Raw genomic sequence first — 57,671 nt, forward strand, 5'->3', positions numbered from 1 at the left:
TGATGTAATTTACAGCAATATTAAAACTTATCGGCTCCAAAACTTCTGGCACTATCAATCTTCCAGATTGCTTTGATGCTTCTTGAGAAATTTTATTCCACCTGTTTATTTTGTTTCCTATGCTTTTTTCTTTAACCTTTATAATAGAAAATTCGGTTTCAACAGGCACAATCTTTTTTATTCCAATTTCTGTGCATTTCTGAACAATCAAATCCATTTTGTCAGACTTCGGCAGTCCCTGAAATAAAGTCACATTTATAGAACTCTCTACAACTTGATGCAACTCATCGACTATCTTTAATAAAACAGATGTGCTTTCGATAGAAAGAATAGAAGCATTGTACTGTTTTACTCCATTAGAAACCACCAAATCAGTTCCAATCCTTAGCCTTAATACATCCTTTATGTGATGCGCGTCATCACCATATATTCTGACTATGCCATCTTTTATATCTTCATCTTTTATAAAAAGCCTTCTCACAGCACTCACTTTTTCCTTGATAATATTGCAACCCATTCCCCATCTTCTTTGACCTCAATAACGTCAAAATATTTGGAAATGGCATTTAAAACATCATCTTTACGATCTTTAATTATTCCACTTGATATGAACAAGCCATTTTCTTTAAGTTTTTCATGTATGTCAAAAGTAGCTTTTATTATTATATCAGCTATAATATTTGCGACTATTAAATCCGCCTCACCATTTAGCTCTTTTAAAAGATCGCTTTTCAAAACCTCGATATTATCCAGTTTGTTTAATTTTACATTTAGAGAAGCCACTTTTAATGCAACTTCGTCAACATCAACTGCAAAAACTTTTTTTGCACCCAACTTAGAGCTGACAATTGACAATATACCTGTACCGCATCCAATATCAAATACGATATCGCCACTTTTAACATTCTCTTCTAAAAATTCTATGCACATTTTTGTAGTCTCATGACTGCCTGTGCCAAAAGCCATGCCTGGATCTAACTCAACTACTATCTCATTTTCTTCTGGGTTATAATCTTCCCATGATGGTTTTATGACAACACGCTTGCCAATCTTAAAAGTCTTATAATATTTTTTCCAACTGTTTGCCCAATCTTCATCATCGACCTCAGCCGTCTCGAACGTAAAATCTCCAATGTCCAAATTATATTCTTTAAGTCCTGTTATTCTATCCTTGATTATGCTTAATTTGTCAATTGTACTTGGGGTAAGAGGGAAATAAGCTGATATTACAACTTTATTGCTATCTACAATCATATCAGGATCTACATAATCCCATTCATTGCTATCATTTAATATCTTCAAATCATTGGGATCTTCTATAACAACACCGCCCGCACCAACTTCATGCATTATATTTGTTATAGCTTCCTCAGCTTCCACTGAAGTCGTAATTTTAACTTCAAGCCATTTCAATCATATCACCCTTTTTTATGCTCCAAAAGCATCTTTTACTTTTTGAAAAAATGATTTACTACCGCTATCATTGCTAAGTTTGTCAAACTCCCTCAATAGCTCTTTTTGCCTTTCCGTCAATTTCTTAGGAACATCGATATATACCTCTACAAATTCGTCACCACGTCCTCTTCCATTGATATGAGGTATTCCTTTGTTCCTAAGCCTAAACACCGTTCCAGTTTGAGTTCCAGGCGGAATATTGTATATAGCTTTGCCATCAAGAGTAGGAACTTCTATCTCTGCACCAAGTGCAGCATCTACAAAACTTATAGGCATTTTAAGCAAGACATTAAATCCATCCCGCTTGAATATCTTATGAGGTTTTATGCTTATTACAATAAAAAGATCTCCATTAGCTCCTCCTCTTTCTCCTGGTTCACCTTCACCTCTTAATGATACCATTTGTCCTTCATCAATTCCAGCAGGTATATTAACTTTAAGTTTCCTTAGTTTTCTTATCCTTCCAGTTCCATGACACTTTGAACATGGATCTTTGACTATCTTGCCTTCTCCATGACACCTAGGACACGTTCTTACATTGACTATCCTGCCAAACGGCGTATTTTGCGTTATTCTGACCTCACCCGTACCATGACATTCGGGGCATACCTCTACTTTCGTTCCTGGATTTGCACCTGTACCATTACATCTATCGCATTTTTCATACCTTTCAACTTCAATCTCTTTCTCGACGCCAAATGCAGCTTCTTCAAAGGCCAAAGTCAAATTAACCCTTATGTCATTTCCCTTTTGAGGCCCAGTTTTTCTTCTGGTACTGCCTCCAAACATATCACCAAATATATCACCAAAAATGTCGCCAAAGCCGCCAAAATCAAATCCACCTTGACCAAAACCGCCAAAGCCACCAAAATCTCCTTGGTTAAAACCGCCTTGATTAAATGCTGCATCGCCAAATTGATCATACTGAGCTTTTTTCTGAGGGTCAGACAAAATCTGATATGCTTCATTTATCTCTTTAAACTTTTGTTCTGCTTCTTTATTGCCAGGATTTAAGTCAGGATGATACTTCTTTGCAAGAGTTCTATAAGCCTTCTTTATATCTTCATCACTGGCATTTTTATCAAGGCCTAATATCGCATAATAATCTTTTGCCATACACATCACCTGCCTTTCTCAACATGAATGAGAACCAGGATTCACCTGGTTCTTATTTATTATCTTTGTTGTCATCTTCCATCTTATAGTCTGCTTCATATACATTCTCTTTATTAGATGTTTCATCACTGCCACTATAGCTATTTGTCTGACCTGTGCCGCCTGCTTGCTGATATATGCGGGAAGATACATTGTAAAATGCTTGTGACAATTTTTCTGAAGCACTTTTTATAGCGTTAATATCGCTACCTTCAAGAGCTTTTCTTACGTTTTCTATCTCTTTATTTATATCATCTTTTTCTTGCTGTGTCATCTTGTCCGCCAAATCTTTCATGGTCTTTTCGGCTTGGTATATTAATGAATCTGCATTATTTCTTACTTCTATCTCTTCTTTTCTCCTTCTGTCTTCTTCTTCGTGCTGTTTTGCCTCATTCATCATCCTGTTTATCTCTTCTTCACTTAAATTAGAAGAAGAAGTGATCGTTATGTTCTGAGATTTTCCTGTACCTAAATCTTTTGCAGAAACATGGACAATGCCATTAGCATCAATATCAAATGTAACTTCTATCTGAGGCACTCCTCTTGGAGCAGGTGGAATTCCAGTCAACGTAAATCTTCCAAGAGTCTTATTGTCCCGAGCCATCGGTCTTTCGCCTTGCAGAACGTGTATCTCAACAGATGTCTGCCCATCCGCCGCAGTGGAGAAGATTTGGCTCTTCTTTGTAGGAATCGTAGTATTCCTCTCAATTAATTTTGTGAATACTCCGCCAAGTGTTTCAATGCCAAGAGAAAGCGGCGTAACATCCAACAACAATACGTCTTTAACTTCGCCTCCTAATACACCACCTTGAATTGCAGCTCCTATTGCAACACATTCATCTGGGTTTATACCTTTGTGTGGTTCTTTGCCCATTATCCTTTTTACCGTCTCTTGAACGAATGGTATTCTTGTCGAACCACCGACTAATATCACTTTATCAATGTCTGAAGGACTAAGCTTCGCATCGCTTAATGCACGATTTACTGGTTCAACAGTAGATTGCACCAAATCATTAATAAGCTCCTCAAATTTTGCTCTTGTAAGATTTACATCTATGTGCTTAGGGCCTGTAGCATCAGCAGTTATAAAAGGCAAGTTTATGTTAGCTGTCATAGCAGAAGAAAGTTCTATTTTTGCCTTTTCCGCCGCATCTTTAAGCCTCTGCATTGCCATCTTGTCGTTTCTCAGGTCGATCCCGTACTCTCTTTTGAAGTTATCTGCCAGCCAATCCATAATCCTCTGGTCAAAATCATCACCGCCTAAGTGGTTGTTACCACTTGTAGCCAATACTTCGAATACCCCATCGCCTATCTCAAGTATGGAAACATCAAATGTACCACCGCCTAAATCGTACACCATTATCTTCTGATTACCTTGCTTATCAAGCCCATAGGCCAATGAAGCCGCAGTAGGCTCGTTTATAATTCTCTTTACGTCAAGTCCAGCTATCCTACCTGCATCTTTAGTTGCCTGCCTTTGGCTGTCATTGAAATACGCAGGAACCGTTATTACAGCCTCTGTAACCTTCTCTCCTAAGTACGCTTCAGCATCAGCTTTTAGCTTCTGCAGTATCATTGCTGAAATCTCTTGCGGTGTATAACTCTTTCCATCAATAGTTACTTTGTAGTCAGAACCCATATGTCTTTTTATAGACATAACTGTCCTTTCAGGGTTTGTAATAGCCTGCCTTTTTGCAACTTGGCCTACTAATCTTTCACCTTCTTTTGTAAATGCCACAACAGATGGCGTCGTCCTGGCTCCCTCGGAGTTTGGTATTACTACCGGCTGTCCTCCTTCCATAACAGCTACGCATGAAAAAGTTGTACCAAGATCAATTCCTATAATTTTTCCCATAATCTATTCCTCCTATTCATATACTTTATTTTATTTTGCTACTTTGACCATGCTCGGTCTTATTACTTTATTATTAAACATATATCCCTTTTGAAAAACTTCAATTATTTCATTTTCCTTCTTATCCTCTGCTTCTTCCTGCATAACAGCATGATGCTTGTATGGATCAAATATTTGACCTAAAGACTCTATCTCTTTAACACCCAGTTTTTCCAAAACACCTTTAAACTGCCTGTATATTAAATTGACACCTTCTTTAAATGAAGCTATTTCCTCATTATCACTGTGAGTAGCTTCAAGAGCTCTCTCAAAATTATCTACAACAGGCAATATATCTAAGATTACTTGTTCTTTGCCATATTCAATAAGATCGGCTTTTTCTTTTTCTGTCCTTTTTCTGTAATTTTCAAACTCCGCTTTAAGTCTTTGAGCCATCTCTAAGTATTCATTTGCTTCGTCTTCTTTCTGCTTAAGCTTATTTTTCAATTCTTCAATTTCTCCTTCATAATTTTTTTGTTCATTCTGATCGACATTTTCTACACCAATGCTACCTTCAATGTCATCTTGAGGTCGGTTAGCATCGGATGTATTGTCTTTTAAGTCTTCTTCTAAATTGCTTTTATTTTCTATCGTATCTTTATCTCTGTCCATTGTTTCACCTCTTATTTTCTTGATATATATATGATAGAACTTTTGACAATTCATTTGACATCGTATTTATTTCATTTATAAGCCTTTTGTAATTCATCCTTGTAGGTCCAATAATGCCAAAAGTTCCTACAACCTCACCATTTATCTTATAAGTAGATTTGATTATGCTTAAATCCCACATCTCTTCAAACTTGCTTTCACTTCCAATAGTAACATCGATGGAATCATCTAAAGGCTCCAACACTGAATTCATAATGTCTTTATTGTCAATCAGATCGAAAAACATCTTGGCTTTTAACAGATCCTTGTACTCAGGAAAGTTGAGAATATTTGAAATACCTTCAGAATACAAGTCTGTTTCATCCATTTGCTTTAAACCATTTATGATCGTATCTGTAATCTTATCTATGATTCCGATAGCACTGCCAGACTCTTTTTTTATCTCATCTCTCAATGTCTGATCCATTTCTCTTTTTCTTTTTCCCATCATTTTATTGTTGATCAGGTTGTTTAAAAACTCAAACAAATTATTATCAATATTATCCTTTAAACTTATCAAATAGTTTTTCATAATACCTGATTCTGTCATAACAAGAAGTATCAATTTGTTTGCATCAACAGGCAATATCTGTATTCGCTTAATCGTGTTTTCATCAATTCGAGGCATTTTAACCACTATAGTATGGTTAGTAACGGTAGACAATAGCCTGGCATACTTCTTCACTATATCATCTATCTCAGCAAACACCTCATCAATTGTCTCTACTTCATCGTCACGGCTCTCATTCAAATAGTGTTCTAATATATTATTAACGTAAAATCTATATCCTTTGTCAGATGGTATTCTACCTGCAGATGTATGAGGTTGTTCAAGGTACCCCATCTCTTCAAGGTCAGCCATCTCATTTCTGATCGTTGCTGAACTTACACCAAGGTTATATCGCTTTGCGATTGTCCGAGATCCAATTGGTTCTGCCGTCAAAATATAGTCATTAATAACAGCTTCTAAAATCTTTTTCTTCCTATCATCTAACGGCATATTCACCACCCCAAGTTCTATTGTTAGCACTCTTAGCTTGAGAGTGCTAATTACGATTTAAAAATACCACTATTGTGGATATTTGTCAATACTTTAAAACAAAAAATCCTCAAACACATTATTGGATACATCTACTCCATTTTGAGTTAATTTAAGGGCATCTTCTTCTTTAATTAAAAGGCCCAACTCCATATTTTTATAAATGGCGTCTTTAAATACATAAAACATGCTTTCGCCAAATCTCTCTTTAAAGTCCTTATCATTCACTCCATCCATCATTCTAAGACCTAAAAACATAAATTCAGACATTCGATCTTCTAAAGACAGCTCATCAACATCATCAACTGCATGTCCATCATTATAAATCATGTCTATATACTTTTTAACATTTTTTATATTGCCAAATCGCTTATTTCCTACAAATGAATATGCACCTGGTCCAAAGCCTAAATAATGTAAATCCATCCAATACAGCTTGTTGTGTCGGCATTCAAACCCAGGTAATGCGTAATTTGATATTTCATAATGTCTGTATCCATTAGCCTCTAAAAGCTCTGCACCATAGTGAAACATCATCAATTCGAATTCATCATCAGCAAGCTTAATCTCATTTCTTTCATACATGTCGTAAAGTGGTGTTCCTTTTTCTAATATAAGTCCATAACAAGAAATATGTGATGGCTTTAATGCAATTACATTTGTCAATGTTTCTTTAAAATTCTCAAAAGTCTGATTTGGCAATGCATACATTATATCTATGTTTATGTTGTCAAAATATTTGGATGCTAAACCATAATTTTCAATAAAATCACTTACTGTATGTATCCTACCGATAGCTTTTAATAAATTGTTTTGCCAAGACTGCAGGCCTATGCTTATTCTATTTACACCCGCTTTTTTATACGACTTAAGTTTTTCTTCATCTATTAAGCCAGGATTTAATTCGATCGTGATCTCTGCATCTTTGCTTAAGCTGTAGTTTTCGTAGATTTCACTCAGTATTTCTTCAATGTATATAGGAGGTAAGACATTTGGCGTACCGCCTCCTATATACACAGAAGTGTATATATCTTTAAGCTCCTCTTTTCTCGTCTTAATCTCCTTTATTATTGCTTCTTTAAACGAAAAAAAACTATCTTCCATGTTTGCATAAGAATTAAAATCACAATAATAGCATTTTCTCTTGCAAAACGGAATATGAACGTATATACCAGATCTAATCATTGTCATCATCAAGCTTTAAGATTGACATAAAGGCCTCTTGCGGAATTTCAACCTTCCCTATTTGTCTCATCCTCTTTTTGCCCTCTTTTTGCTTTTCTAATAATTTTTTCTTTCGCGTAACATCTCCGCCATAGCACTTTGCCAAAACGTTCTTCCTCAATGCTTTGACAGTTTCCCTTGCTATTATCTTTGAACCTATAGCAGCTTGTATAGGAATCTCAAAAAGATGGCGTGGTATATTCTCTTTTAACCTTTCTGTCATCTTTCTGGCTCTTTCATAAGCCTTATCCTTATGGACTATCATAGACAAAGCATCCACTATCTCACCATTTATAAGTATGTCCAATTTCACAAGATCTGATGTCTTATAGCCTTTTAGCTCATAATCTAACGAGGCATAACCTTTTGTCCTCGATTTTAAAGCATCAAAAAAATCATATATTATTTCGTTTAACGGAATATCGTATTTAATAAGCACTCTAGTAGGCTCAAGGTAATCCATTCCTTGATAAACGCCCCTTCTATCTTGACAGAGCTCCATTATGGGTCCTACGTACTCTGTAGGAGACATTATTGTAGCAGTAATTATAGGTTCTTCTATATGATCAATCAACGTCGGCTCCGGTAAATTTGCCGGATTATCCAGTTCAATTACTTCTCCGTTTGTCTTGTAGACCTTATAGATAACGCCCGGTGCCGTAGTCACGAGATTCAGGTTATATTCCCTCTCCAACCTCTCTTGTATTATGTCCATGTGCAAAAGCCCTAAAAAACCACATCTAAAACCAAACCCAAGAGCTGCAGATGTATCTGGCTCAAATGTCAATGACGCATCGTTTAATTGCAGTTTCATAAGTGCATCTTTTAGATTTTCATAGTCCTCACCTTCTGCTGGATATATTCCACAGAAAACCATTGGTGTGACTTTTTTGTATCCAGGCAAAGGTTCAGATGCCGGAAATTCTGCATTTGTTATAGTATCTCCTACACGGGTATCACTGACATTTTTTATGCTGGCAGCTACATAGCCAACATCACCGGCTGTAAGAAAATCTACTGGACTTAAATTGGGTCTAAATATGCCGACTTCCGTTACTTCAAATTCTTTCCCCGTCGACATCATTCTTATCTTATCACCTTGCTTTAATGTGCCGTCAAAGACCCTTATGAAACTTATAGCACCCTTATAATTGTCGTAAAACGAATCAAATATCAATGCTTTAAGCGGTTTTTCTTGGTCTCCTGATGGTGGCGGTATCCTCTTTACTATTGCTTCCAAAACATCTTCAATTCCTATGCCTTCTTTCGCAGATATAAGCAAAGAATCTTCGGCATCGATGCCAATAACATCTTCGATCTCTTTTTTTACAAAATCAGGATCTGCAGATGGAAGATCTATCTTGTTAATAACAGGCACGATTTCAAGATCGTGCTCTAATGCCAGATACAAATTTGCCAGTGTTTGGGCTTCTATCCCTTGCGTTGCATCAACAACCAGCAAAGCACCTTCGCATGCTGCAATACTCCTCGAGACTTCATACGTAAAGTCAACATGTCCAGGAGTATCTATAAGATTCAATTCATACTCCTCTCCATCATTTGCTTTGTATATGAGGCGAACTGGCTGAAGCTTTATGGTTATACCTCTTTCCCTCTCCAAGTCCATGCTGTCTAAAACCTGCTCTTCCATTTCCCTTTCTGTCAATACACCAGTCTTCTCAATCAATCTATCCGCCAGAGTAGATTTACCATGGTCTATATGGGCTATAATGCAAAAATTCCTCTTATTTTCCTTTCTAACTTTAGACATTTCAAACCTCCTTCACATATATTAATATTATAGCATAAAAAATCACTTGTACAGAGATTTGAAAAGACCATCAACACCTTTTAATGGCACATGACTATGTTGTCCCAAAAAAGTTATGTTGAGGAAATCTTTGCTTATAGCAACCTTAAATATGCTTTGACTTGCAATACCTGTTGTCAAAGCATTAAACGTGTAATCCACTTGAAATATGCATAACGTGATAAAAATTATGTAGATGGATATGAATAAATATAGCATTCTCAGCTTTCTAAGCCTTTCTTTTTTCTCTTTTACCCTGCTCAAACTTTCATTTCCTCCTAAGTTCATCGTACAAAAGATCCAATTCTTTTATCATCTTTTCTTTCGAAAAATTGCTTAAAATATATTCTTTGCCTTTTTTTGAAAATTTATTTCTCAAATCTTCATTTAATGCAAGAACTTCAATAGCATTAGCCAAATCTTTAGGAGCCTCAGATTTTACGATGATTCCATTTTCATCATTTTTAACTATTTCAGGTATTCCTCCAACATCTGTAGCAATGACAGGTACACCTAACGCCATAGCCTCAGCAACCGATATGCCAAAACCTTCACTGCGAGACGGCAATACAAAAATATCTATACTGCTTAAAAATTTGAATATATCTTCTATAAATCCCAAAAATTCTACATTATCAAGCTTTAATTCCCCAACCATTTCTTTAAGATATTCCATATAAGGCCCATCACCTGCTATAAAGACAAATGCTTTAATTTTTCCCCTAAGTATATTCAATGCTTCAATGAGATCTTGAACACCTTTTGACGGTATAAGCCTTGCAACACAACCAATTATAAAAGTATCTGAAGCTATGTCGTATTTTTCTCTCAGATTCAAGGGCTTACTAATGAATTGCGGCATATCAATGCAGTTATATACTACACGTACTTTATCAGACGGTATGTTTTCTTCATCTACAACGGCATTTTTAAGAGCGTAAGACACTGCAACTACTGCATCTGTCTTTTTATTTAAATACTTATTGATTGTCAGATAAAAATGCTTTTTTATCTTATTCATATTTTTGTAGTTAGGAAAATTGTGTACTGTCACAACGATCTTTAAATTGTATCCCAGTGAAGCCAGTCTTCCAACTGAGGATGCTTTTGCTCCATGAAAATGAATAATATGTGGTCTGAAATCATCTATAATAGCTCTAAGCTTCTTTATCGCAGCAAAATCTTTCTTAAAATTTATTCCATCGCAAATATCAACACAATAAACAGATACACCATCTTCTCTCAAGTCATCCGTTGTTTTTTTATCAAAAGAGCAGCCAACAGCTAATTGATACTTGTCTTTATTAAGTCCATTAAGAATCGACAGCAGATGCTTCTTCATGCCGCCTTCTGCTTTCCTTACAACATGTAAAACTCTTGTTTTTTCCAATCTATTTCACTCCTTTATAATTTTACTTTCATCAATGATAATATCAATAAGCATTGGCACAGCATAGACCATCGTTGTAGCCGCCGCAACAACACCTGAATCGTTAAAAACTAAAGCAAAAATGCTTCCTACTACGGTGGATAAAAAGCTTATGTATACAAATTTTCGCTCGTTAAGAATCTTCTTTAAAGCGCCAACTGGTTTATAAAAAAGTACAAAGAGTACAAACACCAGCGTAACTAAAACCCTGCTCCAGACAGAATACTTAAAAAGTTTTAAATTCATGCTAATCTTTCTTGCAAATATCTGAATAAGAGGGTAAATCCCATTGTTTTTCACTAAATTGAATGTCTGCCCTATGTGCGTTTGCTCTGATACAGGTCTTAAAGAGTCAAGATAAAACAGCAAAAATAATAATACAACGATACTTCCACCTACAAACAAAATATTTTTAATGTTAAGTCTTTTGCCAAATAAGTACATAGACGCAACTGAAAATGCTGCAAATGCGGCTATACCGCCGCCTACATTCGTCCCTAAAGACGGCGACGCTATAAAGTAGAGGGCGATAATGTAAATCAATATATTTGCAAATATTAGATATCTTTTGTCAATATTCCTAAATGTCTCAAATGACAAAAGTGCGAAGCACAATGTAGCTCCTATGAAAATCCCCATGTACTCATTTCCGATACCGTAGAATCTGGCACCTGCGATTACATCGTAACTTAAAAATGAATTTTTCAAAAGATTATATCCTGTAAGCATGTCCAGCATCAATATAGCAGCAGTGAAGGCCGCAATAAAAAAGTATCTAAAACTGCTTTTTTTGACTAATTTATATGTAACCAATGTAAAGACCGCCGAAACAACAACAATTCCTAAAACGCTATTTACGATGTTTTTATAGTCAAATAGAGGCAAAAGCAAGAAACTTATAGGCATAATCGGTATTAAAAGCAAAAAAGGTTTTACTAAAGTAGAATATTCTTTGAAGAACAGCAGTATAACCAAAGACAAAATCAGTATAAATATCTGCAACATCACATAAGTTTTTAAAAAGTACGGTCTATACGTATAGTTAAATGTAAGCTGCTTTTCTAAATTTTCAAGCTTCATTAAATCTCCATTGACATCTGATGAATATAAATTATGTCCAGTTACAAACGCAGGCACATCTAAGCCAAAATACGTCAATATAGTTGGAAGCAAATCTGTATTTGTAACAACACCCATCCTTTTCGTCGTATCAGATGTTATAAGCTTACCTTTTGCAATACCATTTCCATACATTACAATAGGCGCCAAAAAATCACTTTGACCCATTTTTTGAGAAGGCGGCAAAGGAGTGACAATCATAAAAAGAGTATTTCCACTATCAGAACGTAAAATTTTCCCGATGAATTCATCAGCATTTTTTAGCGCTTTTTCTTTATTCTCTCTATTTATCTTATCTAATCCGATGTTTTGGTAATCATTTGCTCTTGCAGTATCGCCTAAATCAAATATGGTTAGAGCCACATTATCTTTAATATTTAGATACTCCTTGTACATGGTATCATAATCTGTCGATATGCCATAAGGCATCAACGAATCCTTTTTATTCGTCATATAACTAACATCTCCATAAGGCACGATACCGCTGTAATTCATGCCTATTAAAGGAGCATATCTTTTGTAATCAACATCTGTATCTTCATTGCCAAAAACAGCCACACTAAGCCCACTATCCTTAAATTTATCCCCTAATAAGCCAGGCCTTATAATATGGTTTCTTTTAGAGTTGTTTCTGATTATCTGGGCTATATCCAGATTTAAAATTTGTCCTTCTGAAGGAATCTTCCCTGTATTCCTCTCATAAATTGTGGACGCCAATTCATCGTTGTATGTTTCCCATGTGTTGAAATTCAAAGAAGCACCATTAGAGCCAACAGCACGAGTGCCTGTACCAAGTGTCATAAAAACACTTTCCAAAGATCTACCACCATCAGCATTGACAGTCATAAGGCCATAAGTACCATTCTCTATCATCTTATTAATATTTTTTAAATCAACATTTAAAAAATCATCGATAGCAACCCTATTTAATATAAATACTACGGCCTTTTTCCCGTCCTGTCCAGTTTGTGCATAAGAAAAAGAAAATACACCCAAGAAGAAAAGCAAAACTAAAAAAAATAAAACAAACTTGTTTTTCATCGTTGCCTCCTGAATAACAGTTTTATACATAAATCATAATTATATACAGTATAATAAGCCTCTTTTTATCTAAACATAAAACTAGATTGGGGGCATCAAAATTGAAAAAATCATTTAAATTCATTTGTATATATTGTACCATATCTTTGGTACTATTATCCACAATTTTACCGTTGATATTAAGCAATAATACAGCATTTTCAACACCAGACAATCCATTAAAAGGCAAAATCATACTAATCGATCCTGGGCATGGAGGAATAGATGGTGGCACAAACTCTGGAAATATACTTGAAAAAAACATCAATTTAGAAGCATCAATAATCTTAAAAACAGAGTTGATAAATCGCGGAGCAAAAGTAATGATGACAAGAGATAAAGATGTTTCTTTAGAAAATCTATGTAAAGACAATGACTACAGACATAGACGCGATTTAAAAGCGAGAGTAAATATGATAAACACCAACGATATAGATGCATATATCAGCATACACGTCAATGCTGTCAACAATGCTCCGTATGTAAAAGGTCCAATGGTCTTTTACTCAAATACTAATATAAACAGTAAAACATTGGCATCATATGTGCAAGATTCTTTAAATACCATTGCTGGAACAAATAGAAATCCAAATGTTGCAGACTACTTTTTGCTGACAAATGTAAGAAAGACAGGAATCTTAGTAGAACTTGGCTTTATCACAAACAATGAAGACAAAAACCTACTCATCAAAAAAGACTATTTAAAGAAACTATCTACTGGCATTGTAATTGGCTTAGAAAAATACTTTGAAAACAAATAAAGAGGCAAAACCGCATTATTTGGCAAGTCCATCATCTTTCAATACTAAATAAATTGCTTTGGCTAAGTATGGCGTGGAATTTAAGGCCTCCTCCAAAGTATTGTAATTACTGCCTAGTTCAATCAAAATTCCTTTTTCTGAAAAGTGTTGGTTGTATTCAGCGTACTGATGAATCTCTATCCCTAATGATATATCTGGATATAATTCATTCAGTTTATCGCTAATCTGTTTCGCAAACTCGTAATTCTTTTTCCAGTCTTCATTCATATCTGCAGTCCTTCGAGAACCAATTATGAACATTATTTTCGCAACTGTCTGTCCATTTATTTCCATTGTATATTTTTTTCTGTAATCTTGATTTGGTAGGCTACTTAAAACAGGTATTGTATCAACCCCTGGCTGCATTACACTTCCATATCCATCACGGTGCAAATCAATAGTTACCTTGATGGAGGGGTATTCCTCCAAATATTTTTTTACTGATAAAGAAGAATTGTAGTATGACTGATCGTAATTGTAATCGTGTATTGTGCGATCATGCAAAACGCTAATACCATAATCTTTAGTCAAATATTCTGTCAAACTGTCTCCTACTCTTACCATGTTGTAATTGAGATCATTTGTTCTATCATATCCATATGCAGCTACATATTTATTTTTTAAAGTCGCAACGTACGATTCCATCGTATGTGTATGGTAAAGCAATATAAGTGGCTTGCCAGTATCAACGTTACTGACATTTGTCACACTTGTATTCATCTCACTTTTTTTTGATGCTTCATTTGCCACTTCGTTATTTTTATTTTGATTAGCATTGAGATTCTCTGCAACTTGCGTATTAGATGTATTATCTTTTTCTCCTTTGTCTATTTGAGCAATAATGGGAATTTGATACTTTAATATTTTAAGAGGATCTCTTTGATTTAGATTAAACATTGAAGCCATAGTCAAATCTCTATCGTAAAATCCTTCAGCTTTATAGCCAACATCAACAGTTGGCATCGTATAATTTAAAGCAGTTATAAACATGCCATTAATGCTATTGTACTCTTCGGCAAAAGTCTCTGTTTCAAAATTTATATTGGCAGCTTCTATGTCATTTGTCATAAGCCATCTATAAAATAAAATATTAAAAAGCAATAAAATCACAAAAGACACCTTTTTAAGGCGATAATACCTTAGCGAACTTCTGTACAATGAAAGCACCTCTCTTTGGTTTTATACTATAAATTATTCACAAGAGAAGTGCTTTATTACTAATTTAATGTACAAGTTGGTTCATCTCATCTACTGTCAAATTTGGTTGTAAAGCTAAATTAATTCCTCTTGACAAAATAGATGAAATATTTTTAATAAGAAGATCTATCTCCTTTGGCGTGACTATGAGATTTTCTTCAGGACTTAATACCTCTTTTATTAAAGCGTATTTATCTTCATCATTCATATTTTTCAATACATTGTATAGAGGACTATCGCTTTCTACATTGTTTTTTAATGCACTTTCAAGATGTTCTATAGCATCATTGGCAATTGTAGCTGCATCTACTACGGTTGGAACACCTATCGCAATTACAGGAACACCTAAGCTTTCCATGTTGATAGCAGATCTTTTATTCCCTATTCCAGATCCAGGACTAATGCCTGTATTTGAAATCTGTATTGTTGTCGCAAGCCTTTCAACTCGCCTCGATGCAAGAGCATCTATTGTGATGACTAGATCAGGTTTTATCTTATCAACAACGCTTTTAACAATTTCTGCCGTCTCAATACCTGTTATACCTAATACACCGGGAGCCATGGCACTTACAGCACATATATTTTCGCCAAACTGCAGAGGTGCTAATTCTTTCAAATGGCGAGTCACAACAATATTTTCAATTGCTTTTGGCCCAAGTGCATCTGGCGTCACATTCCAATTGCCTAAACCTATTACAAGGACTTTCATATTGACATTAACATTAGAGATTTTCTTTATTACATCGGCAAGTTTTTGTGCTACTTTGTCTTCAAGTTCAATATCCCTGTACTTTAAGTCAGGAACCTCTATAGTTATATAATCTCCTATAGCTTTTCCCATCGCTTTAGCACCGTCATCGTCCACAATGGTTACTTTAACTATTTTTATGTTGTCATCTTGGCTTTCATCTACTAAAACGCCTGGGATCTCTCCCGCATGTCCACCTTTATACATTTCACGGGCTTCAACAGCAAGATCTGTCCTTATATTGAACATAATCTCACCTCAATTCTGTAGGTATAAAAGCATCAACAAGCCCAATTACAAAAGCAGCTATTATTGAACCCAATATAGTAGCATGTATTGTTGGAACTATAAATTGAGATACGTATATTACTATTGCTGCAACTATGAAACCAACAACACCTCTACTTCTCGGAGAAACATTTTGACCAAGCATTGCCTCAACTATATATCCCAGCAATGCAATCACAATTGCTGATATCAAAGCACCCCAAAATCCAGCCACACTAAATCCTGGGACAAGATAACCTACGATCATTAAAACAATCGCTGAAACTACAAATCTAATTATAGCTTTTAACATAAAATCACCTCCTAAAAATATAATTGACATTTTAAAAAATATTATTCGCATAAGGTTGTACTAAACTGCTTTCCTGAATTGTATTGCAAAAAATGCTTTTTCGTGGTAAAATTACTTTTGATTGATTTGAGGAGGTGAATGGTTTGGCAAACATAAAATCAGCTAAGAAAAGAATACTTGTAACAAAAAGAAGGACATTGGAGAATAAAATAGTAAAATCAAAAGTTAGAACAGCTATTTCTAAATTCGAAAAGAGTTTAGCAGAAGGTAACATAGATAATACAAAAGCAGCTTTAATTAATGCTATAAGAGAACTTGATAAAGCATATTCAAAAGGCACATTGCACAAGAATACAGTTGCAAGAAAGAAATCAAGATTATATGCAAAATTTAATGCATTAAATGCTTAAAAAGCGTACGTCGTACGCTTTTTTAATTGCAAAGCTTTCTTATCAATGATTCCAAAGCTAAATTACCATCATAACTTGACTTTAATTCCCTGTCACATTTTACGCACAATTTATATGCATTTAAAAGCTCTTTTTCTTTAAAACACTTTGATTGCTGTATAATATCGTTAATTGAAAAATAAGGTATTCCTAGGCTTTGCTGCAGTTCCTTTTTATCAATTTTTTTCAACAACAGATATTTAGCTTTTATGAGAATTCGAAACTGTCGTGCAATCATAGCTAATATACCAATTGGATTTTCTTCATTCAAAATCATTTTGTTCAATATGTATATAGCTACTTTTTCCTGTCTTAAACCTATTGCGTTTACCAATTTAAATACACTCTCAGCAGTTGATGCTGATATAACGTCTTTCACGTCATCTATAAGCACTTCTTGGCCATCACTGTAAGACACAATTTTTTTGATTTCATTTAAGAGGGTATATAAGTCCACACCTACGCTTTTAACAATATATTCTGCGACAGGTTTTTTTATGACCTTTCCATAGATTCTAACAAAAAACCCCACATAATTGACTGCTTCATCAAATTTTAAATGTTCGAAATTTACGATAGCACCATGTTTACTTATTGCTTTGAATATTCTTTTTCTCGTGTCGATTTTATCCTTAAACACAAACGCAATACAACTGTCTGTGTTTCCACCTTCAATCCGCTTGATTATAGCATCGACAGTATCGTCATTTATCTTTTTTAGAACATCATCATCTTTTATTAAAACAAACCTATGTTCAGACATAAATGGAAGAGTTTCTAAACTGTCTATTATATTTTTATCATTAGCATCTTCAATCATGGAATAATTCATTATTTCTGTGCCTTCAGCTATTAACTTACTTTTTAATTTTTTAATAGCTTCATCGATCAAAAATCTTTCCTCACCGTAAAAAACATAAGCAGGCAAAAAACCTTTATTTATAATCTCCAGAAATTCTTTGTAATTCACTGCCATCAGTCCCCGATCATTTTTTTGACATGTATAAATGTACCATTGGTTTCAATGATAATAGCACCATCTTTGTCTGTCCTGAAAAGTTGTGATTTGCTTTTTAAATATTTTACTACTTCTCCATCTGGCTGTCCATAATTATTTTCACCTACCATTATCACGCTGATTTTAGGATTTACCTCGTCCACAAATTTTTTTTGCGACGACGTATTAGATCCATGATGTGGAACTTTCAATATATCTGAAGATATATTATCATCTAATAGCGCATTTTCCGCTTCTTTCTCTATATCTCCAGTGAATAAGATGCTTACATTTTTATATATCATTTTAAAAACCAGCGCATTATTATTTATGGGATTCTCAGAAATCACGTAAGAATCAGGGCTTAAAACATCATATTTTATTCCAGATATCTCGACCCAATCACCTTTCGACAATTGAAAAACTGGTATTTGCTTTTTGCTGGCGATAGCCATTAATTTTTTGAAATTTTCACTATCCGCCACTTGTCTGCCAATAAATATTCTTTTCACATCTACATCGTTTAAAATCGACAATATGCCGCCTACATGATCATAATCTGTATGAGATATAAACACCGCATCCAACGATGTAGCATTCTTATAAAGCAAAAATGGCATCAATATATCTTGTCCAACATCAAAGGAAGAATTGCCGTATTCAGGTCTTCCTCCACCATCTATCAGTATGCTTTTGCCGTCTGGAGTCATTAAAAAGGTACTATCACCTTGTCCTACATCGAGAAAAGTTATTTCGAGGTTTTTAGGTGTCAATGAATTTACAGCAAACACTGCCATCAAAAGAAACAGCATTGTTGAAACAACACTAATTTTAATTTTTTTGCTGAGATTGCTTGTCAATAAAATCAGTACAGCATAATAACATAACATCATGTAAACTGGCGGTTGGGATACGCTTATAGATGCATGCGGTATCTGTGAGAAAATCTTTGTAAGATACAAGGCGATCTCTACTACCGGTATATTTATAAGATTTAAAGGGATAGAAAGAGGCATATATATAAGACCTAAAATTGCAGACAAAAATCCCAACACTACAGCAACGCTTACAATCGGTACAATCAATATATTTGGCAATAGTGAAATAATCGAAAAACTGTGAAAAAAGTATATAATAATAGGAATCGTGCCAATTTGTGCAGCTAAAGTGACAGAAAGCGCTTCTTTGATTTTTTCACTTTTTAACTTTATTATACCTTTTATTGGCTTATACAAAAGCAAAATAGACAATGTCGCTATAAATGATAGCTGAAACCCAATGTCAAATAACATCAAAGGATTGAAAAAGAGTATCATAGTTGCTGCAAAAGACATGGCATTAATTGGATTATTCTCTCTTCCGATGAACATAGCAATTAAAGCCATACAAGCCATTATGACGGCTCTTACGGCTGATGATGGCGCACCTGTCATAACAGTGTATATTAAAAGCAGTGGAACTATGATAAATGGAGAATATCTCCTAATGTGTAAAATATTCAAGACGAACATCATAAATAAAGTCAATATTCCAAAGTTAAATCCTGATACTGCAATTATATGTGTAAGTCCTGTAACTCTAAAAGAATTAAGTACATCTTCTTCAATATTGTATTGACCCAGTATGACAGAGGAGATAAAATCAGCATCGTTTTTTGGCATCGAATTAAAAAAAATCTGCGTTATTCTCTCCCTTGTCCTTCTAACGACTTTATCCGCATAGTTGTCTGCATTGCTTTTTATAATTCGTACAGAATAACCATTTACATTTATCAAAGCTGTAATGCCGCTTTTTTTAAGATAAAGCCTATAATCAAATCCACCAGGATTTCTCTTGCCTTGAGGCAGCTCTACTATTCCTCTTACCTCGATTAAATCACCTTCTTTGGGATAAATACCACCGTACTGCGTTATCAAAATCTTATCTTTGTTTTTAGGGCTTAACACGTATTTTGCAAATCCATCTTTTAAAATGATATTTGAAACAACCCCATTAAATGAAACCAGTCTGTTGCTTAAATTATCGTACACACCTTTTGAGTACAAAGCATTTTCTCCCACCGTCAATCCCAAAACAAATACTGCCAGAAGCAATAAGTAAATGGCATTTTTTTTGGACAGATATATGTAAATGCCGGAAGACAGGACAACTAAAAATGCTAATAACAAAAACACAACATTTATCTCAAGGAACCTGCTTATTATGATGCCTACAGATAATAATACTGCTATGTACAAAAATGGCTTATCCATATCAATTATACGTAATATACTTCAAAAGGCTTGGCTATACTTGCATCATTTACCACTTCTGACACTTCTTTTTCATATTCTTCTATAGAGTTTTGTGGCCAAAGGTGTGTAACGACAAGCTTTTTGCAATGAGCAGATTTTGAAATCTCTGCTGCCTGTTTTGCAGTAAGGTGTGGCCCCTTCTCGCCGTTTAACAAATTGCCATCACATAAGAATAAGTCAGAATTACTTGCAAAAAAAACAAGTTGATCATTGTAGATTGTATCACTGCTAAAGACAAAGGTTTTATCTCCATTATTGAATTTTACAGCAAATGTTTTAACAGGATGGACCATTTCTTTAAATGTTATCGTAAAATTTTCAATATCAAGTTTCAATTCCTCATCTATGTGTTTGATTTTAAACACATCATTAAACCCTAATTCTTCAATAACTTTTGAAGGCTCATCTGGGCAATAGACGTTTACAGGTTCATTTATATAACCTTTTTTCATCATTATATCCAACGCATATCTTAAGACCAGCATATCTGCCATGTGGTCTGAATGCAAATGGGTTAATATTATGTATTTTAGGTCTTTTAAATCATGATACTTTTGGTATCTGCTGATGACACCGTTGCCACAATCTACAAGTACATTTACACCATTATCTTCCACCAAATAACCTGAACAAGCTCCATCTGGACCTGGATAAGGTCCATGTGAACCAAGAATTGTCAATTTCACTTTAATCATCTCCTATCTAAATAGCAGGTAATCTTTTAATATATTCATAGAGGTCTTTATAACTTCCATGTTCAAATGTTGAAATGTCTTTTGATGTTCTGTTGATCAAAAACTCATCTAGTAGATATGTCTTAAAGCCAATAGTTCCAGCTATTACATCTTCATCAACATCATTGCCAATCATGATGCAATTTTCAGGCACTTTTTGAAGCTTTTCTACGATTTCTTTATAATATTGTATGTATGGCTTGCAAAAATGCATATGCTCATAAGATGTGATAAAGCTAAAATAATTACAGTCAATTCCGGCCCATCTCAATCTCTCTTTTATGGCTATATCTGGAAAGATCGGATTTGTAGCAAGTACAACGTCATACCCTTTATCAACCAGCAATTCTACACAGGCCTTAGCATACTCGTTTTTACATACATTTGCTCCAAGGTTCTTATAGTCATTTTCATAGAAATCAGTAAAAATCCTCATGATTTTATCTTTTGGGTATTCCACTAACTTTAAAAACGAATCAAAAAAGGCTTCTTCATTTGTCTTACTGGGATCTAAATTGTTTATCATGTCCATACTAGCTGAATAAAGAGCCTTTTGGAAATAATACTTGTCGAAATAATCTGAGATCTTATTTGAAATAGCTTCAAAATATTCCATAATCATCTTGTCCGTGTCAACAGGGAGCAAAGTGCCATCAAGGTCAAACATCACTGTATCAATCATATTTCTTTCACCTCAATGCAATTCTCATATAAAATAATACATTTTTAAAAAGAAAAAAGCAAGGATATCTAACCTCGCTTTATATCTTTAAAGTATTTAACTCTTGACAACGAAGCCACAAGCACAGAACCAATGATTACACTTCCTATTCCTTGAAGTATATTTCCTGGCACATCAGCAAGAGCAGCTTTTGAACCGTACATAAAAGCACCACCAATATAATATCCAAGCACCATCCATGATGCAGCTAATACAAAAACAGCTATTTGCACAATAAAACTTTTATCTTCCTTTTTCAATAAAACAGCCACAATGAGTCCTTCCAATCCTTTTATGACTAATGTCCATGGGGCCCATAAAGCATATCCTGAAAGAAGATCAGATAATGCTGAACCAATGCCTCCAGACACAAAGCCTGCAAAAGGTCCTAAAATAGTAGCCGAAAGAAAGATGAAAGAATCGCCTATATTTATATATCCTTTCGTGTATGGCGTAGGGATTTGTATTACCATAGTACCAACAGCAATAAGAGCCGTCATAAGTGCGATGTAAACAAGTTTTTTTAAGCTATTTTCTTTCACACTCTATACCTCCCATATTTTTTAAAATTATTATAACATACAATTGTTATAATTCAATAAATACAATATACAAACAATTTATAATTTTTATAACATGAAACTTTTGACATTAGGAACAATGTGTAATATAATAATATTACGGTTTACGAAATATTAGGGAGGCTGATATAATGGATGCCGAAATAAATTTATTAGAATATTTACTGCGGGAAATAAACCATAGAATGAATCTTGTGACCAGAAATTACTTAAGCAATAAAGAAATTACCATGTCTCGGTTTTGGGTCTTAAACAAATTAAGCCAAGATGAAGCAATAACTATGAAACAGCTACAGTCGCAACTTTTACTGTCTTCCAGCACACTGACAGGGCTAATCGACAACCTTGTTGCTGATGATTTGGTATATAGGTGGAGAGACGATAAGGACAGACGCCTTGTGTTTTTAAAGCTTACAGAAAAAGGTGCTGTGCTTCTAAACGAAATTTTAGAATACCGCACAAAGATGCTAAAAAAAATAGTCGATATGTGTGGTGACAGCATAGACATTGGTACATTGAACAAAAATCTCAAAACGCTATTAAACGCATCAGATGATGCTGTAATATTTTAAAAAATTTCAAGAAGGTGATTATATGGACTTCGCAATCGAAATAAAAAATTTAAAGAAAAGATTTAAAGATTTTGAAGCAGTAGGTGGAATCACGTTTGACGTCAGAAAAGGAGAAATATTTGGCTTATTAGGTCCCAACGGTGCAGGAAAAACTACTACCATAAGAATGATAACGACATTGATGCCACCTACTTCTGGCAAAATACTTGTTGCCGGTTTTGATGCAAAAAAATACAGTGCAACAATAAGAAGATACATTGGATATGTACCACAAGCTCTTTCTGCAGACTCCACCTTAACTGGATATGAAAATATGCTATTTGTAGCTAAGCTTTTAAGGCTTAACAAAAAAGAAAGGAAAGAAAGAATTGATTACATTCTTGACATTTTGAATTTGAATGATGCAAGAAACCGCTTAGTCAAGCAGTATTCAGGTGGAATGATAAGAAGATTGGAAATAGGCCAAGCCATAATACACAGACCTGAAGTCTTAATACTTGATGAACCGACAGTGGGACTTGATCCTGTAGCAAGGCAAAACGTTTGGAACGTAATAGATACTTTACGAAAAGAAACAGGTCTTACAATTTTAATTACTACCCATTACATGGAAGAAGCAGAAGCTATATGTGGAAGAATAGCAATAATGAACAGCGGCAAAATTGCTGCCTTAGGAACTCCTGGTGAATTAAAATCAAAAACCGGAAATCCAAATGCTACATTGGATGATGTATTTACATTTTTCACAGGAAATCAATTAGAGTCTGGAGGGAATTATCGTGAAACAAGTCAATTACGCAAAAGAATCCAAAGGTTCAGTTAAGATGAATTCTCCTATAAAAATAGTTTTAGACTATATTTTGAATTCTTTTACAATCGCAGAAATAGAGATACGAAAGCTGAAACATGATCCAACTGAATTACTTACAAGAGCAGTCCAACCAGTTTTATGGCTTCTTATCTTTGGTCAGGCATTTTCCAGGATACGAGCTATACCTACAGGAAATGTCAACTATCAGACATTTATGGCTCCAGGCATTTTAGCCCAATCAATGATGTTCATATCCATATTTTATGGTTTAAGCATAATTTGGGATAAAGATCAAGGAATACTTCAAAAGCTTATAGCAATGCCTGTTCCTCGAGCAGCTTTTGTCACAGGAAAAGCCTTTGGAGCAGGAGTCAGAGCAATAAGCCAAGTAATAATAATATTATTTTTAGCATTTTTGCTAAGACTTGACATAAAGTGGAGCATTTTAAACGTAGTTATGAGCATATTGACAATTGTTTTGGGTGCCGCATTTTTTTCTTCTTTGTCAATGGCTTTAGCAGCCATAGTAAAAAGCAGGGAAAGATTTATGGGAATAGGACAGGTTATAACGATGCCATTGTTTTTTGCCAGCAATGCAATCTATCCAATACAAATAATGCCACATTGGCTTCAAATAGTAGCGAGAATCAATCCTTTAAGTTACGTTGTTGAACTTTTGCGAGGATATCTAATAAATGGCAGTGTATCACAAGCAGGCTTTTCATGGATGATACTTATAGCTGCTACTGTCATAATTCAGATAATATCAGCAATTTTATATCCCCACATAGTAACATAAAACCGCTTTACATTTGATATACCATGGTAGAGTAGCAAATGCTACTCCATCATGCAGTATGTCGTGCAAAGCGGTTTAAATTTACCTATTTTTGAAAAATGTAGCTTTTACTATTTCCATAATTACTAAAGGCAATAATGACAGCATAATTACTACATCCCAATCGTATATGTTTATATTTTTTATGTCAAATACTGTATTTAAAGGAGTTAATATGACTACAAGTTGAAGGAATATGGAAACCAATAGTGCAAACACCATGTATTTATTTTTAAATAAGCCCACCTTAAAAACTGATTTAATTGATCTTGCATTCATCGCTTGTGAAAGCTGTGAAAAAGTCAAAACGGCAAATGCCATAGTTCTTGCATTAGTGAGGTTTTCTCTAAGTCCCAGCAAGAATGCTATAAAAGATACCAAACCTATCATGATGCCTTCGATTGGTATTCTGTACATAAGTCCATCTGAAAAGATGTTTTCATCTTTTGGCCTTGGTTTCTTAGACATTATATCTTTTTCAGCAGGTTCCATGCCTAAAGCAAGAGCAGGTAGGCTATCTGTTACTAAATTCACCCACAATATATGGATAGGTTTGAGAGGCATTGGCATACCAGCTAATGTAGCAACCAAGAGAACGAGTATTTCGCCAATATTGCATGATAAAAGGTAATGTATAGATTTTTTTATATTCTCGTAAATGGTCCTTCCTTCTTCTACAGCAGCCACAATAGTTGCAAAATTATCATCTGTAAGCACCATATCAGCAGAATCTTTTGCTACGTCTGTACCTGTAATACCCATTGCAGCACCTATATCAGCCTGCTTTAGAGCCGGAGCATCATTTACACCGTCGCCAGTCATAGCAACCACCGCATTGTTTTTCTGCCAAGCTTTTACTATCCTCATCTTATGCTCCGGAGAAACTCTTGCATACACTGATATGCTTTTTACCTTTTCGTAAAGCTCATCGTCTGTCATGGCTTCTAACTCTCTGCCATCTACAGACATATCATCTTTATCTAAAATGCCTAAATCTCTTGCAATAGCTACAGCAGTAATCTTATGATCACCTGTTATCATAACAGGTTTTATGCCAGCATTTTTGCATATTCTAACAGAATCTCTCACTTCATCTCTCGGCGGATCTATCATTCCTAAAAGTCCAACAAATACAAGATCCTTCTCCACATCAAGGCTTTCTAACCTATCTGGCACACTATCAATATCTTTAAAAGATATAGCCAAAACTCTTAAAGCATCTTTCCCCATATTCTCATTTTCAATTTTAATCTTTGCCTTATCGTCATCGCTCAATTCTAATATTTTGCCATCTTTTAATATGTATCTACACCTTTCGATGACACTGTCAAATGCTCCTTTTGTTATGACCTTATAATTTTTATCATTTGATTTGTGGATAGTAGTCATCATTTTTCGATCAGAATCAAATGGGATTTCGGCAACTCGCGGAAATTCTCTTTCTAATTCCGATTTTTTGGATACATATTTTTCATATGCTGATACTATAGCGACTTCAGTTGGATCTCCAAAGCTTTTACCCGATTCATCAATAAATGCATCTGTGCAAAGTACCCCCTGCTCCAAAATAAATCCTGCCTTGCTGTCATATCCTTTAGTTAAGTCTATCTCTTTAAAATCAACAAAAACTTTCACTACAGTCATCTTGTTTTGCGTCAAAGTACCTGTCTTATCAGAACATATCACGTTTGCACTGCCTAATGTCTCCACTGCAGGAAGTCTTCTCAATATAGCGTTCCTTTTTATCATCTTTTGCACGCCTAATGCCAAAGTGATAGTGACTATTGCTGGCAGTCCTTCAGGAATTGCAGCAACAGCAAGGCTTACAGATGTCATAAACATGTCAAATACCGGCCTTTTTTCCATAACACCTATCCCAAATATTATGCCACAAATGATAAGTGCTCCTATACCCAGATATTTCCCCAGTTGCTCTAACTTTATCTGTAGAGGCGTCATCGTCGTCTCATCATCGTCTAACATCTTCGCTATTTTTCCCATCTCTGTGCTCATACCTGTCTCAGTAACCACAAACGATCCTCTTCCATAAGTTACAACTGTACCTGTGTACACCATGTTGTGCCTATCGCCAATATTGAGATTTTTGTCTTTTAACTTGCCAGAAGTCTTTTCTGACGGAACAGATTCACCTGTAAGAGCTGACTCATCTATCTTCAAATTTGCAGACTCTATTATCCTTCCATCAGCAGGCACAAAATTTCCTGCTTCTAAAAAGACTACATCACCGGGGACAAGATACTGTGACTCGATCTCTATTACTTTCCCATCCCTTAATACACGGGACACTGGTGCAGATAATTTTTTAAGTGCTTCGAGAGACTTCTCAGCATTATTTTCTTGTATCATCCCTAAAAAAGCATTCAACAAGATTATGAATAAAATTATTACTGCATCTGTAATTTCACCCAAAAAAAATGAAACAATAGATGCAATTATCAAAATAATCACCATGAAATCTTTAAATTGGTCCAAAAACATAGACAAAATGGTTCGTTTTTTCTTTTCACTTAAAATGTTGGCACCATACTTTTCTAACCTCTCTTTAGCATCTTTTGATGAAAGCCCCTCCTCAGCATCCACATTTAATTCATTTAAAACCTCTTCTACATCATAAATCCAGCTTTCCTTCATCTTATTCCTCCTTGTTTCTTAATTTATGGTATAAATAAAGACCTTTATTTTGTATTATTCCACAAAATAAAGGTCTCACTCGCAAATTTGCTTAACCAGCCGGGTGTTTCTCACCGTACTGACGACTGATTAACGAAGAGTTACTCCCCTTTAGATTATTATAGCATATTTATTGGACAATATCACCATTTGTGCGATATTTTTTCGATTTCGTCGTACAATATAGCACGATTAGATCGTCGAGTTTACGGCTTAGGTCAAGAATCATCTCGTATTTTACTTCTTCTTGCTTTATCAAATCATCAAGTTCATCTCGTAAATTGCTAATCTGTTCTTCCAATGTAGATATCTTATTGTACATCATTAGTTCCCCTTTTCTAAAAATCGCATATACAATTTTATCATTAGGAACCAAAAAATTCAATAGGATAATGTAGAAATTTCATCTAATTTTTTCCACTAATTTTGACAACTTCTTGAATATATCTACTATATCTCGTCCATATTCTATCTCCCAATCTTCACATCCCTCGCTAACTGTCAAAATTTCGCCATTACTAATACATCTTAATATGTCATCATTTGAAATTTTTTGCCTAATTTTTTCCAACAAGTCTTTTAACGATGACGTTTCAATGTTTTCCATTTTAGCTCAACTCCTATAGAATATTCTAACTATAGTTATATATTCTATAAATGTTATTATTTTCCTGCATGCTTCTTAAATTTTTTTTTATATTTTGATATCAAGTTAACTGCTTTGTCTAACGCTAATCCCACTTTCTCAACTTTACCACTTCCTTGGCATATTTTTTGATTACCTCCACCGTTTCCTTCTATGACATCCAATATCTCTTTGAAAAATGAATTAATATCTATATCGACATCATCTGATCTTGATATGACAATATTACCACAGTCTGTAATCCCACCTAAAATACAAACAAACCCTTTTCCTTTGGTGATTATTTGAGACAAAACTCGCAGTTCTTTCATATCTCTATCATTAAAAATTTTTGTCACCAACTTAAAGTTTTTTAAATTTACTGATTCTGCGACTAATTTTTCAGCTTCATATTGAAGTATATTATCTTTTAGTTTAATTAATTCCTTTTTTAGCTCTTTATTTTCATCTAATATTTTATTGACTTTTTCTAATATCTCCTCTTCTTTTGCAGATAGCGATGTTATTAAACTGTTTATGTAATTATTCTTCTCAAGATAATCATTAAACGCCCTAAAGCCACAAACAAATTCGATCCTTAAACCCTTTTTCGTTCTTTCAAATTTTTTTATCTTTACAATTCCTATTTCACCTAAGCTTTTTACATGGGTACCACCACACGGTGAATAGTCAAAGTCTTTAATTTCCACTATTCTTATATTTTCGTCAACTTTAGGCTTTTTTCTTAAGGGTAATTTTTTCAAATCATCGTCTTTTACAAAGTACGAAGTAACAGGTAAATTTAAATATATAAGCCTATTTGTTTCAATCTCAACTTCTTTAAGGTTATCTTCGCTTAAGTTGCTATTGGTCAATGTAATATGTGAGCTATCATCTCCAATGCTAAAGCTATCTGTTTCTGCATTAAATAACTTATAAAATACTGCTGACAGAAGATGCTGACCGCTATGCTGTTGCATATTGTCAAATCTCTTTTCCCAATCTATCTCACAAATTACCAAATCATTTTTAGGAGGTGTCTTCAAAACATGGATGACCTTATCATCTCTTAAAAAGACATTTTCAACTTTTATGCCGTCAATAAATCCACTATCTGCTGGTTGTCCACCGCTTTCAGGATAAAAATACGTCTTATCAAGTATAACTTCACAATATTCATTAGTAACATTAATATCGATGACTTTTGCAGTAAAGGAGTTTTTATAACTGTCATGATAATACAACTTCTCCACCATATAACCTCCTTAAAGTTTAAGACGCATGGACTAGCCATGCGCCTTTTTAATATACCTTTGTTCCGTACAAAGTTCTCACATTTTTAAATTCCTCAATAATCTTTTTCGTAATCTCACCAGGTTTGCCGTTACCGATGACTCTTTTGTCAACTTCAGTTACAGGAATTGCTTCTGCGGCAGTGCCAGTCAAGAAACATTCATCTGCAGTATACACATTGAAAAGTGAAAAATACTTTTCTACAACTGGTATTCCAAGTTTATTTGCTATATCAATGACAGTAGCTCTTGTAATGCCCCCTAAGGCTCCAGCCGCAGATGGTGGTGTGTATAAAATACCGTCAGATACAATAAAAACATTGTCACCTGTACATTCCGCAACATAACCTTCTAAGTTTAATAAAAGAGCCTCTGGATATCCCGCTTTCACGGCTTCAATCTTTGCCAATATATTGTTAAGATAATTTAGAGATTTAATCTGTGGGTCTAATGTTTGAATGGAGTTGCGCCTAAACGTAGATGTGATAATTTTTAGCCCATTTTGGTACATCTCATCAGGATACAATGTAATCTTATCTGCAATGATAACTACTGTAGGCTTTGAACATTTATAAGGATCAAGCCCTAAATCGCCTTTCCCTCTTGAAACAACTAATCTTATGTATGCGTCTTTTAAGTTGTTTCTCCTTACAGTTTCTAAGACTTTATCGGCCATTTCTTCTTTAGAATATGGTACATCTAAAAGAAGTGCCTTAGCCATGTTGTAAAGTCTCTTTAAATGATCATCCAATTTGAAAACAACACCATCATACGCCCTTATCCCTTCAAAAACACCATCTCCATAAAGAAATCCATGGTCAAAAACCGAAACGGCCGCTTTTTCACTGTCTACAAACTCACCATTAAGAAAAACTACAGGCATTATGACTCCTCCTAATCTATCTAAAATATATTATTGTAGATTATACCACTTTGAAATTTTTAAGTCAATTAAACAAAAAGCCCCGAGAGGGACTTTTCGTTAATCTTATTCAGCCTTAATAGCTCCTGTCGGGCATACTGGTTCACATGCACCACAATCTATACATGTATCAGCATCCACTTCGTATTTTCCTGTGCCTTCGTGAATAGCATCTACAGGGCATTCTGCAGCGCAAGCACCACAGCTTATGCATTCATCTGTAATAATATGTGCCATTGTCATATCCCCCCTTTTATGTATACAGTATATAACTTCAAAGGATATTATATAGCATTTATATTAATATGTAAACACTTAAGGCAAGTTGATTTTTTTATAAAATTTTTTAACACCCTCTTGTCAAAAATAAAAACCCATGCTATAATAAGTTCTGTCAGTTGATGCCGAATGGTGTAACGGTAGCACCGGTGACTCTGGATCATCTAGTCTAGGTTCGAATCCTAGTTCGGCAGCCAATATTTGGCCTTATCGTCTAGTGGCCTAGGACATCGCCCTCTCACGGCGAAGACAGGGGTTCGACTCCCCTTAAGGCTACTTCTAAAAGTATCGCTTTAAAAAGCGGTGCTTTTTTTATGTTTAAAGTTATAATTTTAGATAAAAAACACCATTTATTGCATTTAACTATATACAACGCAATAAATGGTGTTTTACAGTTAAAAATTACTTTTCACTCAAAAATTTGTTTATAGATGCTGCGGCTTTTTTGCCGGCCCCCATCGCAAGTATAACCGTTGCTGCACCTGTGACAGCATCGCCACCTGCAAAAACTCCTTTACGACTTGTCTCCAATGTTTCTTCGTTGACTATTATTCCGCCCCATTTTTGCTTATCAAGCCCTTCTGTTGTGGATGTTATAAGTGGATTTGGACTTTGTCCTATTGCTACAATAACCGTATCTACATCTATTATGTGTTCAGAACCTTTTTCTTCTACAGGTCTTCTCCTTCCTGACTCGTCTACTTCACCTAAAACCATCTTCACACATTCGATTCCTTTTACATTGCCACTTTCATCACCAATTATTCTTACAGGGTTAGTCAATAACTTAAATATGATTCCTTCTTCTTTGGCGTGGTGTATTTCCTCAAGCCTTGCAGGCATTTCTTCTTCAGATCTTCTATATACGATGTACACTTCTTCTGCTCCCATGCGCTTTGCGGATCTTGCCGCATCCATTGCTACATTTCCACCGCCAATAACGGCAACCTTTTTACCTACTTTTACTGGGGTTGGACTATTAGGAAAGTCATAAGCCTTCATCAAATTAATCCTAGTTAAAAATTCATTTGCTGAGTAAACTCCATTTAAGTTCTCTCCAGGTATACCCATAAATTTAGGCAATCCTGCACCTGTCCCTATAAACACTGCCTCATATCCCATATCAAATAAATCGTCTATTGTAAGTATTTTGCCTATAACCATGTTTATCTCAATTTTCACTCCTAATTTTTTCAACGAATCAATTTCCTTTTGCACTATTTCTTTTGGAAGCCTAAACTCAGGAATACCATACATTAAAACTCCACCGGGTGTATGAAATGCTTCAAAGATGGTTGTGTCATATCCCATTTTAGCAAGATCACCTGCACACGATAATCCAGCAGGTCCAGATCCTATAACAGCAACCTTTTTGCCGTTTGTTGCTGTTTTCTCTATTTTGTCTTCTTTGCTTTTCATGTGCCAATCTGCTGCAAATCTTTCGAGTCTGCCGATGGCTACAGGCTCTCCTTTTTTACCTCTTGTACATACTGATTCACACTGGCTTTCCTGTGGACATACTCTTCCACATATTGCAGGTAAATTATTTGTCTCTTTTATCTTTTGATATGCTCCTTCAAAGTCCCTATTTGCTATCAGTTTGATAAACTCAGGTATTTTTACGTGAACAGGACAGCCTTCTACACATGGCTGATTCTTGCATTGAATACATCTTTCGGCTTCTTCTACAGCCATGTTTTCTTCATACCCTAATGCAACTTCTTTGAAGTTTTTGTTTCGTACATTTGGTTCCTGTTCGGGCATTTGTACTTTTTTTAGCGACATATTAGCCATTTAAGATGCCTCCTAACTTGCATTCATGCTCATATTTTTCTAATACTTTTTTCTCCATATCTTTATACATATTCTGTCTTCTCATCGCCTCATCGAAGTCTACTTTAAGACCGTCAAACGCCGGACCATCGACACAGGCAAATTTTGTCTCTCCTCCAACTGTAACTCTACAACCACCACACATTCCAGTTCCGTCTACCATTATTGGGTTCATGCTGACCATAGTAGGTATGTTGTATTCTTTAGTTATATTGCATACCATCTTCATCATTATCAGTGGTCCTATCGCAATTACTTCATCGTATTTGTTGCCTTTTTCTATTAATTCTTTTAATACATCTGTCACAAAGCCTTTGCGTCCTTTCGTACCATCGTCTGTCGTTATATAAAGGTTTTCACTAACTTTTTTCATTTCGTCTTCTAATATCACGTATTCCGCACTTCTGCCACCTATTATGCTATCTACTGATACTTTCATCTCATTTAGCATTTTTACTTTTGGATACAATGGCGCAACTCCAACACCACCGCCGATTGCCAATACTCTTTTAGTATCTTTTGAAAATTCAACAGGTTTTCCCAAAGGTCCTACAAAGTCATGTAATCTATCTCCAACGTTTAACGTACCTAATTTCTTAGTGCTCATACCGACTTCCTGAAATATTATAGTGATAGTTCCTTTCTCACCATCGTAATCTGCTATAGTCAAAGGGATGCGTTCACCCTTTTCATCTACTCTCACTATGACAAACTGTCCAGGTTTTGCCTTTCTTGCCATAAGAGGAGCATTTATAACCATCATTTTGACAGTAGGATTCAATTGTTTCTTCTCCAAAATTTCGTTCATTGTTTTCACACCTCCAAAGTTTAGTAATAAATTATGTCTGGCTTTATACCAGACATAATTTTTCACTTAATGATATATTATATATTTATATAACTAATGTCAAATATTTTTACATTAAAAACAACAAATTGTCTAATCATTTAACAAAATCGTAATAAATTTAACAAAACAAGACAATTTTTTATCAAAGTTAAAGAGATTCTAAATAAATCTTTTCAATGACAGATTCAGTAGCCTCAACAGGTGCAATAGATAACAATCCATCCAGGGAAGGAGTTGTTTTAGCAAGTTTCACAAGATTAGGAATATCATCTTTCGTAAACCCAAAATCAGATAACTTTTGAGTGCACCCTACATTAAAAAGCCATTCCTGAACTTTTTCTGCAACATACTCCGCCTCAGCAGGCAGTCCTTTTAAACCAGGAACTATAGGACTATATACATCAGCCAATACTTCTGCTGTAGCTGGATAAATAGCTTTTATAACTGCTGGCAATATTGCTCCAAGTCCTAACCCGTGAGCTATTTCAGGTTTTACAGCACTTAAAGGATGTTCTAAAGCGTGAGTAAGATGTAAAAGGCCATTGTCAAAAGATATACCAGCTAATGCAGAAGCATACAGAAGATAATATCTTGCTACAAGATTTAATGGATCATTTACAGCAGCAGGAAGGTAACGAACAATCAATCTTACTGTTTCCTTAGCCGTAAGAATGCTATATGGAGATGCAACAAGCGTTGTAGCTGCTTCAGTAATATGATTTAAAGCATCAACGGTAACTGCTATCGTCTGCTTTTTGTCAAGCTTTGTCATAAGCGAAGGATCGTCTATAGCATACATAGGGTATAAGCAATCATAAGCTATAGCTGGCTTATAATTTTTCTCTAGTATAGTAGCTACTGCAAATCTATCTACTTCCGTTCCTGTACCATGTGTAAGATTTATAGCTATTATAGGGACAGCCTTATCAGGTATAAATTTCTGCTCGTAAAGTTCTCTTGCATTTTTATCAGTATACTTTAAAAGTACAGCTACGCTTTTGGCAGTATCTATCGGACTACCACCACCAATTCCAATTACAGCTTTTGCTCCAGATTCACGTCCGATTTTTGCTGCTTCATCAATCATATCAACTGTAGGATTTGGACCAACTTTGTCGTAAAGCGAATATTTTAAATCAAGCTCCTCCAATACAGGTTTTACAACATCCCAAGCACCGCTAGTCTTATACGATCCTTTGCCTGTTATAAAAATAACATTATTAATGCCATTAATTTTTAGATTTTCTAATATATCCTTTATCTTATGTATACTGCCAGCACCAAAATAAATCGTATTTTTGCAGCGAAGTTCAAAAATCTTGTTAGGATTAATCTTTGTTTCCCACATTTTTATAACCTCCTATTAGTTAAATTTATAACAAATTTCATATTATATTATAGTCCCTTTCCATCGAATAGTCAAATTCAGTCCTGCAATAAAATTTTCTCTAACAAAAATTAATATAAAAAGACGCATATTACATTAAAAAGAGAAACCACTACAGATTAACAATTTATCTATGAAATTGTTAATCACATTAACGGTTTCTCTTCATCTCCAACCTAAAAATTTATATTTACTTATCAACATCTATATTACAAGAAAATTGTTATGTCCATATTAAGTACACGTTACGTTTATGTTAATTTCTTAAAATATCTTCTACAAGTTCAACGTCAAAACCTGCGTCTATGTAACCTTGCTTTATGATATTATAATACCTTTTGCTTGGTTTTCCTATATCATACCCCGAATTCATTATATATGTCATCGCTTTTATTGATTTGCCTTCGCAAATTGCTTCTACAAATTCTTTTCTATAAAGATCCGGATAATCTTCATATTTATCCAAAGCATCTTCATCTTTCTTTCCTATTTCCCACAAAAGAGACGGAACAAAACTGCCATTTGATTGTTCAATTGTGGCATAAGCAAAACCGTCTTTACCTTTGAATACCAGTTTCCAATTTTCGATTATGGCAGGGCCAATTAATTGTGCATTTGGGCATCTTTTCATCATTTCTGTAAAATTCATATTGCTGCCATATGCCAAATAAAGCTTTCCCATAGGTTCATCTCCTAATTAAATTTACCATAAAAATTATATTTAAACAAAAGTAAGAGAACAGAATATCCTCTTACTTTTGTTTAATGCTTTCAATATACTTTATGGCTTTTTCTATCCTTTCAACAGTCTTTTCTTTGCCCAATAGTTCCATTATATCAAATAAACCTGGTCCAAACGTTCTGCCAGATATAGCAAGTCTTGTCGGGTGAAACAAATCACCACTTTTTATGTTCAGCCTTTCTATCAAATCCCGGTAGGCATTTTCAGTTTCAATCAAATTAAAATCATCTACTGCCTTGAGTGCTTTGATGGCTTCTCTAAGTATGTTTTCGACTCCATCTTTTTCAAAATACTTTTTAACGCCTTTTTCATCGTATAAAAAGTCATCTTTGAAGTAGTATGACATGGCATCAGCTATTTCGCTTAAAGTCTTTTCCCTTTCTCTTACAGCACTTACAATCTTTCTTATATAATCATAATCGTATTCATCACCTATTAATCCCTTGCTAATCAAAAACGGTATGACTTCTTTTGTCAACCTATCTATATCACAATCTCTTATGTAAATGCCATTTAGCCAAGTAAGCTTTTTTGTATCATATATAGCTGGATTTTTAGATACCCTATCTAAAGTAAATTCTCTTACACTTTTTTCTGTTGTAAACACTTCTTCACCATCTGACGGAACCCATCCTAAAAGTGTGATATAGTTTATGATTGCCTCAGGCAAGTATCCTAAATCTCTAAACTCCTGCACAGACGTAGCCCCATGCCTTTTGCTGAGTTTACTTCTGTCAGGCGCCAATATCATCGAAACGTGTGCAAATTCTGGTTTTTCAAATCCTAATGCTTCGTATATGAGAATTTGCTTAGGAGTATTTGATAAGTGCTCCTCTCCTCTTATTATATGGCTTATCTCCATATCATAATCATCTATTACCGTTGCAAAATTGTATGTAGGCATATTATCCGACTTCATTATGATAAAATCATCAAACGTTGAATTGTCAAACTCAACATCTCCTCTGATTATATCGTGCACTACCGTTTTTCCTTCCTTTGGCACTTTCAGACGTACGACGTATTTTTTGCCTTCATCCATGTACTTTTTTACTTCGTCAGGCGATAAATTCCTACATTTGCCTGTATACATAGGTGGTTTTCCAGCCTTTTGCGCTTCGCTTCTCATTATATCAAGCTCTTCTTTTGTACAAAAACAATAATAAGCTTTGCCTTGTCTTACCAGTTCATCAGCATACTTTTTATACAGCTCAAGTCTTTTTGACTGGTATAAAGGCCCTTCATCCCAATCGATGCCAAGCCACTTAAGTCCGTCTAATATGGCCTTCATCGAGTCACCAGTTGAACGCTCTAAATCTGTATCATCAACTCTTAAAATTAACTTTCCATTGTTGTGCCTTGCAAAAAGCCAATTAAATAACGCTGTTCTGGCACCGCCAATATGTAAATTGCCTGTTGGGCTTGGTGCAAACCTAACTCTAACATCTTTCATATAAACATCCCTTTCCAGCTGTCTATTGGATTTAAAACTAATTTAGATTATACTTTAATATATAATATTTTTCAACAATTGCACATAATATATGGTTACACGACATTAATATTTTAAGGAGGCGCAAAATGAAGGATATAATCATAAATTTGTTAAAAGAACGTGGAGTAGATATTGAAGACATGGCTAAACTTGTATTAGAGCTTCAAAAAAAGTATTACGATCTAACTATGGATGAGGCAATAGAAAGCTTAAATGCAGTTTTAGACAAAAGAGAAGTTCAAAATGCCGTATTGACAGGCATAACCCTTGACAAACTTGCAGAGAAAAACATGTTAGAAGAACCACTTCTATCAATTCTTAAAAGAGATGAACCACTATATGGGATTGACGAAATCTTAGCCTTAAGCATTACAAACATCTACGGATCAATTGGGCTTACTAACTATGGTTACTTAGATAAAGTAAAACTCGGCATAATAGGAACATTAAATGAACATAAAGACGAAAGGTGCAATACATTTATAGATGATTTGGTCGCCGCAATAGTTGCTGCGGCATGTTCTAGAATAGCTCACTCCATCAAAAGCGGAAAATAGATTAAAAAGGGGCTTACTAAAAATGCCCCTTCATTTTACTTTTTCAAAAAGTTCTCTTGGTATATGGCAATAACCATTTGGATTTTTCTTAAGGTACTTCTGGTGATATTCCTCAGCATCGTAAAAATTTTTAAGCGGTTCAATTTCAGTCACGATCGGCTTTTCATACTTTTTCTGCTCTTCCTCCTTAGATCTTAATATCACATTAAGATCGCCATCATCTATGTAGTAAATCCCCGTACGATACTGCGTACCTATGTCATTGCCTTGCCTATTTTTAAGTGTAGGATCTACGATCTTCCAATAGCTTCTCAGTAAATCTTCTAACGATATAATACTCTCATCGTATTTTATATAACAGGCCTCAGCAAAACCTGTCGTATTTGTGCACACTTCTTCGTATGTTGGGTTTTCCTTGTTTCCATTTGCATATCCAACTTTCGTCTCAATTACCCCGTCTATGGTGTCAAAGTAGGCTTGGACACCCCAAAAACATCCACCTGCTAAAACTATTTCTTTCATAGCTACTCCTCCTCATAAGAATCTAATATAAGTCTAACACACTAAATAGCCAAAGAAAAATATTTTTATTTTATTCTTGACAATGTAAACTTCACTTCACCCGCATTTGTCTCAACACTCACTAATTTATATTGTTTTAATGGACTTTCAAAATCCAAAACAGTATTGTAGTTTTTTATAATATTGTTTAAGTCTTCTCCCGTTATCTCCACACCTTTTACATTAATTGACGTAACGTTGAAATCAATTTTTCCATCATTCACCTTAAAATTTCCATATAAAGTATAATTATCCCCATCAGATAAAGTAAATCCGCTATCATCGAATATGATCTTTACATTTTTCAATACATCATTATAATTGTCAATCATATTGCTTATTGATTCATCGCTAAATGATGCTGATACCGAATCAATTTGAATATCGAAGTTATCAGGCTGAAGGCTGTTCCAAGGCAGTTTTGAAATATTATTTAGCAAAAAATCAAGAGATGGTATGCCACTTTCCACCGATGCACTTATGTCTAATATTCTTTGGTAATCGTTAATTTGCTTTTTAATATTATCAAGCATTGCACTTTTTTCGCTTTCTAATTTATTTAAAGTCAAAATCGCATTTTTTTGTTCTTCTATTTTTTTCCTCAATTCATCTCTCTGATGGCTTAATACCTCTTCTTCAGTTTTTTTATTTTTTAAGAGGTAATTTATGTGATCTAATTTGCTGTAAAAGTAATTAGTAATTATATCTATGTATATCAATCTGTGCAAAAGCTCTGATGCGTTGTTTGACATCAGTAAAAGAGATAATATGGTGTTTGTACCATTCATGTACAAAAACCTAAACCAACTTTTTATATTATTTCTCTCGTTCACGATTTCTCTGCTTATGCTTGATATCTCTTTTTCCATTGAATCGATATGTTTTGTTGTATCTGTGATTTCAGAATTGAGTTTTTCCAATAAATTTGATGCTCTTACTTTTTCCATATCTAAATTAAATAGCTCAATTATGATTTTTTGTTCCTCAATCTGTGCATTTTTTAAATCTGATGCAGGGTCAGAATAAGTCGTCTTAATATTTGAAAACAGCAATAGAAATATCAAAAGTATTGACACGTATTTCTTCATAATTTCTCCCCATCATGTTCTATATGGAACAAATTTACATTTCAATTAACTGTTATCTTATCTTTTATTTGTTCAAAAAGCTTTGGCCCAATCCTTGAAACATTCATGATGTCCTCTATTCTTTGAAAATTGCCATGTTGCTCTCTAAAATCTATTATGCGCTGTGCAGTGACTTCGCCAATTCCCGGCAGTGTATCAAGCTCTTCTTTTGTAGCCGTATTGATATTTATCTTGCCATTTGGTGCATTAGAACTGCTGAATTTATCATTGGAAACATCATTTTCTCCTATTTTCGGCACTTTTATCATCTGCTCATCTTTTAACTTTTCAGCTAAATTTATATCTGAAAGATCTGCATCATCCAACGGCCCTCCTGCCAGTTTTATAGCATCATCGATTCTGTCACCTTCTTTCATAGTATATACCCCAGGCGATTTAACAAGACCAGTTACATACACTTTTATTTCTTTGGACTTTTCATTTTCTATTGGTTCACCTGTATTGGAATTGTTTATTAAATTCTTATCGCTTTTAATGTTGACAATATCATCATTCTTTTGAGTTTTGCTTCTTTCAAAGACAAAATACCCCGTTAATAATGAAGCTATTATCAATAAAACAATAATTCCATATTGTTGACTTTTGGTTAATTTAAACATACTCCACCTCTTTCGATTTTGCTATATAAATATTTCTACATTTTTATATAAATTCCTTTTTAAATTTCATATTTTTTTGATATACTAAAATTATAAGCGTATATGGAGGCAAAAGCATGAAAAAAATAGTTTCTATTATTACGGTTATTATATTTTTGATTAATTTTATACCAAAAGTATATGGAATGGAAAATCCACCGCAAATTGTAGGGCCTACAGCGGTACTGATGGATTTCACTACTGGTCAAGTCCTTTACGACAAAAATATGAATCAAAGAATGTATCCTGCCAGCACGACAAAAATTTTAACAGCGATTATCGCCATTGAAAAAGGGAAATTAAATGATGTAGTAACTGTAAATGATGATGTCAAAAATATTGATGGAAATTCTATCTACCTTGTACCGGGAGAAAAACTTACATTAGAGCAATTGCTTTATGCTATGCTTTTAGAGTCTGCTAATGATGCTGCAATTGCAGTAGCTGACCATATTGGTGGCAGCATACAAGGATTTGCAAATTTGATGAATGAGAAGGCAAAAGAAATTGGTGCTAAAGACAGCCATTTTGTCAATCCAAATGGATTGCCAAATACTGAGCACTACTCGACACCATATGATATGGCTTTGATAGCAAGGTATGCAATGAGAAATGCTACATTTAGAAAAATCGTAAGCACTATACATTATCAGATACCACCTACTAACAAATTTGATAAGCCAAGAGATCTCTGGATTAGCAATAGATTAATAAAACCCACAAGCTTTCATTACGACGGGGCAGATGGGGTAAAAACGGGTTACACTATTGCCGCTAATCAAGTTTTTGTAGGATCTGCTACAAGAAATGGCCACAGATTGATATCTGTAATCATGGGTGATGAAGGTACAAACATATGGACAGATACGATAAAATTGTTAAACTATGGTTTTAATAATTTTGATCTTGTAAATCCTTTAGAGCAGAATTCAATCGTAACATACGTAGATATTGGAAAGGTAAAGTTTAAGTTACCCCTTATTGCAAAAGACTCATTCTACTATGTAGTGCCAAAAGGACAAGAAAACAGTATTAAGTCATCTATTTCGGTCGATAAAAATATAAATGCACCTGTAAAGAAAGGCACTACGTTAGGCTCGATCAATTTCACTTTCAATGGTAAATACATTGGAAGTGTACCGCTTATAGCGGATGAGTCGGTTTATAAAAATTACTTAGGAACATACTACAATGGAACTAAAACCACTGTAATGAAAGATTATAGCACAATCAGATCCTACGTTGAACTTTTTCTGGGGTTATTCATAGTGATGATATCAATTCTGCTGTGGCTAAGAAAAAGGGCAAAAAATAAATTTATCTTCATAAAATAAAAAGGGTGAACAACCCTTTTTTATCTATAAAACAACTTTGCAATCGATGGCTTTTTTATGCTTACTGCTTTATGAGGACACAGCTCTTGACAGCAAAAACACCTAATACACGCTTTAAGGTCGACAATTGGCTTGCTTTCAACCATTTTTAACGCTTTAGGAGGGCAATTGGTTACACATATTCCACAGCTTTTACATGCATCATGATCAAAGACTGGATATGGTTTAACATGTCTATCTAAATATCTAACCAAAAATTTTGGAATCTTTTCAGTCACGCTAAAACCTCTTAATGTAGGTATATCAAAATCATCTATTTTTATATCTTCTATATTCATACCTGCGATTTTTATATCTTCCATATGACCCAAACCACGTCTTTGAGCCATAAAAACTGTTGGCACATCTTGATGCTTCAAACCGATAATTGACGTAGCTACTGTATCAAGGGCAAAAACATCATCCGATGAAATAATTAATCCAACTTTTTTTGGACGTCCAGCAGACGGACCATTTCCTTCCATTGCAACTACAGCATCCATTATCGTCAATACTGGCTTTAAAATTGTATTTATGTCGATCAACATATCTGCAAAGTCTTTCACATCCGGCATTGAAAGGTGATAACCAGCTTTTACAAGCCCTGGTATAGCACCAAACTGATTCTTTACAGCTCCCGTATAAACTGTCAAACCATGTGTCTTCAATTTTGGCATTGACACAATAGCATCACATTCCATAAGTGCTTTCATGAATGTAGCTTGTTTGATAATCTTTCCATCCGGTATTTTTACTTCTACTTCTTCTGTGTCATAATTTAATTCAGCACCAGTTCTTGCTGCAACATCTGCCATGCCTGTCGATTCATAAATCGACTTTAAAGCTCTATAAGAAAAAGGCCCTGCTGGACTATCACCTATGATAGGTATAGCTCCAATTGCTTTAATAGCATTTGCAACTGCTTCAACTATTGAAGGATGTGTCGTTACAGCATCATCAGGTCTATTTTTCTTTAAAAGATTTGCCTTAAGAAAGACTCTCTGTCCTTTTTTTATGTATTTCTCAAGTCCACCAAGATTTTTAAAAGAATTTTCCAATGCAACCTTTACATCATTTTGGGAATAAGAAGAACAATTTTCAATAGATACGGTATACAAGATATACGCCACCTTTAAAAATATATTTTAGACCAAAATATTAAAGGAATGCAGCTTATGCACATTCCTATAATCAATTTTAATATTTGCCAAGGTCATCCCCTACTCTTATTTCATCAAGGTAATTGTATATGGTATATCTGGATACGCACAGTATTTTTGCAACATAGTCTATCGCACCTCTTATTAAGAAAGTGCCTTTAGCATCTAACATTTTCACCATATTGACTTTTTCCTCTTTAGACATAAAGTTGACAGGTTTCCCGTAATTCTCTATTGTAGTGTTTACAATGTTCTCTAAAACTTCGTTTACGCTTCCTCCATAAGGCTCAGCAGGAGCTTCTTCCCCATCGCTTATCTCACAGAGATCTTCTAACGTGTTCTTAACCATTATATATTCTGAAATGTCAATATTTATGCACAAACATCCTATCGGTCTTCCAGCATCATCTTTAATGTATACAATGGTAGATTTTAGAATCTTTCCATCTCTTCCTTTAGTTTTGAAATTGACTTCGTTGTCAGTTTTATTTGCCTTAAGCGATTTTAGAATAGCTTCTGGTATAGGGTTTCCAATCTCTCTGCCTGTAATATGTCCATTTCCAACAGCAATTGCAGAACTTTGCAAATTTGAAAAATCATAAAGAACGACTTCACAATTCTTGCCAAACGTTTTGGCGATGCTATCTACAACTGGTATAAAATTTTTTAATAGTGGATGTACTTTTATAGGCACTTATATCCCCCCCTAAAACTTCAAATATAAATTAAACTAATTTAAAGATTAAATAATTTATTGAATACAAGATTACAAAAAAACCTCCCTGCCTTCTCTGCAGGCCACGGAGGTTTATATTAAATTCATTATACTAATCTGATAAAGCATTGTCAAGAGCTATTTCTTTGGCATCACCCCAAAGCCTTTCCAACGAGTAAAAGCTTCTTTCATCTTTAGTAAAAATATGAACTACAATACTGCCGTAATCCATCAATATCCACGTAGCCGAATTGTAACCTTCTATGTGATTTACATATACGCCATCTTCAGCAAGCTTTTCTGAAATTTCATCACATAGAGATTTTACATGAGTTGTAGACGTGCCACTGGCAATCACAAAATAATCGGCAACCGTAGTAAGCTCTCCTACATATAGTCCTTTAATATCAAGTGCTTTTTTATCATCAAGTATCTTTAAAATTTTTAATGTTATATCGGTGCTCTTCTTATCCAATGTTGTACCTCCAAACATAAAATTTTATCAAATATATTTTGTCTTTATTATCATATCGTTGCGAGCAATTACTGTTTTCTGATATAAAAGCTGTCCTTTATCGATCACATATTTTATTGTTTCGTCTAATGCCATGATCACTGCTTCATCAAGGTTTTTATATGCCGCCTCTCTCAAGTCTTCTACTCCATCAAAATTTCTGTTTGGCTCTATATAATCAGCTAAAAATATTATCTTATCCAAAAGCGTCATATCTCTATCTCCGGTAGTATGAAGCATTATGGCACGTTTTATTTCATCGTCATGTATGCCAAAGTAGTCTTCTATCATATATCCTCCAACAGGTCCGTGAAGCAAATATGGCGATTTTTCTAAGATATCATCTATTTGAATTCCGTACTTATTTGCTAAGGCAACAAGCTCGTCTTCTCTAAGGTTTTTTGCGCAGTCATGAAGTAATCCGGCAATTTTTGCCTTTTCAACATCTGCACCGTATCTTACAGCCAATTTTTCAGACGTCTCCATAACACCTAATGAATGATTAAATCTCTCACCACTTAATAATTTTTTCAATTTATCAGCAAAAAATTCAAAGTCCACAATATCAACCTCTCTTATAAAGTCCAGCTTTTTCAATGTATCTTTCTACAGACTCTGGCAACAAATACTTGATTGGTCTGCCTTCAAATACCCTATTGCGTATGTCTGTGGATGATATGGCTAATGACGGCACAGTTACCTGAAATATTTCTTTATCGTATATTCTCTTGATATATTCGATCTTTTCGCTTATGCTATCACCTGCATAACCTGGCCTTGTGGCAGCAACAAAATTGCACATCTTTAAAAGCTCTTCGGCGTTTTTCCATGTTAAAATCTCTAGTATAGCATCAGCACCTGTTATGAAAAATATCTGTGTTTCTTCTCCGTATATATTTTTAAATTCTTTTAGCGTATCAATAGTATATGTGTATCCTTCCCTATCTATCTCAATAGCAGATACTTCAAAATATGGATTTGTAACGGTAGCAAGAATCGTCATCAAATACCTTATTTTTTTATCAGTAATGTTTCTCTTGACTTTATGTGGCGGATTGCCTGACGGGACAAATATAACTTTGTCCAAATTAAATTGATCTCTGACAGCCTCCGCTGTAACAAGGTGGCCGAAATGTATTGGATCAAAAGTACCACCCATAATGCCAATCCTTTGTAATTTATTAGTCATCTAAATATCCTCCACTTGAAATTCAAAAACAATTTTCATACGTAAATTATACAATAATAAACTTTTAGAGACAATATTGGATAAACAGCATATCTTTTATTCATAATACTCGAATACAAAATCCCTAACATTTATCGCATCTCCATCTTTAAATCCTTTTTCTTTAAGCATATCTATCACACCTGACTTTTTTAATATCATTTCAAAATATCTAAGTGAATTTTCATCTTGAAGATTTACTCTTTTCAACAATCTATCTATTTTCGTTCCACTTAAATAGTAAACGCCATCTTTTATTTCAATTTCAACAGTTTCATCTTCCTTTGGCATATTGTAGATAATGACGTCTTCTGTATTTTCCTCAACATCTACCTTAAACTTGTCAAGCATCTCTATCGTCTTATCAAGAAGTCCGTCAATACCATCACCTGTCATAGCAGATATTTTAAAGACATCATATCCAAGATTTTTCATCTTTGCAATGAGATCATCTAAATTAATCGATGACGGATCAACTGCATCTATTTTATTTAAAACAGCAATTTGCGGAATTTCTTTTAATCTGTCACTGTACAAATACATTTCATCATTTATTTTCTTAAAATCGTCTATAGGATCCGACATCGGATCTGATACATCCACAATGTGCAATATCAACTTTGTCCTCTCAATATGCTTTAAAAAGTCATATCCAAGACCTTCACCTTTATGGGCGCCTTCAATAAGTCCTGGTATATCAGCCATGACAAAAGACTTTCCTTTATGGTATACGACACCTAAATTGGGATATAAGGTTGTAAATGGGTAATTTGCTATTTTAGGCCTTGCATTTGTACATGACGCAAGCAATGTTGACTTACCAGCATTAGGAAATCCAACAAGACCTACATCTGCTAATAACTTTAGCTCTAATCTCACATAAAGCTCTTTGCCTTCCTCGCCGCTTTCTGCAAATCTTGGAGTTTTTAAAGTTGCTGAAGCAAATTTTGCATTTCCTCTTCCGCCTCTGCCACCCCTCAAAACTATAGCTTTTTGCCCAGATTTTGCAAGATCTGCTATCAACTCATTGGTGTCATCCCTTATTATTTGAGTTCCAGCAGGAACTTTAATAATAAGATCATCACCATCTTTGCCGTATTTGTTATTTCCGCTGCCATTTTCACCACTTTCTGCAACGTACTTTCTTTTGTATTTAAAGTCCATCAAAGTAGAAATATTAGGATCGGTAATAAATATCACATCACCACCTTTTCCTCCATCACCACCGTCAGGACCACCATACGCTACGTATTTTTCTCTCCTAAATGATATAACACCATTTCCACCATTTCCCGACTTTATATAAATTTTCGCACTGTCTATAAACACATCATCACCCACTTTAAATTTATTTCTCTTCTATCTTATTTTTAATAAAATTCATGATACTATCCATATCGCTATTAAATACATTGCGCTCATTGTTGCACTCATCAATGATTTTTTGAATGTAGTCATAAATCTTATCAGACTTACCAAGCTGTGCATATCCTAGCAAAACTTGCAGGTCATTTATGTACTCATGCCTTTTTAAATTTATGTATTTTATCAACAATTCATCTTCACATTTAGACACCAATATCAGCTCCTTAAGCTAAATATTCGATTTACCTATATTATACCATACATTCCATTATAAAAAAGAAAATCCCGGCTTATGCCAGGACTTCTTTCCTTTTCTCATATACGCTTACCTGTTTTTTGTCTTTGCCTTTTCTCTCAAATGTTACATATCCGTCAATTAATGCAAACAGAGTGTCATCTTTTCCTCTGCCCACATTAGCACCTGGATGAATCTTTGTACCTCTTTGCCTTACAAGAATGTTTCCTGCTAAGACAAACTGTCCATCAGCTCTTTTTACGCCAAGCCTTTTTGCCTCGCTATCACGTCCATTACGGGTACTTCCCATACCTTTTTTATGAGCAAATAATTGCAGTTTCATCCATCACACCTCCTATCAAAGACCTTTACATACGCTGGATAGTCCTTTTCAATGTCTTTAAGCCCCAGCACCATCGTATCTACAATAGCACAAGACTTTATGGCATCTTCACCAACACCGTAATTTTCTATTTCAACGTACATATAGCCATCTCTTACTTTCTTCTTTAAAGAAGTTGTGTCAATTGATTCCAATCCAAGGACAGCCGTCTGTGCCACTGCCGTAACACCGGCACATACTATATCCCTATCATAGACATCATAACCAGCATGTCCTTTAATTTCAAATTTTTTTACTTTATCATCATTTCTATATATGCTGACTTTAATCATTTTTACATGATCTTCTCAATCTGAACTTTTGTATATGGTTGACGATGACCATGTTTCTTTCTTTCATTCTTCTTCGGCTTGTACTTAAAGACGATAATCTTCTTACCTTTACCATGTTCAAGAACTTTCGCTTCTACTTTAACATCTTTAACGTATGGCTTCCCAAAATCAACAGTTCCATCATCTTTTGCTACAGCCAATACCTTATCAAAGGAATATACGCTGCCAGCTTCACAATCAAGCTTCTCAATATTGAGTATATCGCCTTCTTGAACCCTGTACTGTTTGCCACCAGTCTCTATAATTGCGTACATTAGGGCACCTCCTCTTTACCAGTCTCGCCGGAAACCAAGGTACTTCAATGAAGTATTTAAACCCGTTCCGAGCGGCTACAAAGTGTATTCTAACATAACAATATGAAAATGTCAATTACAACTGATAATCTACGTAAAATTCATCAGTATCAAGTTTGTTATTGCAGATGGTGCTTATATCTACACCGTATTTTTCCATGTACTTTTCTATTATATTGCTTTTCTCGATTATGCTTTGTACTCTGCGATTTGAAGTTATAGTTATTTTTTTAGCATTTGTATTTCTTAAGATTCTCTCTATAGAGCGATTTATTCTAAGTTGCATCATATCGCTTGACACGATACACCCTGTGCCTTTACAGCAATCACACTTCTCTTGCAAATATTCGCTTACGTTTGACCTGACTCTCTTTCTCGTCATCTCTACTAATCCTAAATGTGTAAAGCCAAGTACGCTGCACTTTGATCTATCGCTTTTTAAAGATTCTTCAAAAACTCTTAGAAGCTTCTGGCGGTCATTATCACTATCCATATCGATAAAATCTACAACAATGATGCCACCAATATCCCTTAGTCTCAATTGCAATGCAATTTCCTTCGCAGCCTCTATGTTCGTTTTTAAAATTGTTTCATGAAGTGAAGACTTACCTGTGTATTTACCAGTATTCACATCTATAACAGTCAAAGCCTCTGTCTCATCGATAATTAAGAAGCCACCGCTTTTAAGCCAAACTTTTTTGCTTAACAGTCTTTCCACTTGTTTCTCAATCCCATATAGACCTACTAAGTCTCCATCCTCATATTTTACTGAAATATTTAGGCCTTCCTTTTTTATATAATCAAAAATCTTTTTGTATTCTGTTATATCATTTACCACTATTTCATCCACTATCAATGACGACAAATCCCTTATGTACTTAACGATAAAATTTTCTTCCTCGTAAATTAACTCAGGTGAATCAGCAAATTTACATTTATTTAATATATCTTCATACAATTTACACAAATCAACTATGTCTTTTTCAAATTCTTCTTCTCCGACATATTGTGCCGCCGTTCTGATTATTATGCCTACATTATCCGGTTTTACTCTTTTAGCTATATTTATTAGCTCCATTCGCTTTTTTTCATCTTCTATCCTGTGGGAAATTCCAACATGATCAGCATCAGGCATAAGCACTACATATTTTCCAGGCAGCGATATATTCGTCGTAACTCTCGGATTTTTAAGCCCTATAGAATCTTTTAAGACTTGAACAATTATATCTTGCCCAGGTTTCACATATTTAGTTATTGAAGGATTTGATTCCGAAATCCATTTAACATCATTTACAAATAAATACGCATTTTTATCTATTCCTATGTCAATAAAGGCACTTTGCATACCCTTTATAGTATTTTTTACTTTTCCTTTGTAAATATTCCCAACTATGCTTCTTTTATCAGAATGCTCAACATGATATTCAATTAACAAGCCATCTTCCAAATATGCTACTTGATAAAATTTATCACTTATATCAAACAAAATTCTCTTCAAGCAAAACACCTCAATTTAAAATAAGGTTTCTTCTGTCTACAAAGACTTTCTCCATATTAAAAACATGTCCTAAAAAATCATCAAGAGCTTTTACAACATATATAGGTCCTGGAGAACCTTCATAAATTTTTAGCTTCACGTACAGAGTGATTTTGCTGCCTTTTGCATCAAGCATTTTTAGATCCAAAATATAATTTTTTAAGTCGATGACTTTGCTGCCACTTTTTGACTCCTTTTCTATAAATATCTCACTTCTACTCAAAAATCTTTTAATTTCATCAGGAAAATTTATCACATGACTCATCAAATAAACATCTACAGTATATTCAGCTTCTTTCACTCTGTTTGACAGCAAATCCTTATCATCGACAATATAGCAATCGATGATCTCTAAGCCATCAGGCAATGTTCTATTTAAATCATCTTTAAATTTTTTAGGGTCAATTTCGCCTTCTACCACTACATCGAAATAGTCCCCGTGAGTTGTCGCACCCATGCTAAGTGCCGGCCCAAAAGATATCAATGGATGTGGATTGAACCCTTTTGACAGTGAAAATTTTACTTGTGCCCTTCTCATACCCCTTTCTATAGTTCTCATAAGGTCTAAATGAGAAATGTACTTTAAATCCCCATCTTTTTTAAATTTAGCTCTAAGCTTCAAAGCATACAACTCCTTCATCAAGATCTTTTATACCACATCCTGTACAATGCAACCTGCAATCGCCTGTAAGTTTTCCTTCAATGGCTTTTTTACATTCCCTTTTAAGGTACTCCTTTTTTACGCCTACATCCACAATATCCCAAGGAAAAACTTCATCAAAATCCCTCTTTTTATAAGCGTAAAATTTTGGATCCACCCCAACGCTCTCAAACGCTTCCAGCCATTTATCAAATTTAAACTGCTCATCCCAACCATCAAACTTACATCCACTTTCCCATGCTTTAATAATTGCTTGTCCTACTTTTCTATCTCCTTTAGAGATTACAGCTTCTAAAAAGCTCATATTTGGTTCATGCCAGTTGTAGCTGAATATCTTTCCTCTAAGAAGCTCTTTTAAATAATTTTGTTTATTTATTATGGAGTCCATATCGTCTTGAGGATACCATTGAAATGGTGTAAATGGCTTTGGCACGAAAGTTGAAGTGCTTACAGTTATCTTAAGACCCTTTGTGCTGCCATTCACATCTTTGTATACATCAGCTACTAAATGAGCAAGATCTGATATGCCTTTTACATCTTCCATCGTCTCCGTTGGAAGACCTAACATAAAGTACAACTTTACGCTTTTCCACCCTGCCTTAAATGCTTCTTTAGTAGAATTTACTAAATCTTCTTCAGTCACACCCTTATTAATGACATCTCTAAGTCTTTGTGTTCCAGCTTCAGGTGCAAGTGTAAGGCCAGTCTTTCTGACTTTTTGAATCTCATTTAAGAGATTGACAGAAAAAGCATCTATTCTGGTAGATGGCAACGCTACACCAGTCCCCATATCTTTGTACTTCTCTATAAGATCATATACTAAACTTTCTATCTGTGAATAATCGCATGTACTCAAAGAAGTCAATGAAATTTCTTCATATCCAGTTGATTTTATCAATTTATCAGCTAATTGCAGAAGGGTTTCTTTTGACCTTTCCCTTACAGGCCTGTAGATCATACCTGCTTGGCAGAACCTGCAGCCTCTTGTACAGCCTCTAAAAACCTCCAGCACGATTCTATCATGGACGATATTTATAAACGGTACAATCTGTTTGTCTGGATGGTATGTCTTATCTAAGTCTTTTACAATTCTCCTCTTTATTATTGCAGGCACACCTTCTTCAATAGGCTTTATGCTTTTAATAGTATTATCATCATTGTACGTTTCTACATATAATGATGGGACGTAAACACCTTGAATTTTAGATGCGCGTCTTAAAAGTTCTTCCTTCGGTACATTGTCTTTTTTACAAGATATTACTAAATCCAAGATTTCATTTATAATTTCTTCACCGTCACCTATAACAAACAAATCCACAACATCAGACAATGGTGCAGGATTAACTGCACAAGGCCCACCGGCTATAACCAAAGGATATCCTTTCCTGTCCTTGCTTCTTACTGGAATTTTAGATAAATTCAGCATATTTAATATGTTTGTGTAACTTAATTCATACTGCAGAGTAAACCCTATTATATCAAACATATTAAGAGGTGTTTTTGTCTCAAGTGAAAAAAGAGGTATGTCCTTTTCTCTCATCAGGCTTTCCATGTCGATCCATGGAGCAAATACCCTTTCACAATATGTGTCATCTCGTTCATTCATCAAACTATAAAGTATTTTAAGCCCAAGATGAGACATGCCAACTTCGTACACATCAGGAAAAGCAAATGCAAATCTTATTTCAACTTTATTTACATCCTTAATCACAGAATTTATTTCACCGCCGGTGTATCTGGCAGGTTTATTCACTTTCATCAACAAATCATCTATCTTGTTTTTTAAATCTGACATTGTTACCTCCTATTTTATCTTGCTTAAGATTTCGCCAATAGATAAGTAAAGTCCGTTTTCAATGGCAAAATCAAAAAGCTCTGTCTCTGTAAGTCTTTTTTTCTCTTTCAAATTTTTATCCAACACAACTATTATATGATATTTTAATGGCAAAAAACAATTGATTATTTTGATTAATTTTTGGTCATCAAGCACTGCTATTGTCCTGACATTCATAACTCCACGCCTAAATAACTCTTCTTTTTTGTATATTAAATCTCTCAAGTTAAAATACTGAGATAGTTTCCGCTCATTTCTGGCAGATATTATGAGAAATACAGCCATAGTAATCAATACATAATTTTTATTCCCATTTATAATCATAAGTATACTGCCGTATATGAGCAATAAAGATAACACGTATGAAATCTTGACTGCTACGTTATTAGCTCTGGTTAAACCTATGAAATTGGATAAAACAGACTTCAAAGCTCTTCCTCCATCTAAAGGAACACCCGGCAAAAGGTTAAATGCACACATTAGAACATTAATTTTTATAAGGTATTCCAACTGCGTTCCAATAATTTGGCTTACTATAATAAGCACCATAATAAAAACAACATTTGACAAAGGTCCTGCTAATGCAATGATGATCTCTAAATCAGGCCTTATAAAAATCTCACTGTCGAAAACAGCCGCCCCTCCAAAAGGAAATACTTCTATCTGAATCATATTTATATTTAATTTTTTTGCCACGAAATAGTGGCTTGCTTCATGTATCGCTACAGTCAAGATTATATCAATAAGTTCAATGTAAAGACCAGCTAATATAAGAAGCAATATAAAAACCCACGTAAATGGGTTTACCTTTATTTTCACATCGTCAATTTTCATTTTTGACATCACTTATTGCTGGATTAAAGTCTATCTTTGATTCAGGATCTACTGGTTTTCCGTTTTCCCATATTTCAAAATGCATCATAGCACTATTGTTGCTGCCAGCGCTAACTTTTCCAATCGTCTGACCTTTAAGCACTTTATCTCCGACTTTTACATCTACTTCAGAGAGGTATGCATAGACAGAGCGTATGTCACCATCATGTTTTATTACAACCACTTTTCCCCAGTCAGGATTAGCATTATCCGCTATCATGACTTCTCCATCCAATACAGCAACTACTGGCCTATCGCTGGATACGCTTATGTCAATTCCGTCGTTTTTCACTTCTTTCGAAGTAGAAGAATCTACTTTTGTACCAAATGTAGACACTACAACTCCATCAACAGGTCTTATCATCCCACTACTTACAACTTGAGTTGTAGTACTTTTTGAATCATCTGCTTTATTTGAAAACACTTTTACAACGTCGTCTTTTAACGAAGGTATCCTGTTCATGACAAGTTTAAGCCCTTTTTTAGTATTTTCATAGTTAGAATTATAATTAAGGACTGTTTTCACTTCGTCTACAGTTTTATTTGTAGCTGGAACATTTATGGCTTTAAAAAGCATGACTACGCCTAAAATCAAAAGACAAACTATCAATTGGTTTTCCAAAAGACCAAAATACTTTTTAAAATTACTGATGCGATTTTTTGAATAGCTAACATATTGCCATTTGTTAGGTTTCATAAGATAAACCTCCTTTACTATATTTATATTACATAGAAAGGAGGTTTATGATTTTTTTATTTAACCGCATCTCTCCATTCCAAAAATCCTGCATCTAATCCTTTTATCAGCACTTCCGCGGTAGCCAAATTTGTCGCAAGTGGTATTGAATGAACATCGCAAACCCTTAAAAGTGCCAATATGTCAGGCTCATGTGGCTGTGCCGTTAATGGATCTCTCAAAAATATGACTAAGTCCATGTTGTTTTCTGCAATCATTGCACCAATCTGTTGATCACCACCCATAGGCCCCGGCAAAAATTTATTGACTTTGATGCCAGTAGCTTCCTCTACCAGTTGACCTGTGGCACCTGTAGCATATATGTTGCATTTTTTTAATATTTCTTTGTAGGCAATAGCAAAATCCACCATTATAGATTTTTTCATATCATGCGCAATAAGAGCTATATTCAATCAAATCATCCTCTCATTTAAAAATTGATCTTTCGCCTTCGCATTCCAATATTTAGCAATAGCCCGATAGCAATCATATTAGCAACCAGTGAACTGCCACCATAGCTCATAAAAGGAAGGGGAATTCCTGTAATTGGCATAATTCCTACAGTCATACCGATGTTTTCAAATATGTGAAATGTAAACATAGAAATTATGCCTACAGCTATCAAGTAGCCGTACTTGTCCTTTGCCATAACCGCAATTCTAAAGCATCTATAAAGCATATAAGCGTACAACAGTATCAAAGCTGTAGCACCAATGAAGCCTAATTCTTCTCCTACAACCGAAAAAATGAAATCAGTCCAAGCTTCTGGTAGATAGTAAAGCTGCGTCTGACTACCGTTGTAAAGGCCTTTCCCCCAAAACATACCGGAGCCTATGGCTATCTTAGATTGTATTACATGGTATCCTGACCCCATCGGATCAAGATTTGGATTTATAAACGATAGAAGTCTGTTTCTCTGGTAAGGCTTTAAAATCTTGTATGCTACAGGCATCATAGCTATACCCATCGCAATAAGCCCAGCAAATACCTTTGGTTTTACACCAGAAATAAAAAGCATACCCACAAAAATAGCTAAAAAAACCAATGCAGTACCAAGATCCGGCTGCAACATCACAATCACAAAGGGAATTAGAACGTGAATAAGTGGATTTACCAGATCTTTGAAAGTCTTGATTTCACCCATCTCATTAAATAAGTTTGCTAATGTCAACACAAGGGCTATTTTCGAAAACTCTGACGGTTGAATATCAATGGGCCCTACGTGAATCCAGCTTTGAGCACCGTTACTTACTTTACCGATAAAAAGAACGGAAATGAGGACTAAGATATTTAATACATAGATTACCTTTGAGAGTCTGGCAATCTGATTGTAATCAAAAAGCGTTATGGCAAATAAAAATACCAATCCAAATAAAACAGCTACAATCTGAACAATCACATTTTTGTATGAACCAGTCTCAACTGCATGTGACGCACTGGAAATGACTACAGCGCTAAACGCACATATCAATAAAACAGTAATCAACAAAGCAAAATCAAAATTTTTCCACAACTTCTTGTTAAACATTAACTTCTATTTCCCCTCTATAGAAAGTATTCATGATTACAATAGTATTATATCATACAACACACCATTTAACTATACATTTGATTATGGATATAATTTCACCAAATTTAAAATAACCGGCTTTCCACCGGTTATCTTAAATTTTTTTTCATCTTTTTTATGGGAATATTTGCATGCAATGCTGGAACAAACGTATCATCTGTCTTTCTCTCTTTTGTTATTTCAACATTTAAGCCATCTTCATCTATCTCAACATAATTTGATATTACATTCATTATCTCGCCTTTTACCATCTCTAAAAATTTTGGGGAAACATCGGCTCTGTCATGAACAAGCAATAACTGCAATCTTTCCTTTGCTACGTTTTTACTGTTACTTTTTCCTCCAAACGATTTGAATAAGTCCATCCATTACACCTCCTGAAACTACCTACTGGATGAAATTTTAAATAAACTCTTCAATCTGTCGATTAAACCATAATTTGTGTCTAAGTTAATTATCGGAACATCTTCTCCAATCAGCCTTTGCGTCAGATTTCTGTAAGCCTGTCCAGCCAACGATTTTTCATCTACAACTATAGGTTCACCCTTGTTTGTAGATATGACTATATTTTCATCATCAGGAATAACACCTAATAAATCTATTGCCAATATATCCATGATGTCATCAATGTTCATCATGTCGCCTCTTTTCACCATGTCCATCTTTATCCTGTTTATGATAAGCATGTGATCTCTTACATCAGAGGCCTCTAAAAGGCCTATGATTCTGTCAGCATCTCTTACTGCTGATACTTCTGGCGTTGTGACCACTAATGCTCTATCAGCACCAGCTATTGCATTTTTAAAGCCTTGCTCAATACCTGCAGGACAATCAATTAAAATATAGTCGAAATCTTGTCTTAGCTCATCCGTAATTGCGCGCATCTGCTCTGGATTTACGGCTGTCTTATCTCTTGTCTGCGCCGCAGGCAATAAGTAAAGCCCATCAAATCTTTTATCTTTTATAAGCGCTTGTTTTAAGCGGCATTGGCCTTCTACTACGTCAACCAAGTCGTACACAATCCTGTTTTCCAATCCCATAACTACATCAAGGTTTCTAAGACCTATATCTGTATCTACTAATGCTGTTTTAAATCCTTTCATTGATAGATATGTGCCAATATTAGCTGTTGTTGTAGTTTTTCCAACTCCGCCTTTCCCAGATGTTATTACTATGACTTCGCTCATTTCCTTCACTCCATTCCTCTGTTTCTTCTAATTGTTTATTTTACTATATTTTTCCATACAAGTAAAGTGGTTTGACTATTATCTTATTTTTTTTAACCAAAGCAATTTCTGGATATAACGCCTCAATATCATTATCGGGTGAACGTGAAATAATGTTAGATATTCGAAGCTGCATCGCGTTTATCTTAGACGCTGCGATTATTGAATCAAGATTTCCAGACATACCTGCATGTGCGATTCCTCTCAAAGTCCCCATAATTATTATGTTACCTGACGCTTGTACAATTCCACCAGGGTTCACATCACCTAATACGACTAAATTTCCGTAATACTTAACAACTTGACCTGATCTTACAGTGCCATTGTAAAATTTCGTCATACCTTCTTCCAAACCATCAAATATGTCATTTTCACCTGTAACATTTTTTAGATGCCTTTCCTGAATCTTTTTAAACTTTACATTTACACCGTAATTTTCTAAGACAAAATCTTTTAATTCATCTAAGCTTTTTTCATCTACGCTCAAATTTCGAAATTTTACTGTAAGCTGTGCACCTTTAAAAAAGGTCAGTGATCGCTCTATGCGATTTATTATCTTTTCTTTTAAGGCATCTATATCAGAAACATCGGTTGCTATTATCACTAGTCCATCTTTTGAACCATGGATCTTTACATAATCATTTAACATTGTTTGCCCTCCCAATACAGTCTTAATTATAATATTCTCCACAACTTAAGTTTTTCCTTCTTAAAAAAACAAAAGAGGACAAAAAATCCTCTTTAATGATTACTAACATTTGTATTTGACGCTGTATTATTATTTGAATTTGTAAAGCCAAAATAAGCATCCATTATATCTCTACCTACCTGAGCTGTATATGCGCCAGATCCCCCTTGATATATAAGTGCTGTTACCAAAATCTGCGGCTTATCGTATGGTGCAAAGCCAACAAACCATGCGTAGTTCTGCATGACTTTCGTACCATGGGAACCTACTTCAGCAGTACCAGTCTTACCACCAACAGGTATTGGAAAATTAGCAAATGCTGCACTGGCAGTACCGCCTTCTTCTGTGGCACCTTTCATTCCCAACTTTATAGCATCTAAATATTGTTGAGGTATATTTATCTTGTCTAATACTTCTGGCTTTTCCTTTTCGATTACCTTCCCACCAGGAGAGACTATTTTGTCGACCAAATGCAATCTGTATCTTGTTCCTCCGTTTAACAATGTTGACAAATAACTTGCAATCTCTATAGGCGTAAATTGATTGCTGCCTTGACCTATGGATGCGTTGGTGGTATCTACCAAAGTCCACTTAGTCGCATCCATCAACTGCCATATGGTCATCTGCAATTTAGGATCTGTTATTCCCATCTTCTTAAGCTGCAAAAATGTGGAGTAATCGCTAAAATTGCCTTTGTCAATTAAGCTTACTATCTTATCATACTGTTCCTGTGTTATCTTGCCATTTGGATTTGCGTCGGATCTAACCATTGACTTTAAAATTGATAAATTGTAATCTCTTTTAAATTTCTTGCTGGAGATTATTCCAGTCGTCTCATAAAGCTCTATGCCTGTCTTTTGGTCTAAACCCAACATGTGAGCATACTCATCAATTTTATCTATTCCCATCCTGCGGCCCATCTCATAAAAATACGTATCTGTGGAATACTTTATTGCTTCTGACACATTTACTGCACCCTGCGTCCTTCCGTATTCGCCGTACAGCCAGTTCTCTTGACCGGTAGGAGCATATATACCCGTATCAACGTACTTTTCATTTACAGTCGTTACACCAGATTCCAATGCTGCCAACGCTGTTACCATTTTGAATGTTGAACCAGGAGGTGCTGCACCTTGTGTGGCATAATTAAATATAGGGCTTGGGTCAATAGTGGCATTCCTCGGCTTGAATAGTTCATTTACAATGCTGCTGGGCGGATTACCTGAAGCAAAGATATTTGGATCGTAACCAGGTACACTGGCAAGAGCTAAAATCTCACCGGTGTTTATGTCTGTAACGACTACTGCACCGATATTTGCCGGCAAGTATTCACCATGTGGACCTCTTTTTGTTTGCCTTATGTTTTCCATGGTCCTTTGCAATGATTCTTCAGCAACCTGCTGCAACTTTTCATCTATCGTAAGGTACACAGTGTCTCCGGGTTTAGGACTTACCTCATCCAATTTTTTTATCAATCTGCCGTAATTGTCTACCTCTACTTGCTGTTTACCGTCAGTTCCCCTTAAATACTTCTCCAAATAGCTTTCAAGTCCATAATGCCCAACAAGATCTGTTATCTGATAACCTTTTTGGCTGTACTTTTTCCATTCTTCAGCAGTCATGCGGCCGATGTATCCTAATGTCTGTGACAACAGTGTCTTAAATGGATATAGCCTTATTGGCTTGACTTCTATTATGACTCCAGGCAAATCTAAATGATTTTCCTCAAT

At 34.8% G+C, this 57,671-nt stretch carries 61 protein-coding genes and 2 tRNA genes (2 of these 63 cut by a window edge); 9 read left to right on the top strand and 54 right to left on the bottom strand.

Going from position 1 to position 57,671, the window contains the following annotated elements; translation table 11 throughout:
* From HNR52_RS01025 to HNR52_RS01075, 11 genes are all read right to left on the bottom strand, one after another.
* Window positions 1-517, bottom strand: the 5' portion of a protein-coding gene (locus tag HNR52_RS01025; RefSeq protein WP_435619443.1) for an RsmE family RNA methyltransferase. Its footprint begins 257 nt before the window's first position; 517 of the gene's 774 nt are visible here — the first part of the coding sequence; it begins with the start codon at window positions 515-517; its stop codon lies beyond the left edge, outside the window.
* Entirely contained in the window at window positions 487-1,413 is a 927-nt protein-coding gene (gene prmA / locus HNR52_RS01030; protein WP_435619444.1) for a 50S ribosomal protein L11 methyltransferase, read from the bottom strand. Before prmA ends, HNR52_RS01025 begins: the two co-directional genes overlap by 31 nt.
* A gap of 15 nt (window positions 1,414-1,428) precedes the next feature.
* Window positions 1,429-2,571 (bottom strand): molecular chaperone DnaJ, encoded by a 1,143-nt coding sequence (gene dnaJ, locus HNR52_RS01035; RefSeq protein ID WP_435619445.1) that lies wholly within the window; start codon window positions 2,569-2,571, stop codon window positions 1,429-1,431.
* Window positions 2,572-2,623: 52 nt separating this feature from the next.
* Window positions 2,624-4,465, bottom strand: coding sequence for a molecular chaperone DnaK (gene dnaK / locus HNR52_RS01040; protein ID WP_013788280.1), 1,842 nt, complete (start codon window positions 4,463-4,465; stop codon window positions 2,624-2,626).
* A gap of 30 nt (window positions 4,466-4,495) precedes the next feature.
* On the bottom strand, window positions 4,496-5,116 hold the full coding sequence (gene grpE, locus HNR52_RS01045) for a nucleotide exchange factor GrpE (RefSeq protein WP_013788281.1): 621 nt from the start codon (window positions 5,114-5,116) through the stop codon (window positions 4,496-4,498).
* Window positions 5,117-5,120: 4 nt separating this feature from the next.
* Window positions 5,121-6,155: a heat-inducible transcriptional repressor HrcA gene (gene hrcA, locus HNR52_RS01050; RefSeq protein WP_013788282.1), complete on the bottom strand. Its 1,035-nt coding sequence runs from the start codon at window positions 6,153-6,155 to the stop codon at window positions 5,121-5,123.
* 93 nt (window positions 6,156-6,248) lie between these two features.
* Window positions 6,249-7,385 carry a radical SAM family heme chaperone HemW gene (gene hemW, locus HNR52_RS01055; RefSeq protein ID WP_435619472.1) on the bottom strand — a complete coding sequence of 379 codons (1,137 nt, stop codon included), beginning with the start codon at window positions 7,383-7,385 and terminating at the stop codon, window positions 6,249-6,251.
* Entirely contained in the window at window positions 7,372-9,189 is a 1,818-nt protein-coding gene (lepA, locus tag HNR52_RS01060; RefSeq protein ID WP_013788284.1) for a translation elongation factor 4, read from the bottom strand. The genes hemW and lepA overlap by 14 nt, the downstream gene beginning before the upstream one ends.
* A gap of 42 nt (window positions 9,190-9,231) precedes the next feature.
* Window positions 9,232-9,492 (bottom strand): hypothetical protein, encoded by a 261-nt coding sequence (locus HNR52_RS01065; RefSeq protein ID WP_041592090.1) that lies wholly within the window; start codon window positions 9,490-9,492, stop codon window positions 9,232-9,234.
* 4 nt (window positions 9,493-9,496) lie between these two features.
* Window positions 9,497-10,618 (bottom strand): glycosyltransferase family 4 protein, encoded by a 1,122-nt coding sequence (locus HNR52_RS01070; protein ID WP_435619446.1) that lies wholly within the window; start codon window positions 10,616-10,618, stop codon window positions 9,497-9,499.
* A gap of 6 nt (window positions 10,619-10,624) precedes the next feature.
* A complete protein-coding gene (locus HNR52_RS01075) occupies window positions 10,625-12,817 on the bottom strand; it encodes an LTA synthase family protein (RefSeq protein ID WP_435619447.1) in 2,193 nt (730 codons plus the stop codon).
* A gap of 101 nt (window positions 12,818-12,918) precedes the next feature.
* On the opposite strand from HNR52_RS01075, the gene HNR52_RS01080 reads away from it, so the two are divergent.
* On the top strand, window positions 12,919-13,617 hold the full coding sequence (locus tag HNR52_RS01080; RefSeq protein WP_013788288.1) for an N-acetylmuramoyl-L-alanine amidase family protein: 699 nt from the start codon (window positions 12,919-12,921) through the stop codon (window positions 13,615-13,617).
* Between the two features lie 15 nt (window positions 13,618-13,632).
* Here the strand turns inward: HNR52_RS01080 and spoIIP are convergent, their stop codons facing one another.
* From spoIIP to HNR52_RS01095, 3 genes are all read right to left on the bottom strand, one after another.
* Complete coding sequence (spoIIP, locus tag HNR52_RS01085; protein WP_013788289.1) at window positions 13,633-14,814, bottom strand: stage II sporulation protein P; 1,182 nt, start codon at window positions 14,812-14,814, stop codon at window positions 13,633-13,635.
* A gap of 64 nt (window positions 14,815-14,878) precedes the next feature.
* Window positions 14,879-15,850 (bottom strand): GPR endopeptidase, encoded by a 972-nt coding sequence (gpr, locus tag HNR52_RS01090; protein ID WP_013788290.1) that lies wholly within the window; start codon window positions 15,848-15,850, stop codon window positions 14,879-14,881.
* Window positions 15,851-15,854: 4 nt separating this feature from the next.
* On the bottom strand, window positions 15,855-16,181 hold the full coding sequence (locus tag HNR52_RS01095) for a phage holin family protein (RefSeq protein ID WP_013788291.1): 327 nt from the start codon (window positions 16,179-16,181) through the stop codon (window positions 15,855-15,857).
* 143 nt (window positions 16,182-16,324) lie between these two features.
* Here HNR52_RS01095 and rpsT point away from each other — a divergent pair, with 143 nt between their 5' ends.
* On the top strand, window positions 16,325-16,591 hold the full coding sequence (rpsT, locus tag HNR52_RS01100) for a 30S ribosomal protein S20 (protein WP_013788292.1): 267 nt from the start codon (window positions 16,325-16,327) through the stop codon (window positions 16,589-16,591).
* Window positions 16,592-16,613: 22 nt separating this feature from the next.
* On the opposite strand, the gene holA is transcribed toward rpsT, so the two are convergent.
* From holA to HNR52_RS01125, 5 genes are all read right to left on the bottom strand, one after another.
* Entirely contained in the window at window positions 16,614-17,606 is a 993-nt protein-coding gene (gene holA, locus HNR52_RS01105; RefSeq protein WP_013788293.1) for a DNA polymerase III subunit delta, read from the bottom strand.
* Window positions 17,606-19,879 (bottom strand): DNA internalization-related competence protein ComEC/Rec2, encoded by a 2,274-nt coding sequence (locus HNR52_RS01110; protein ID WP_435619448.1) that lies wholly within the window; start codon window positions 19,877-19,879, stop codon window positions 17,606-17,608. Before HNR52_RS01110 ends, holA begins: the two co-directional genes overlap by 1 nt.
* Before the next feature lie 5 nt (window positions 19,880-19,884).
* Window positions 19,885-20,607: an MBL fold metallo-hydrolase gene (locus tag HNR52_RS01115; RefSeq protein WP_435619449.1), complete on the bottom strand. Its 723-nt coding sequence runs from the start codon at window positions 20,605-20,607 to the stop codon at window positions 19,885-19,887.
* 16 nt (window positions 20,608-20,623) lie between these two features.
* The gene (locus HNR52_RS01120; protein WP_435619450.1) at window positions 20,624-21,337 is read right to left on the bottom strand and encodes an HAD family hydrolase; all 714 of its coding nucleotides are present in this window, start codon (window positions 21,335-21,337) and stop codon (window positions 20,624-20,626) included.
* Between the two features lie 68 nt (window positions 21,338-21,405).
* Window positions 21,406-21,918 (bottom strand): ECF transporter S component, encoded by a 513-nt coding sequence (locus HNR52_RS01125; protein WP_435619451.1) that lies wholly within the window; start codon window positions 21,916-21,918, stop codon window positions 21,406-21,408.
* 170 nt (window positions 21,919-22,088) lie between these two features.
* Between HNR52_RS01125 and HNR52_RS01130 the strand changes: the two genes are divergently transcribed.
* Genes HNR52_RS01130 through HNR52_RS01140 form a run of 3 tightly spaced genes read left to right on the top strand, consistent with a single transcriptional unit; the run spans window position 22,089 to window position 24,139 of the window.
* Complete coding sequence (locus HNR52_RS01130) at window positions 22,089-22,529, top strand: MarR family winged helix-turn-helix transcriptional regulator (RefSeq protein ID WP_013788298.1); 441 nt, start codon at window positions 22,089-22,091, stop codon at window positions 22,527-22,529.
* Between the two features lie 22 nt (window positions 22,530-22,551).
* On the top strand, window positions 22,552-23,352 hold the full coding sequence (locus HNR52_RS01135; RefSeq protein WP_435619452.1) for an ABC transporter ATP-binding protein: 801 nt from the start codon (window positions 22,552-22,554) through the stop codon (window positions 23,350-23,352).
* Window positions 23,309-24,139, top strand: coding sequence for an ABC transporter permease (locus HNR52_RS01140; RefSeq protein WP_435619453.1), 831 nt, complete (start codon window positions 23,309-23,311; stop codon window positions 24,137-24,139). The genes HNR52_RS01135 and HNR52_RS01140 overlap by 44 nt, the downstream gene beginning before the upstream one ends.
* A gap of 81 nt (window positions 24,140-24,220) precedes the next feature.
* Here HNR52_RS01140 and HNR52_RS01145 read toward each other — a convergent pair whose 3' ends face one another.
* From HNR52_RS01145 to fdxA, 6 genes are all read right to left on the bottom strand, one after another.
* Complete coding sequence (locus HNR52_RS01145; RefSeq protein WP_435619454.1) at window positions 24,221-26,830, bottom strand: calcium-translocating P-type ATPase, SERCA-type; 2,610 nt, start codon at window positions 26,828-26,830, stop codon at window positions 24,221-24,223.
* 169 nt (window positions 26,831-26,999) lie between these two features.
* Complete coding sequence (locus HNR52_RS01150; RefSeq protein ID WP_230197568.1) at window positions 27,000-27,191, bottom strand: aspartyl-phosphate phosphatase Spo0E family protein; 192 nt, start codon at window positions 27,189-27,191, stop codon at window positions 27,000-27,002.
* A gap of 81 nt (window positions 27,192-27,272) precedes the next feature.
* On the bottom strand, window positions 27,273-27,476 hold the full coding sequence (locus HNR52_RS01155) for a hypothetical protein (RefSeq protein ID WP_435619455.1): 204 nt from the start codon (window positions 27,474-27,476) through the stop codon (window positions 27,273-27,275).
* A 56-nt stretch (window positions 27,477-27,532) separates the two neighbouring features.
* Window positions 27,533-28,750 (bottom strand): alanyl-tRNA editing protein, encoded by a 1,218-nt coding sequence (locus HNR52_RS01160; RefSeq protein ID WP_435619456.1) that lies wholly within the window; start codon window positions 28,748-28,750, stop codon window positions 27,533-27,535.
* Window positions 28,751-28,796: 46 nt separating this feature from the next.
* Window positions 28,797-29,669, bottom strand: coding sequence for a branched-chain-amino-acid transaminase (gene ilvE, locus HNR52_RS01165; protein WP_013788305.1), 873 nt, complete (start codon window positions 29,667-29,669; stop codon window positions 28,797-28,799).
* A gap of 105 nt (window positions 29,670-29,774) precedes the next feature.
* A complete protein-coding gene (gene fdxA / locus HNR52_RS01170) occupies window positions 29,775-29,945 on the bottom strand; it encodes a 4Fe-4S ferredoxin (RefSeq protein WP_013788306.1) in 171 nt (56 codons plus the stop codon).
* Window positions 29,946-30,110: 165 nt separating this feature from the next.
* Here fdxA and HNR52_RS01175 point away from each other — a divergent pair.
* A tRNA-Gln gene (locus tag HNR52_RS01175) sits at window positions 30,111-30,184 on the top strand.
* 6 nt (window positions 30,185-30,190) lie between these two features.
* Window positions 30,191-30,263, top strand: a tRNA-Glu gene (locus HNR52_RS01180).
* Window positions 30,264-30,389: 126 nt separating this feature from the next.
* Here the strand turns inward: HNR52_RS01180 and gltA are convergent.
* The 5 genes from gltA to gltX form a co-directional block, all read right to left on the bottom strand.
* On the bottom strand, window positions 30,390-31,772 hold the full coding sequence (gene gltA / locus HNR52_RS01185; protein WP_435619473.1) for an NADPH-dependent glutamate synthase: 1,383 nt from the start codon (window positions 31,770-31,772) through the stop codon (window positions 30,390-30,392).
* A 1-nt stretch (window position 31,773) separates the two neighbouring features.
* Entirely contained in the window at window positions 31,774-32,628 is an 855-nt protein-coding gene (locus tag HNR52_RS01190; RefSeq protein WP_435619457.1) for a sulfide/dihydroorotate dehydrogenase-like FAD/NAD-binding protein, read from the bottom strand.
* Window positions 32,629-32,818: 190 nt separating this feature from the next.
* Entirely contained in the window at window positions 32,819-34,018 is a 1,200-nt protein-coding gene (locus HNR52_RS01195; RefSeq protein ID WP_013788312.1) for an iron-containing alcohol dehydrogenase, read from the bottom strand.
* A gap of 295 nt (window positions 34,019-34,313) precedes the next feature.
* Window positions 34,314-34,739 (bottom strand): gamma-glutamylcyclotransferase family protein, encoded by a 426-nt coding sequence (locus HNR52_RS01200; RefSeq protein ID WP_013788313.1) that lies wholly within the window; start codon window positions 34,737-34,739, stop codon window positions 34,314-34,316.
* Window positions 34,740-34,809: 70 nt separating this feature from the next.
* Complete coding sequence (gene gltX, locus HNR52_RS01205; protein ID WP_435619458.1) at window positions 34,810-36,252, bottom strand: glutamate--tRNA ligase; 1,443 nt, start codon at window positions 36,250-36,252, stop codon at window positions 34,810-34,812.
* A 128-nt stretch (window positions 36,253-36,380) separates the two neighbouring features.
* Between gltX and HNR52_RS01210 the strand changes: the two genes are divergently transcribed.
* Window positions 36,381-36,851 (top strand): phosphatidylglycerophosphatase A family protein, encoded by a 471-nt coding sequence (locus HNR52_RS01210; protein WP_435619459.1) that lies wholly within the window; start codon window positions 36,381-36,383, stop codon window positions 36,849-36,851.
* A gap of 30 nt (window positions 36,852-36,881) precedes the next feature.
* Here HNR52_RS01210 and msrA read toward each other — a convergent pair whose 3' ends face one another.
* The 3 genes from msrA to HNR52_RS01225 form a co-directional block, all read right to left on the bottom strand.
* Entirely contained in the window at window positions 36,882-37,373 is a 492-nt protein-coding gene (gene msrA, locus HNR52_RS01215) for a peptide-methionine (S)-S-oxide reductase MsrA (RefSeq protein ID WP_013788316.1), read from the bottom strand.
* Between the two features lie 65 nt (window positions 37,374-37,438).
* The gene (locus HNR52_RS01220; protein ID WP_435619460.1) at window positions 37,439-38,500 is read right to left on the bottom strand and encodes a coiled-coil domain-containing protein; all 1,062 of its coding nucleotides are present in this window, start codon (window positions 38,498-38,500) and stop codon (window positions 37,439-37,441) included.
* A gap of 41 nt (window positions 38,501-38,541) precedes the next feature.
* On the bottom strand, window positions 38,542-39,159 hold the full coding sequence (locus HNR52_RS01225) for a helix-hairpin-helix domain-containing protein (protein ID WP_013788318.1): 618 nt from the start codon (window positions 39,157-39,159) through the stop codon (window positions 38,542-38,544).
* Between the two features lie 116 nt (window positions 39,160-39,275).
* Between HNR52_RS01225 and HNR52_RS01230 the strand changes: the two genes are divergently transcribed.
* Window positions 39,276-40,532 (top strand): D-alanyl-D-alanine carboxypeptidase family protein, encoded by a 1,257-nt coding sequence (locus HNR52_RS01230; RefSeq protein ID WP_435619461.1) that lies wholly within the window; start codon window positions 39,276-39,278, stop codon window positions 40,530-40,532.
* A 20-nt stretch (window positions 40,533-40,552) separates the two neighbouring features.
* Here HNR52_RS01230 and HNR52_RS01235 read toward each other — a convergent pair whose 3' ends face one another.
* From HNR52_RS01235 to HNR52_RS01335, 21 genes are all read right to left on the bottom strand, one after another.
* On the bottom strand, window positions 40,553-41,689 hold the full coding sequence (locus HNR52_RS01235; protein WP_013788320.1) for a DUF362 domain-containing protein: 1,137 nt from the start codon (window positions 41,687-41,689) through the stop codon (window positions 40,553-40,555).
* Between the two features lie 79 nt (window positions 41,690-41,768).
* Entirely contained in the window at window positions 41,769-42,419 is a 651-nt protein-coding gene (locus tag HNR52_RS01240) for a helix-turn-helix transcriptional regulator (RefSeq protein ID WP_435619474.1), read from the bottom strand.
* Between the two features lie 139 nt (window positions 42,420-42,558).
* Window positions 42,559-42,921 carry a ribosome silencing factor gene (gene rsfS, locus HNR52_RS01245; protein ID WP_013788322.1) on the bottom strand — a complete coding sequence of 121 codons (363 nt, stop codon included), beginning with the start codon at window positions 42,919-42,921 and terminating at the stop codon, window positions 42,559-42,561.
* 27 nt (window positions 42,922-42,948) lie between these two features.
* Entirely contained in the window at window positions 42,949-43,521 is a 573-nt protein-coding gene (yqeK, locus tag HNR52_RS01250; protein ID WP_013788323.1) for a bis(5'-nucleosyl)-tetraphosphatase (symmetrical) YqeK, read from the bottom strand.
* A gap of 4 nt (window positions 43,522-43,525) precedes the next feature.
* Window positions 43,526-44,149, bottom strand: a complete 624-nt coding sequence (gene nadD / locus HNR52_RS01255; protein ID WP_435619462.1) for a nicotinate-nucleotide adenylyltransferase — start codon at window positions 44,147-44,149, stop codon at window positions 43,526-43,528.
* 96 nt (window positions 44,150-44,245) lie between these two features.
* The gene (obgE, locus tag HNR52_RS01260; RefSeq protein WP_435619475.1) at window positions 44,246-45,517 is read right to left on the bottom strand and encodes a GTPase ObgE; all 1,272 of its coding nucleotides are present in this window, start codon (window positions 45,515-45,517) and stop codon (window positions 44,246-44,248) included.
* A gap of 19 nt (window positions 45,518-45,536) precedes the next feature.
* Window positions 45,537-45,764, bottom strand: a complete 228-nt coding sequence (locus tag HNR52_RS01265; RefSeq protein ID WP_013788326.1) for a Spo0B domain-containing protein — start codon at window positions 45,762-45,764, stop codon at window positions 45,537-45,539.
* A gap of 79 nt (window positions 45,765-45,843) precedes the next feature.
* Complete coding sequence (rpmA, locus tag HNR52_RS01270; protein ID WP_013788327.1) at window positions 45,844-46,131, bottom strand: 50S ribosomal protein L27; 288 nt, start codon at window positions 46,129-46,131, stop codon at window positions 45,844-45,846.
* A complete protein-coding gene (locus HNR52_RS01275) occupies window positions 46,128-46,463 on the bottom strand; it encodes a ribosomal-processing cysteine protease Prp (protein WP_013788328.1) in 336 nt (111 codons plus the stop codon). Before HNR52_RS01275 ends, rpmA begins: the two co-directional genes overlap by 4 nt.
* A 2-nt stretch (window positions 46,464-46,465) precedes the next feature.
* Complete coding sequence (gene rplU, locus HNR52_RS01280) at window positions 46,466-46,777, bottom strand: 50S ribosomal protein L21 (RefSeq protein WP_013788329.1); 312 nt, start codon at window positions 46,775-46,777, stop codon at window positions 46,466-46,468.
* A gap of 115 nt (window positions 46,778-46,892) precedes the next feature.
* Entirely contained in the window at window positions 46,893-48,314 is a 1,422-nt protein-coding gene (locus HNR52_RS01285; RefSeq protein WP_435619463.1) for an Rne/Rng family ribonuclease, read from the bottom strand.
* Window positions 48,315-48,324: 10 nt separating this feature from the next.
* The gene (locus HNR52_RS01290; protein WP_435619464.1) at window positions 48,325-48,993 is read right to left on the bottom strand and encodes a TIGR03936 family radical SAM-associated protein; all 669 of its coding nucleotides are present in this window, start codon (window positions 48,991-48,993) and stop codon (window positions 48,325-48,327) included.
* Window positions 48,965-50,809 carry a TIGR03960 family B12-binding radical SAM protein gene (locus HNR52_RS01295; RefSeq protein WP_435619465.1) on the bottom strand — a complete coding sequence of 615 codons (1,845 nt, stop codon included), beginning with the start codon at window positions 50,807-50,809 and terminating at the stop codon, window positions 48,965-48,967. The genes HNR52_RS01290 and HNR52_RS01295 overlap by 29 nt, the downstream gene beginning before the upstream one ends.
* Window positions 50,810-50,818: 9 nt before the next feature.
* Entirely contained in the window at window positions 50,819-51,682 is an 864-nt protein-coding gene (locus tag HNR52_RS01300; RefSeq protein ID WP_435619466.1) for a M50 family metallopeptidase, read from the bottom strand.
* Window positions 51,672-52,418: a peptidoglycan DD-metalloendopeptidase family protein gene (locus HNR52_RS01305; RefSeq protein ID WP_435619467.1), complete on the bottom strand. Its 747-nt coding sequence runs from the start codon at window positions 52,416-52,418 to the stop codon at window positions 51,672-51,674. The genes HNR52_RS01300 and HNR52_RS01305 overlap by 11 nt, the downstream gene beginning before the upstream one ends.
* Window positions 52,419-52,474: 56 nt before the next feature.
* Window positions 52,475-52,870 (bottom strand): methylglyoxal synthase, encoded by a 396-nt coding sequence (mgsA, locus tag HNR52_RS01310; protein WP_013788335.1) that lies wholly within the window; start codon window positions 52,868-52,870, stop codon window positions 52,475-52,477.
* 17 nt (window positions 52,871-52,887) lie between these two features.
* Window positions 52,888-53,985, bottom strand: coding sequence for a rod shape-determining protein RodA (rodA, locus tag HNR52_RS01315; protein WP_013788336.1), 1,098 nt, complete (start codon window positions 53,983-53,985; stop codon window positions 52,888-52,890).
* Between the two features lie 131 nt (window positions 53,986-54,116).
* Window positions 54,117-54,392 carry a cell division topological specificity factor MinE gene (gene minE / locus HNR52_RS01320; protein ID WP_013788337.1) on the bottom strand — a complete coding sequence of 92 codons (276 nt, stop codon included), beginning with the start codon at window positions 54,390-54,392 and terminating at the stop codon, window positions 54,117-54,119.
* An 18-nt stretch (window positions 54,393-54,410) separates the two neighbouring features.
* Window positions 54,411-55,214: a septum site-determining protein MinD gene (gene minD, locus HNR52_RS01325; RefSeq protein ID WP_013788338.1), complete on the bottom strand. Its 804-nt coding sequence runs from the start codon at window positions 55,212-55,214 to the stop codon at window positions 54,411-54,413.
* Window positions 55,215-55,257: 43 nt separating this feature from the next.
* On the bottom strand, window positions 55,258-55,902 hold the full coding sequence (gene minC / locus HNR52_RS01330; RefSeq protein ID WP_013788339.1) for a septum site-determining protein MinC: 645 nt from the start codon (window positions 55,900-55,902) through the stop codon (window positions 55,258-55,260).
* 92 nt (window positions 55,903-55,994) lie between these two features.
* Window positions 55,995-57,671, bottom strand: partial view of a penicillin-binding protein 2 gene (locus HNR52_RS01335; RefSeq protein ID WP_013788340.1) — the 3' portion only. It continues 636 nt past the right edge of the window; the window shows 1,677 of its 2,313 coding nt (coding positions 637-2,313); the start codon falls outside the window, past its right edge; its stop codon occupies window positions 55,995-55,997.

The sequence above is a fragment of the Thermoanaerobacterium thermosulfurigenes genome (assembly GCF_051201035.1).
Lineage (GTDB): Bacteria > Bacillota > Thermoanaerobacteria > Thermoanaerobacterales > Thermoanaerobacteraceae > Thermoanaerobacterium > Thermoanaerobacterium thermosulfurigenes.

Excerpts from the sequence above, each read along its gene's own strand:
- dnaJ (WP_435619445.1), bottom strand. The coding sequence starts at position 2,571 with ATGGCAAAAGATTATTATGCGATATTAGGCCTTGATAAAAATGCCAGT.
- dnaK (WP_013788280.1), bottom strand. The coding sequence starts at position 4,465 with ATGGGAAAAATTATAGGAATTGATCTTGGTACAACTTTTTCATGCGTA.
- grpE (WP_013788281.1), bottom strand. The coding sequence starts at position 5,116 with ATGGACAGAGATAAAGATACGATAGAAAATAAAAGCAATTTAGAAGAA.
- hrcA (WP_013788282.1), bottom strand. The coding sequence starts at position 6,155 with ATGCCGTTAGATGATAGGAAGAAAAAGATTTTAGAAGCTGTTATTAAT.
- hemW (WP_435619472.1), bottom strand. The coding sequence starts at position 7,385 with ATGACAATGATTAGATCTGGTATATACGTTCATATTCCGTTTTGCAAG.
- lepA (WP_013788284.1), bottom strand. The coding sequence starts at position 9,189 with ATGTCTAAAGTTAGAAAGGAAAATAAGAGGAATTTTTGCATTATAGCC.
- HNR52_RS01075 (WP_435619447.1), bottom strand. The coding sequence starts at position 12,817 with ATGAAAAACAAGTTTGTTTTATTTTTTTTAGTTTTGCTTTTCTTCTTG.
- gpr (WP_013788290.1), bottom strand. The coding sequence starts at position 15,850 with ATGTTCAATATAAGGACAGATCTTGCTGTTGAAGCCCGTGAAATGTAT.
- HNR52_RS01095 (WP_013788291.1), bottom strand. The coding sequence starts at position 16,181 with ATGTTAAAAGCTATAATTAGATTTGTAGTTTCAGCGATTGTTTTAATG.
- holA (WP_013788293.1), bottom strand. The coding sequence starts at position 17,606 with ATGGCAGTGAATTACAAAGAATTTCTGGAGATTATAAATAAAGGTTTT.
- HNR52_RS01110 (WP_435619448.1), bottom strand. The coding sequence starts at position 19,879 with ATGGATAAGCCATTTTTGTACATAGCAGTATTATTATCTGTAGGCATC.
- HNR52_RS01120 (WP_435619450.1), bottom strand. The coding sequence starts at position 21,337 with ATGATTGATACAGTGATGTTTGACCTTGATGGCACTTTGCTCCCTGTT.
- HNR52_RS01130 (WP_013788298.1), top strand. The coding sequence starts at position 22,089 with ATGGATGCCGAAATAAATTTATTAGAATATTTACTGCGGGAAATAAAC.
- HNR52_RS01135 (WP_435619452.1), top strand. The coding sequence starts at position 22,552 with ATGGACTTCGCAATCGAAATAAAAAATTTAAAGAAAAGATTTAAAGAT.
- HNR52_RS01145 (WP_435619454.1), bottom strand. The coding sequence starts at position 26,830 with ATGAAGGAAAGCTGGATTTATGATGTAGAAGAGGTTTTAAATGAATTA.
- HNR52_RS01150 (WP_230197568.1), bottom strand. The coding sequence starts at position 27,191 with ATGTACAATAAGATATCTACATTGGAAGAACAGATTAGCAATTTACGA.
- HNR52_RS01155 (WP_435619455.1), bottom strand. The coding sequence starts at position 27,476 with ATGGAAAACATTGAAACGTCATCGTTAAAAGACTTGTTGGAAAAAATT.
- HNR52_RS01160 (WP_435619456.1), bottom strand. The coding sequence starts at position 28,750 with ATGGTGGAGAAGTTGTATTATCATGACAGTTATAAAAACTCCTTTACT.
- ilvE (WP_013788305.1), bottom strand. The coding sequence starts at position 29,669 with ATGCCTGTAGTTTTTCTTAATGGTGAGTTTGTAGACAGTGAAAAAGCG.
- fdxA (WP_013788306.1), bottom strand. The coding sequence starts at position 29,945 with ATGGCACATATTATTACAGATGAATGCATAAGCTGTGGTGCTTGCGCT.
- gltA (WP_435619473.1), bottom strand. The coding sequence starts at position 31,772 with ATGTCGCTAAAAAAAGTACAAATGCCCGAACAGGAACCAAATGTACGA.
- HNR52_RS01190 (WP_435619457.1), bottom strand. The coding sequence starts at position 32,628 with ATGAACGAAATTTTGGAGAAGAAACAATTGAATCCTACTGTCAAAATG.
- HNR52_RS01195 (WP_013788312.1), bottom strand. The coding sequence starts at position 34,018 with ATGTGGGAAACAAAGATTAATCCTAACAAGATTTTTGAACTTCGCTGC.
- HNR52_RS01200 (WP_013788313.1), bottom strand. The coding sequence starts at position 34,739 with ATGGGAAAGCTTTATTTGGCATATGGCAGCAATATGAATTTTACAGAA.
- gltX (WP_435619458.1), bottom strand. The coding sequence starts at position 36,252 with ATGAAAGATGTTAGAGTTAGGTTTGCACCAAGCCCAACAGGCAATTTA.
- HNR52_RS01210 (WP_435619459.1), top strand. The coding sequence starts at position 36,381 with ATGAAGGATATAATCATAAATTTGTTAAAAGAACGTGGAGTAGATATT.
- msrA (WP_013788316.1), bottom strand. The coding sequence starts at position 37,373 with ATGAAAGAAATAGTTTTAGCAGGTGGATGTTTTTGGGGTGTCCAAGCC.
- HNR52_RS01220 (WP_435619460.1), bottom strand. The coding sequence starts at position 38,500 with ATGAAGAAATACGTGTCAATACTTTTGATATTTCTATTGCTGTTTTCA.
- HNR52_RS01225 (WP_013788318.1), bottom strand. The coding sequence starts at position 39,159 with ATGTTTAAATTAACCAAAAGTCAACAATATGGAATTATTGTTTTATTG.
- HNR52_RS01230 (WP_435619461.1), top strand. The coding sequence starts at position 39,276 with ATGAAAAAAATAGTTTCTATTATTACGGTTATTATATTTTTGATTAAT.
- nadD (WP_435619462.1), bottom strand. The coding sequence starts at position 44,149 with ATGACTAATAAATTACAAAGGATTGGCATTATGGGTGGTACTTTTGAT.
- rpmA (WP_013788327.1), bottom strand. The coding sequence starts at position 46,131 with ATGAAACTGCAATTATTTGCTCATAAAAAAGGTATGGGAAGTACCCGT.
- HNR52_RS01275 (WP_013788328.1), bottom strand. The coding sequence starts at position 46,463 with ATGATTAAAGTCAGCATATATAGAAATGATGATAAAGTAAAAAAATTT.
- rplU (WP_013788329.1), bottom strand. The coding sequence starts at position 46,777 with ATGTACGCAATTATAGAGACTGGTGGCAAACAGTACAGGGTTCAAGAA.
- HNR52_RS01290 (WP_435619464.1), bottom strand. The coding sequence starts at position 48,993 with ATGAAGGAGTTGTATGCTTTGAAGCTTAGAGCTAAATTTAAAAAAGAT.
- HNR52_RS01295 (WP_435619465.1), bottom strand. The coding sequence starts at position 50,809 with ATGTCAGATTTAAAAAACAAGATAGATGATTTGTTGATGAAAGTGAAT.
- HNR52_RS01300 (WP_435619466.1), bottom strand. The coding sequence starts at position 51,682 with ATGAAAATTGACGATGTGAAAATAAAGGTAAACCCATTTACGTGGGTT.
- HNR52_RS01305 (WP_435619467.1), bottom strand. The coding sequence starts at position 52,418 with ATGAAACCTAACAAATGGCAATATGTTAGCTATTCAAAAAATCGCATC.
- rodA (WP_013788336.1), bottom strand. The coding sequence starts at position 53,985 with ATGTTTAACAAGAAGTTGTGGAAAAATTTTGATTTTGCTTTGTTGATT.
- minE (WP_013788337.1), bottom strand. The coding sequence starts at position 54,392 with ATGGACTTATTCAAATCGTTTGGAGGAAAAAGTAACAGTAAAAACGTA.
- minD (WP_013788338.1), bottom strand. The coding sequence starts at position 55,214 with ATGAGCGAAGTCATAGTAATAACATCTGGGAAAGGCGGAGTTGGAAAA.
- minC (WP_013788339.1), bottom strand. The coding sequence starts at position 55,902 with ATGTTAAATGATTATGTAAAGATCCATGGTTCAAAAGATGGACTAGTG.